The organism is Gordonia sp. Z-3, assembly GCF_036233855.1.
GTDB lineage: Bacteria > Actinomycetota > Actinomycetes > Mycobacteriales > Mycobacteriaceae > Gordonia > Gordonia tangerina.
The window spans coordinates 171,152-228,822 of record NZ_JAZARS010000009.1 but is presented as its reverse complement, the minus strand read 5'-3'; the positions used below and the strand labels follow the sequence as shown (position 1 = coordinate 228,822).

At 67.1% G+C, this 57,671-nt stretch carries 54 protein-coding genes and 1 riboswitch (2 of these 55 running past the window's edge); of the genes, 27 read left to right on the top strand and 27 right to left on the bottom strand.

The window, feature by feature from the left end; all coding sequences use genetic code 11:
- From VX037_RS12990 to VX037_RS12970, 5 genes are all read left to right on the top strand, one after another.
- Window positions 1-465, top strand: the 3' portion of a protein-coding gene (locus tag VX037_RS12990) for a class I SAM-dependent methyltransferase (protein WP_328714575.1). 165 nt of this gene lie to the left of the window's left edge; 465 of the gene's 630 nt are visible here — the last part of the coding sequence; its start codon lies beyond the left edge, outside the window; its stop codon occupies window positions 463-465.
- Window positions 466-530: 65 nt separating this feature from the next.
- On the top strand, window positions 531-1,160 hold the full coding sequence (locus VX037_RS12985; RefSeq protein WP_328714572.1) for a helix-turn-helix domain-containing protein: 630 nt from the start codon (window positions 531-533) through the stop codon (window positions 1,158-1,160).
- Window positions 1,161-1,267: 107 nt separating this feature from the next.
- Complete coding sequence (locus VX037_RS12980) at window positions 1,268-1,855, top strand: RES domain-containing protein (RefSeq protein WP_328714570.1); 588 nt, start codon at window positions 1,268-1,270, stop codon at window positions 1,853-1,855.
- 66 nt (window positions 1,856-1,921) lie between these two features.
- On the top strand, window positions 1,922-2,257 hold the full coding sequence (locus VX037_RS12975; protein WP_235724260.1) for a YnfA family protein: 336 nt from the start codon (window positions 1,922-1,924) through the stop codon (window positions 2,255-2,257).
- Window positions 2,258-2,311: 54 nt separating this feature from the next.
- Window positions 2,312-2,734 carry a nitroreductase family deazaflavin-dependent oxidoreductase gene (locus VX037_RS12970; protein ID WP_328714567.1) on the top strand — a complete coding sequence of 141 codons (423 nt, stop codon included), beginning with the start codon at window positions 2,312-2,314 and terminating at the stop codon, window positions 2,732-2,734.
- Window positions 2,735-2,838: 104 nt separating this feature from the next.
- Here the strand turns inward: VX037_RS12970 and ppsA are convergent, their stop codons facing one another.
- The 4 genes from ppsA to VX037_RS12950 form a co-directional block, all read right to left on the bottom strand.
- Window positions 2,839-5,220, bottom strand: coding sequence for a phosphoenolpyruvate synthase (gene ppsA, locus VX037_RS12965; RefSeq protein WP_328714565.1), 2,382 nt, complete (start codon window positions 5,218-5,220; stop codon window positions 2,839-2,841).
- Complete coding sequence (locus VX037_RS12960) at window positions 5,217-6,071, bottom strand: pyruvate, water dikinase regulatory protein (protein ID WP_328714563.1); 855 nt, start codon at window positions 6,069-6,071, stop codon at window positions 5,217-5,219. Before VX037_RS12960 ends, ppsA begins: the two co-directional genes overlap by 4 nt.
- A 145-nt stretch (window positions 6,072-6,216) precedes the next feature.
- On the bottom strand, window positions 6,217-6,519 hold the full coding sequence (locus tag VX037_RS12955; protein ID WP_328714561.1) for a hypothetical protein: 303 nt from the start codon (window positions 6,517-6,519) through the stop codon (window positions 6,217-6,219).
- A complete protein-coding gene (locus VX037_RS12950) occupies window positions 6,519-7,085 on the bottom strand; it encodes a recombinase family protein (protein ID WP_328714613.1) in 567 nt (188 codons plus the stop codon). Before VX037_RS12950 ends, VX037_RS12955 begins: the two co-directional genes overlap by 1 nt.
- A gap of 349 nt (window positions 7,086-7,434) precedes the next feature.
- On the opposite strand from VX037_RS12950, the gene VX037_RS12945 reads away from it, so the two are divergent.
- The 3 genes from VX037_RS12945 (at window position 7,435) to VX037_RS12935 (ending at window position 13,748) form a co-directional block, all read left to right on the top strand.
- Entirely contained in the window at window positions 7,435-7,953 is a 519-nt protein-coding gene (locus VX037_RS12945) for a glucose-6-phosphate dehydrogenase (protein WP_328714559.1), read from the top strand.
- 100 nt (window positions 7,954-8,053) lie between these two features.
- Window positions 8,054-11,224 carry an adenylate/guanylate cyclase domain-containing protein gene (locus VX037_RS12940; protein WP_328714558.1) on the top strand — a complete coding sequence of 1,057 codons (3,171 nt, stop codon included), beginning with the start codon at window positions 8,054-8,056 and terminating at the stop codon, window positions 11,222-11,224.
- 142 nt (window positions 11,225-11,366) lie between these two features.
- A complete protein-coding gene (locus VX037_RS12935; protein ID WP_328714556.1) occupies window positions 11,367-13,748 on the top strand; it encodes a Tex family protein in 2,382 nt (793 codons plus the stop codon).
- Window positions 13,749-13,764: 16 nt separating this feature from the next.
- Here the strand turns inward: VX037_RS12935 and VX037_RS12930 are convergent, their stop codons facing one another.
- The gene (locus VX037_RS12930; protein WP_328714553.1) at window positions 13,765-15,111 is read right to left on the bottom strand and encodes a DUF4185 domain-containing protein; all 1,347 of its coding nucleotides are present in this window, start codon (window positions 15,109-15,111) and stop codon (window positions 13,765-13,767) included.
- 187 nt (window positions 15,112-15,298) lie between these two features.
- Window positions 15,299-15,700 (bottom strand): SRPBCC family protein, encoded by a 402-nt coding sequence (locus VX037_RS12925; protein ID WP_328714552.1) that lies wholly within the window; start codon window positions 15,698-15,700, stop codon window positions 15,299-15,301.
- 49 nt (window positions 15,701-15,749) lie between these two features.
- On the opposite strand from VX037_RS12925, the gene VX037_RS12920 reads away from it, so the two are divergent.
- Window positions 15,750-16,568, top strand: a complete 819-nt coding sequence (locus tag VX037_RS12920; RefSeq protein WP_328714551.1) for a shikimate 5-dehydrogenase — start codon at window positions 15,750-15,752, stop codon at window positions 16,566-16,568.
- Window positions 16,569-16,580: 12 nt separating this feature from the next.
- Here the strand turns inward: VX037_RS12920 and VX037_RS12915 are convergent, their stop codons facing one another.
- Window positions 16,581-17,426, bottom strand: coding sequence for an arylamine N-acetyltransferase family protein (locus VX037_RS12915; RefSeq protein WP_442903666.1), 846 nt, complete (start codon window positions 17,424-17,426; stop codon window positions 16,581-16,583).
- A gap of 106 nt (window positions 17,427-17,532) precedes the next feature.
- Between VX037_RS12915 and VX037_RS12910 the strand changes: the two genes are divergently transcribed.
- Window positions 17,533-17,655 carry a hypothetical protein gene (locus VX037_RS12910; protein WP_266061466.1) on the top strand — a complete coding sequence of 41 codons (123 nt, stop codon included), beginning with the start codon at window positions 17,533-17,535 and terminating at the stop codon, window positions 17,653-17,655.
- 72 nt (window positions 17,656-17,727) lie between these two features.
- Here VX037_RS12910 and VX037_RS12905 read toward each other — a convergent pair whose 3' ends face one another.
- The 3 genes from VX037_RS12905 to VX037_RS12895 form a co-directional block, all read right to left on the bottom strand.
- Window positions 17,728-18,120, bottom strand: coding sequence for a hypothetical protein (locus tag VX037_RS12905; protein WP_328714548.1), 393 nt, complete (start codon window positions 18,118-18,120; stop codon window positions 17,728-17,730).
- A gap of 26 nt (window positions 18,121-18,146) precedes the next feature.
- Entirely contained in the window at window positions 18,147-19,568 is a 1,422-nt protein-coding gene (locus tag VX037_RS12900; protein ID WP_328714545.1) for an FAD-binding oxidoreductase, read from the bottom strand.
- A 157-nt stretch (window positions 19,569-19,725) separates the two neighbouring features.
- Entirely contained in the window at window positions 19,726-22,932 is a 3,207-nt protein-coding gene (locus tag VX037_RS12895) for a BTAD domain-containing putative transcriptional regulator (RefSeq protein ID WP_328714542.1), read from the bottom strand.
- Window positions 22,933-23,057: 125 nt separating this feature from the next.
- Between VX037_RS12895 and VX037_RS12890 the strand changes: the two genes are divergently transcribed.
- Entirely contained in the window at window positions 23,058-23,624 is a 567-nt protein-coding gene (locus VX037_RS12890; RefSeq protein WP_266061461.1) for a mismatch-specific DNA-glycosylase, read from the top strand.
- A 31-nt stretch (window positions 23,625-23,655) separates the two neighbouring features.
- Here VX037_RS12890 and VX037_RS12885 read toward each other — a convergent pair whose 3' ends face one another.
- The 5 genes from VX037_RS12885 to VX037_RS12865 form a co-directional block, all read right to left on the bottom strand.
- On the bottom strand, window positions 23,656-23,952 hold the full coding sequence (locus VX037_RS12885) for a DUF503 domain-containing protein (protein ID WP_235724240.1): 297 nt from the start codon (window positions 23,950-23,952) through the stop codon (window positions 23,656-23,658).
- A gap of 23 nt (window positions 23,953-23,975) precedes the next feature.
- Complete coding sequence (locus VX037_RS12880) at window positions 23,976-25,223, bottom strand: polysaccharide pyruvyl transferase family protein (RefSeq protein WP_328714541.1); 1,248 nt, start codon at window positions 25,221-25,223, stop codon at window positions 23,976-23,978.
- A 43-nt stretch (window positions 25,224-25,266) separates the two neighbouring features.
- The gene (gene ppk2 / locus VX037_RS12875; protein WP_266061458.1) at window positions 25,267-26,109 is read right to left on the bottom strand and encodes a polyphosphate kinase 2; all 843 of its coding nucleotides are present in this window, start codon (window positions 26,107-26,109) and stop codon (window positions 25,267-25,269) included.
- A 69-nt stretch (window positions 26,110-26,178) separates the two neighbouring features.
- Window positions 26,179-27,171, bottom strand: coding sequence for a malate dehydrogenase (locus VX037_RS12870; RefSeq protein WP_287017117.1), 993 nt, complete (start codon window positions 27,169-27,171; stop codon window positions 26,179-26,181).
- Between the two features lie 122 nt (window positions 27,172-27,293).
- Complete coding sequence (locus VX037_RS12865) at window positions 27,294-27,875, bottom strand: META domain-containing protein (protein ID WP_328714539.1); 582 nt, start codon at window positions 27,873-27,875, stop codon at window positions 27,294-27,296.
- Window positions 27,876-28,129: 254 nt separating this feature from the next.
- Here VX037_RS12865 and secA2 point away from each other — a divergent pair, with 254 nt between their 5' ends.
- The 3 genes from secA2 to gcvH all read left to right on the top strand — a co-directional run bounded on the left by secA2 (window position 28,130) and on the right by gcvH (window position 31,685).
- Entirely contained in the window at window positions 28,130-30,586 is a 2,457-nt protein-coding gene (gene secA2, locus VX037_RS12860) for an accessory Sec system translocase SecA2 (protein ID WP_328714537.1), read from the top strand.
- Between the two features lie 71 nt (window positions 30,587-30,657).
- Window positions 30,658-31,224 carry a CDP-alcohol phosphatidyltransferase family protein gene (locus tag VX037_RS12855; RefSeq protein WP_235724285.1) on the top strand — a complete coding sequence of 189 codons (567 nt, stop codon included), beginning with the start codon at window positions 30,658-30,660 and terminating at the stop codon, window positions 31,222-31,224.
- Between the two features lie 56 nt (window positions 31,225-31,280).
- Window positions 31,281-31,685, top strand: a complete 405-nt coding sequence (gene gcvH, locus VX037_RS12850) for a glycine cleavage system protein GcvH (RefSeq protein ID WP_235724234.1) — start codon at window positions 31,281-31,283, stop codon at window positions 31,683-31,685.
- A gap of 142 nt (window positions 31,686-31,827) precedes the next feature.
- On the opposite strand, the gene VX037_RS12845 is transcribed toward gcvH, so the two are convergent.
- The gene (locus VX037_RS12845) at window positions 31,828-31,980 is read right to left on the bottom strand and encodes a hypothetical protein (RefSeq protein ID WP_235724233.1); all 153 of its coding nucleotides are present in this window, start codon (window positions 31,978-31,980) and stop codon (window positions 31,828-31,830) included.
- 19 nt (window positions 31,981-31,999) lie between these two features.
- On the opposite strand from VX037_RS12845, the gene garA reads away from it, so the two are divergent.
- The 4 genes from garA to VX037_RS12825 all read left to right on the top strand — a co-directional run bounded on the left by garA (window position 32,000) and on the right by VX037_RS12825 (window position 34,798).
- Complete coding sequence (gene garA / locus VX037_RS12840) at window positions 32,000-32,455, top strand: glycogen accumulation regulator GarA (RefSeq protein WP_160904252.1); 456 nt, start codon at window positions 32,000-32,002, stop codon at window positions 32,453-32,455.
- 4 nt (window positions 32,456-32,459) lie between these two features.
- Entirely contained in the window at window positions 32,460-33,182 is a 723-nt protein-coding gene (ftsR, locus tag VX037_RS12835; protein WP_435948554.1) for a transcriptional regulator FtsR, read from the top strand.
- 150 nt (window positions 33,183-33,332) lie between these two features.
- Window positions 33,333-33,839 carry a bifunctional nuclease family protein gene (locus VX037_RS12830; protein WP_235724230.1) on the top strand — a complete coding sequence of 169 codons (507 nt, stop codon included), beginning with the start codon at window positions 33,333-33,335 and terminating at the stop codon, window positions 33,837-33,839.
- Window positions 33,840-34,132: 293 nt separating this feature from the next.
- Window positions 34,133-34,798 (top strand): MerR family transcriptional regulator, encoded by a 666-nt coding sequence (locus VX037_RS12825; RefSeq protein WP_235724229.1) that lies wholly within the window; start codon window positions 34,133-34,135, stop codon window positions 34,796-34,798.
- Window positions 34,799-34,879: 81 nt separating this feature from the next.
- Here the strand turns inward: VX037_RS12825 and VX037_RS12820 are convergent, their stop codons facing one another.
- Window positions 34,880-35,245, bottom strand: coding sequence for a VOC family protein (locus tag VX037_RS12820; RefSeq protein ID WP_328714536.1), 366 nt, complete (start codon window positions 35,243-35,245; stop codon window positions 34,880-34,882).
- 196 nt (window positions 35,246-35,441) lie between these two features.
- A riboswitch (glycine riboswitch) is annotated at window positions 35,442-35,542 on the top strand.
- Between the two features lie 153 nt (window positions 35,543-35,695).
- Between VX037_RS12820 and gcvP the strand changes: the two genes are divergently transcribed.
- Window positions 35,696-38,557 carry an aminomethyl-transferring glycine dehydrogenase gene (gcvP, locus tag VX037_RS12815; protein WP_328714534.1) on the top strand — a complete coding sequence of 954 codons (2,862 nt, stop codon included), beginning with the start codon at window positions 35,696-35,698 and terminating at the stop codon, window positions 38,555-38,557.
- 320 nt (window positions 38,558-38,877) lie between these two features.
- On the opposite strand, the gene VX037_RS12810 is transcribed toward gcvP, so the two are convergent.
- From VX037_RS12810 to VX037_RS12770, 9 genes are all read right to left on the bottom strand, one after another.
- Window positions 38,878-40,083 (bottom strand): substrate-binding domain-containing protein, encoded by a 1,206-nt coding sequence (locus VX037_RS12810; RefSeq protein WP_328714533.1) that lies wholly within the window; start codon window positions 40,081-40,083, stop codon window positions 38,878-38,880.
- 152 nt (window positions 40,084-40,235) lie between these two features.
- Window positions 40,236-42,407, bottom strand: coding sequence for a malate synthase G (locus VX037_RS12805; RefSeq protein WP_328714531.1), 2,172 nt, complete (start codon window positions 42,405-42,407; stop codon window positions 40,236-40,238).
- Between the two features lie 37 nt (window positions 42,408-42,444).
- Window positions 42,445-43,365, bottom strand: coding sequence for a 3-methyladenine DNA glycosylase (locus VX037_RS12800; RefSeq protein WP_235724224.1), 921 nt, complete (start codon window positions 43,363-43,365; stop codon window positions 42,445-42,447).
- Entirely contained in the window at window positions 43,362-44,438 is a 1,077-nt protein-coding gene (locus VX037_RS12795) for a hemolysin family protein (RefSeq protein ID WP_266061450.1), read from the bottom strand. Before VX037_RS12795 ends, VX037_RS12800 begins: the two co-directional genes overlap by 4 nt.
- Window positions 44,431-45,831, bottom strand: coding sequence for a hemolysin family protein (locus VX037_RS12790; RefSeq protein ID WP_235724222.1), 1,401 nt, complete (start codon window positions 45,829-45,831; stop codon window positions 44,431-44,433). The genes VX037_RS12795 and VX037_RS12790 overlap by 8 nt, the downstream gene beginning before the upstream one ends.
- A gap of 3 nt (window positions 45,832-45,834) precedes the next feature.
- Window positions 45,835-47,268: a GuaB1 family IMP dehydrogenase-related protein gene (locus VX037_RS12785; RefSeq protein WP_235724221.1), complete on the bottom strand. Its 1,434-nt coding sequence runs from the start codon at window positions 47,266-47,268 to the stop codon at window positions 45,835-45,837.
- Window positions 47,269-47,287: 19 nt separating this feature from the next.
- Complete coding sequence (gene gndA / locus VX037_RS12780) at window positions 47,288-48,757, bottom strand: NADP-dependent phosphogluconate dehydrogenase (RefSeq protein ID WP_266061448.1); 1,470 nt, start codon at window positions 48,755-48,757, stop codon at window positions 47,288-47,290.
- A 69-nt stretch (window positions 48,758-48,826) separates the two neighbouring features.
- On the bottom strand, window positions 48,827-49,777 hold the full coding sequence (locus VX037_RS12775; protein ID WP_235724219.1) for a M56 family metallopeptidase: 951 nt from the start codon (window positions 49,775-49,777) through the stop codon (window positions 48,827-48,829).
- Window positions 49,778-49,826: 49 nt separating this feature from the next.
- Complete coding sequence (locus VX037_RS12770; protein WP_328714528.1) at window positions 49,827-50,225, bottom strand: BlaI/MecI/CopY family transcriptional regulator; 399 nt, start codon at window positions 50,223-50,225, stop codon at window positions 49,827-49,829.
- Between the two features lie 287 nt (window positions 50,226-50,512).
- Between VX037_RS12770 and VX037_RS12765 the strand changes: the two genes are divergently transcribed.
- The 8 genes from VX037_RS12765 to VX037_RS12730 all read left to right on the top strand — a co-directional run bounded on the left by VX037_RS12765 (window position 50,513) and on the right by VX037_RS12730 (window position 56,906).
- Window positions 50,513-50,968, top strand: a complete 456-nt coding sequence (locus VX037_RS12765; protein WP_328714527.1) for a PaaI family thioesterase — start codon at window positions 50,513-50,515, stop codon at window positions 50,966-50,968.
- Window positions 50,965-52,209 (top strand): DUF6986 family protein, encoded by a 1,245-nt coding sequence (locus VX037_RS12760; RefSeq protein WP_328714526.1) that lies wholly within the window; start codon window positions 50,965-50,967, stop codon window positions 52,207-52,209. The genes VX037_RS12765 and VX037_RS12760 overlap by 4 nt, the downstream gene beginning before the upstream one ends.
- 190 nt (window positions 52,210-52,399) lie before the next feature.
- On the top strand, window positions 52,400-52,702 hold the full coding sequence (locus tag VX037_RS12755) for an urease subunit gamma (protein WP_235724284.1): 303 nt from the start codon (window positions 52,400-52,402) through the stop codon (window positions 52,700-52,702).
- A 15-nt stretch (window positions 52,703-52,717) separates the two neighbouring features.
- Complete coding sequence (locus VX037_RS12750) at window positions 52,718-53,047, top strand: urease subunit beta (RefSeq protein WP_328714525.1); 330 nt, start codon at window positions 52,718-52,720, stop codon at window positions 53,045-53,047.
- The gene (locus tag VX037_RS12745) at window positions 53,047-54,768 is read left to right on the top strand and encodes an urease subunit alpha (protein WP_328714523.1); all 1,722 of its coding nucleotides are present in this window, start codon (window positions 53,047-53,049) and stop codon (window positions 54,766-54,768) included. The genes VX037_RS12750 and VX037_RS12745 overlap by 1 nt, the downstream gene beginning before the upstream one ends.
- 5 nt (window positions 54,769-54,773) lie before the next feature.
- On the top strand, window positions 54,774-55,457 hold the full coding sequence (locus tag VX037_RS12740) for an urease accessory protein UreF (protein WP_235724213.1): 684 nt from the start codon (window positions 54,774-54,776) through the stop codon (window positions 55,455-55,457).
- Window positions 55,458-55,500: 43 nt separating this feature from the next.
- Window positions 55,501-56,187: an urease accessory protein UreG gene (gene ureG, locus VX037_RS12735; protein WP_235724212.1), complete on the top strand. Its 687-nt coding sequence runs from the start codon at window positions 55,501-55,503 to the stop codon at window positions 56,185-56,187.
- Between the two features lie 2 nt (window positions 56,188-56,189).
- Entirely contained in the window at window positions 56,190-56,906 is a 717-nt protein-coding gene (locus VX037_RS12730) for an urease accessory protein UreD (protein WP_235724211.1), read from the top strand.
- 15 nt (window positions 56,907-56,921) lie between these two features.
- Here VX037_RS12730 and VX037_RS12725 read toward each other — a convergent pair whose 3' ends face one another.
- Window positions 56,922-57,671, bottom strand: the final stretch of a protein-coding gene (locus tag VX037_RS12725) for an NAD(P)/FAD-dependent oxidoreductase (protein ID WP_328714522.1). It continues 780 nt past the right edge of the window; only the last 750 of its 1,530 coding nucleotides appear in the window; the start codon falls outside the window, past its right edge — the gene reads right to left on this strand; it ends in the stop codon at window positions 56,922-56,924.

The window sequence follows — 57,671 nt, the reverse complement described above, 5'->3', positions numbered from 1 at the left end:
GCGCATGTTCTGGACGCCGGGTGCGGCGCCGGACGGCTCGGTGGATACCTCCACGCCGCAGGGCATTCCGTGGTGGGTGTCGACGTGGATCCGGTGCTCATCAACGCTGCCCGCACCGACTACCCGGGCCCGACCTGGCTCATCGGTGACCTCGCCGAACTCGGTCTGCCCGCAGCCGGGATCGACACCGCGTTCGACATGATCGTCAGTGCGGGAAACGTCGTCACATTCCTCGCCCCCGACGACCGACGCACGGTCCTCGCCCGGTTCGCCGAGCATCTCGCGCCCGACGGGCGCGTCGTGGTCGGTTTCGGAGCGGGCCGAGGTTACGCGTTCGACGAGTTCCTCGCCGACGCCGCCGCCGGAGATCTGGTGAGTGAGGTGTTGCTGTCGGCCTGGGATGTCCGGCCGTTCACAGCGCAATCCGATTTCCTGGTTGCGGTGCTGCGGCGTTCCGCACCGTGATCGCGCCCAAACTTTCGCAACTTGTTTTACTTGTTTTGCCCTTGTAGGTCCATACAATGGAGGGCATGCCTGCCACGACCACGCCCGGTGACGACCGCACCACGACCCGGCGGGCGTCTCGGGCCGAGAATGCGTCAGCTGGGCACCGCGGTCGAGCAACGTCGACCGCTTTCACGGAGGCTCTGAGTGACACACTGAGCAGTGTTCCCAAACCCGCCCGCGACAGTTTCCTGCGCAGCGTCACCGGCGACGACCAACTCGACAGTTCCCTGTGGGGACGGGGTCCGTCGGCGACGCAACGCAAGCAGGCGGCGCTGGAGAATCTGCGCCGACAGTTCGCCGCCCGGTCGGCGGTGCTCGAGTACTCGCTGACCCGTGCCGAGGCAGCTGACCTGCTCGAGGTGTCCGAGCAGGCGGTACTCGACCGCATCAAGGCCGGCGACCTGCTCGGGTTGAAGAAGGGCCGGGAGTGGCGGCTTCCGCTGTGGCAGTTCAACGCCGGCTGCGCCCACGGCTTCGTCCCCGGGCTGGCACGGCTACGGGACTCGTTTCCCGGCGGTGTGGTGTCGCTGACCGAGTGGGCAGCCACCCCCAACGTCGACCTCGACGGCGCGACGCCCACCCAGGCGTTGGCCGCCAACCGGATCGACGACGTGATCGCGGTTGCGGCCACCAGCACCTCGGCGGCGTGGTAGCCGTCCTTGCGGCACCCGTTCGCCCGGTCAGCGGGGGACGGGCCTGGACTTGGCGATGGCGTGACCCGACCCCGGCCCACCCGTGGTATTGGTGTCGGATCTACCACGTGTCCGGACACACGTCGGACGGTGCCGCGCACAGGACGTTCGGTCCGCTCCACCGACTCGACCACCACATCCCGACCACGTCGGGTGCCGCGCGCAACTGCCCGGACGATCGATCGATCCTCTACGTGGCCGGCACTCTGGCCACGGCATTCGGCGAGGTCTTCGGTGATCTGCGGGCCGCGACCGCCTGCCCGAATCACCGGGTGGCGCTGGTGAAGCCGACGTCGTCGATCACAGTGCTCGATCTTCGAGGCGAGGGGGCGGCCATGCGGATCGGCGCTCTTCCGTCGCTGGCGACCGGTGACTATCCGCGCGTACGGACACAGGAATGGGCTCGAGCGATCTTCGAGGATCAGCCCGTGGCGCGTCGGGAGGTGCGTGGTGTCTACTACCACGCCGCCCACTCCAACGGTCGCGCTCTGGCGTTGTGGAACACCGACGATCACGTCGAGGTCGTCTCGGCCGCTGACGGTCGGGCTCAGGACTTCGCCCTGAACTCCGCGAGTATGTGGCCGCGGGTCGTCGAGGCCGCTGTGTCGCTCGGGATGCAGGCCGACCTCGTCGAGCGGTGTCCGCGCTGTCGGTGATGCTCGGCCGACACCGGTCAGACCGCCACACCTCGCCTCCCGGCGCGCAGCTGATAGAACACAGCCATGACGGTCACCAAGTCGATCCTGCTCTTCGTCCTCGCCGCTCTGCTCGAGATCGGTGGCGCGTGGCTCGTCTGGCAGGCGGTGCGCGAGCACCGCGGCCTTTTGTGGGCCGGGCTGGGCGTCATTGCCCTGGGCGCCTACGGCTTTGTCGCCACCCTGCAACCCGACGCGAACTTCGGGCGGATCCTGGCCGCCTACGGTGGGGTCTTCGTCGCCGGCTCCCTTGCCTGGGGAATGGCGCTCGATGGCTATCGCCCCGACCGCTGGGACATCGCCGGGGCGGCCATCTGCCTCGTGGGCGTCGCAGTGATCATGTACGCGCCCCGGGCGTCCTGACGTGCTGCGGCACCCGGTGGAATGACGAAGGCGGCGCCGACGTTGTCGATTGGCATGAGCGATCAACCAGAACTCAGCCCCGAGGGGTGGGTACGCGACCAGACCGAGAAGATCCTGGAACAGGGCACCACGGACGGCGTCCAGGTGATGGACCGCCCGATCGTCTTGTTCACCACCACCGGGGCGAAATCGGGCAAGAAGCGTTACGTCCCGTTGATGCGGGTCGAGGAAGACGGCAAGTACGCGATGATCGCGTCCAAGGGCGGGGCGCCCGGGCACCCGTCCTGGTACTTCAACGTCAAGGCCCACCCGCAGATCACGGTGCAGGACGGGACAACGGTGCGGGAACTCACCGCGCGTGAGGTCGATGGCGCCGAGCGCGAGCACTGGTGGGATCTGGCGGTTGCCGCGTATCCGCCGTACGCGGATTACCAGACCAAGACCGAGCGCCAGATCCCGGTCTTCGTTTTGGAGTGACCTGAACAGATCCCGACGACGACAGAATGCCGAGCACATGGCGTGCTCGGCATTCTGCTTTGGTGGTGCGCTCCGCGACGCGACCGCGTAGTTGTGGTGCGGAGTCAGCCGAGTTCGGCCAACCGGGTCCACGTGTCGATCACGGTGTCCGGGTTCAGCGACATCGACTCGATGCCCTGCTCGAGCAGCCATTCGGCGAGGTCGACGTGGTCGCTGGGCCCCTGCCCGCAAATGCCCACGTACTTGCCGCGGGCCTTGCACGCCGAGATCGCCGCAGCCAGCATGTGTTTGACGGCAGGATCGCGTTCGTCGAAGGAGTCCGCGACAAGTGCGGAGTCGCGATCGAGCCCCAGCGTCAGCTGCGTCATGTCGTTGGAGCCGATGGAGAATCCGTCGAAGTGATCCAGGAACGCATCGGCGATGACCGCGTTGGACGGGACCTCGCACATCATGATCACTTCGAGCCCGTTCTCGCCGCGGCGCAGGCCATGCGAGGCGAGCAGCGAGATCACGCCCTCGGCCTCGGCGAGTGTCCGGACGAACGGGATCATGATCTTGACGTTGGTCAGTCCCATCTCGTCGCGCACGTACTTCAGCGCCGCGCATTCCATGGCGAAACAGTCGGCGAAGTCCTTGGACAGGTATCGCGATGCGCCGCGGTAGCCGATCATCGGGTTCTCTTCGTCGGGCTCGTAGAGTTCGCCGCCGACCAGCTTGGCGTACTCGTTGGACTTGAAGTCCGACATGCGCACGATCACGGGGTGCGGCGCGAATGCCGCGGCGATGGTCGCCACCCCCTCGGCCACCCGGTCAACGAAGTACGAGCGAGGGCTCTCGTACGCTGCGATCGCCTCGCCGATCTGCTCTTTGAGCGGGCCCTCGAGGGTCTCGAAATCCAGCAGGGCCTTGGGGTGAATGCCGATCTGACGGTTGATCACGAACTCCAGCCGGGCCAGACCCACACCGCTGTTGGGCAGGCGGGAAAACGCGAAGGCCTGCTCTGGGGTGCCGACGTTCATCATGATCTTGGTGCTGATCTCGGGCATTGCCTCGATCGACGACTCGGTGACGTCGAAATCGAGCAACCCGTCGTAGACGTAGCCGGTGTCGCCCTCGGCACAGGAGACGGTGACCTCGCGTCCGCCGGTCAGCGACCGAGTGGCCCCGCCCGATCCCACGACCGCGGGGATACCCAGTTCGCGGGCGATGATCGCGGCATGGCAGGTGCGTCCGCCGCGGTTGGTGACAATCGCGCTGGCACGCTTCATGATCGGCTCCCAGTCGGGGTCGGTCATGTCCGCGACCAACACCTCGCCGGCCTGGAACTCGTGCATCTGCTCCACCGACTCGAGCACTCGGACAGCACCGGCGCCGATCCGCGCGCCGATGGCCCGACCTTCGACCAGGACGTCGCCGGTCTCGTTCAGCCGGAAGCGCTGCTGGCCGGTAACTGCCGCCCGCGATTGCACGGTTTCCGGGCGTGCCTGCAGGATGTAGAGCTCGCCGTCCACGCCGTCCTTGCCCCATTCGATGTCCATCGGGCGCCCGTAGTGCTCTTCGATCAGCAGCGCTTGTCGGGCAAGCGCCTCGACTTCGGCATCGGTGAGGCTGAGCAATCGTCGGTCGGCGGGATCGACATCGACGAACTCGGTCGTGCGCCCCACGGAGCGATCCTCGGTGTAGATCATCTTGGTGGCCTTCGAACCGATGCCCCGCTTGAGCACCGCGGGCCGCCCGGCACGCAGGGCCGGCTTGTAGACATAGAACTCGTCAGGGTTCACCGCTCCCTGCACGACCGCTTCGCCCAGCCCGTACGAGGACGTCACGAACACGGCGTCGGCGAAACCCGACTCCGTGTCGATGGTGAACATGACGCCCGACGTGCCGATATCGGAGCGCACCATCTGCTGCACGCCTGCCGACAAGGCGACGGCGTCGTGATCGAACTCGTGGTGCACCCGGTAGGCGATGGCGCGGTCGTTGTACAGCGACGCGAACACCTCGCGCATCGCCTGCAGCACCGCGTCGATGCCGCGCACATTGAGGAACGTCTCCTGCTGCCCAGCGAATGATGCGTCTGGAAGGTCCTCTGCGGTCGCACTGGATCGCACGGCGAACGAGGCCTCGTCCGAACCGCCCGACAGCTCGTCGAAGGCCGTGCGGATGTCGGCCTCGAGGTCGGCGGGGAACGGCTGATCCATGACCTCTGCGCGGATCTCGCGTCCCGCCTCGGCCAGGGCCTGCACATCATCGGTGTCGAGGTCGGCCAGACGCGCGCTGATCTTGTCGGCCAGACTGCCACCCTCGGCGCCGGCCTGGTTCACGAAGCGGCGATAGGCGTCGGCGGTAGTGGCGAACCCGTTGGGGACCCGGACCCCGACATTCCTCAGGTTCCGGACCATCTCGCCCAGGGACGCGTTCTTGCCGCCGACCTGCTCGAGGTCGGCGAGGCCGAGGTCGGCAAACCATCGGACGTTGCTGTTCATGAACGGACTCCTCGATTCTCGGGGTGGGGCCTGCGCGCGAGCACTTGCAGGATGAGGGTCGACATCTCCTCGACGGATTTCGCCGACGAGTCGATGACGGGCAGATCGTGGGTGCGGTACAGCTCCTCGGCACGCTTGAGTTCGTACGTACACTGCCGCAGGGATGCGTACGTCGAATCGGGGCGCCGTTCGGTCCTGACCGCGCTGAGTCGTGCTGCGGTGGTGATGATCCCGAAGCACCTGTCCTGCAGGTGTCGGATCGGGCGCGGCAGGTCGGTGGTGACGAGGTCCTCGTCGACCAGCGGGTAGTTCGCGACGCGAAGTCCGTGCTGCAACGCGAGATACATCGTCGTCGGGGTTTTTCCGCAGCGCGACGGCGCCACCAGGATCACGTCGGCCTTGTCCAGGGTGCGAACACTCTGACCGTCGTCGTGTTCGATCGCGTACTCGACCGCCTGCATGCGGGCGTTGTAGCGCTTGACATCGCCGACGCCGTGCAAACGCGCGGGCGTTCGGGCACCGCGCGTGCCGAGGATCGACTCCACTTGCTGCATGTGCATGTCGAAGAAGTCGATCAGCGGGGCACGGGTCTTCTGCAGCTCGAGACGAACGTCGTCGAGCGCGGCCGTCACGAAGACCAGCGGCGTCATGCCACGATCCATCGTGGCGTCGATCCTGTGCACCACCTCGCGAGCATCGTCGGCGGTGGTGATGAACGGGATCAGGGTGCGGTCGAACCGGTGATCGGGGAAATGCAGCAACAACGCATTGCCCATGGTCTCGGCGCTGATTCCGGTGCTGTCCGAGAGAAAGAAAACCGGGATCGCGTCACCGGCGTACGTCTCACTCACCCGGTCATGTCCTGTCGCCGACGACACACTGTGGGCTCCATCCTGACGCAGTCGCTTCTCGGCCTGACGGGCAGGTCGCTTAACCGGATGTTCGCGATGCGTTCACGACGCCGGGGTGACGCAGTTGGACCACCTCGATGGCACGTCAGTCGGCAGCGTGCCGCAGGTATCCATACAGGGCGGCGCGATAACCGCGGGTGTAGCTCGGTTCGTCGTCGTCGGGGTCAGGCTCGGTCGCCATCGTGGACGACGCGTGATGTCGGGCCCACGTCGGCGGAAAGCCGCACAGTCGGTTGTTGGCGTCCTCGAAACCCTTCTGGAAGAGATCCGGATCGAGGTGGCCGTCGAGTTCGGCGTCGACGATCGGGAACGAGGTGGGCAGGCGGGTGACGACGCCGTACTCGGTGACGATGTCGATGTCGAGCGATTCCTCGTCGCCTCGCGTCATCAGGCCGACCGCCGTTCGGCGAGGGTCCGGTACAGAGTGGCGCGACTGACGCCGAGGGCCGCAGCGATCGCCGGTACGGGTTGCCCTTCGGCGCGCATGCGTTCCGCGATGGCGATCTGATCGTCGCCGAGCGCACGCGGGCGCCCCACCGATGAGCCGCGGTGACGTTGGGTCGCGCCGAAAGCCGGACGTTCCGTTCCCAGCCCCTCGTCGAGCTCGGCGAGAGAGGCGAGCACCGCGACGATCATCGCACCCGCAGGGTCATCGGTGTCGAGGCCTTCGCGCAGCGACCGCAGACCGATCTGTCGCTGCGTGAGATCGCGTGCCGTCGCCGCGACCTCGGTGGCCGTGCGACCGAGGCGGTCGATGCCGACGACAACGGTGGTGTCGCCGGGGCGCGCGTAATCCAGAAGTGCGGCGAAACCGGGGCGCTGGCGCATCCGCGCGATCGTCACGAGGACGTCGGTGTAGATGCGTGCCGGTTCAACTCCGGCATCGGTCAGCGCGTCGATCTGGGATTCGAGCGTGTGCGCCCGGGCGCCTGCGCGCGCGTAGCCCAGGAGCATGCCTGGATGTCCGCTCACCGTGTCCGATCTCATGGAGCATCACTCTATCTCAGAATATCTCAAAAATGCTGTTCGGAAACAGGCGTGTTCTGAGACTGACATACGCGAAAGCGATGTAAACCCCTCGCTTGTGTCTCGAAATAGTGAGGGGTTCTGATATGAGACGACCGAGATTGTGAGATCGATGATCCGAACCTTCCGGAACGACACGCGCCGCCTCGAGTCGGTCGGGGGTGGACATCGCGATCGGGTTGGACTCATTCGGCCCTTTCGGTCGGAGTACCGGTCCGGTCGGCGTAGCGTCGGGAGCACGTCGGATGCCGGGTTGATCGGGACGGAGGCGACGCCCATGCACGACAAGCAGCAGACGAGCGATCCGCTGGCGGATTTCGTCGATGAGGTCTTGTGCCGGCACTTCGGCCCGGACTACGCGTCCGCGGCCGGAATCGATCGCAACCATGTCGAACAACTGCTCACCGACGACACCCGGCGACGGGTGGCGGAGTCCCGGGCGGCTGCGCTGGAGTGGGGAAAAACCGAGGTCGGACGCGAGGTCGCGATAGCGTGCGACCGTCTGGTGATCACGTCGAAGGGCCTCGTGTACGCCGCGGGGATGAGCGCGGCCGGAGCGGGCCGACCGCTGTATTACCTCGCCACACCGATCGAGTTGTTCGAATCGATCGTCGAGGGGGTCGATCTCACGTCGCTTCGGCAGGGTGCGGTGGCCGCGGTGGATGACCGATTCGGTCACGAACTGACTTATCCGTGGCCATTGGACACCGGGTTGCGTCATATTCTCGACACGCACCAGGCGTTGCATCTGGATCTGGCCGAACACTCCGAACCTGCTGACTTCTGCGAGCCGTAGCCCGGCGACCGCCGTGCCCCTCCGTTTAGCGCGTTCGATGCTGGTGAACGCCCTATTCTGATCCCGAAGGACGCTCGAAATCGGTGGATCGGTGGTTCGCATGGGCGCAGCGGTAACGTGCGGGTCCTGCGGCACCGGTCTGCGCGAGGGCGCCCGGTTCTGCGACCGATGTGGTTCGCCGACCGAGGCTGTGGGCGAGTCCGCGGAATACAAACAGGTCACGGTGCTCTTCGCCGATGTGGTGCGCTCGATGCGCATCGCCGCAGCGGTCGAACCCGAGCGGTTCCGCGAGATCATGGCGGGGTTGGTCGAGCGAGCCGCGGTGGCGGTGGCGCGCTATGGCGGGAGGGTCGATTACACCGGTGATGGCGTCATGGCGATCTTTGGTGCACCGGAGGCCCTCGAGGATCACGCCACCCGGGCGTGTCTGGCGGCTTTGGCGATCCAGCGTGAGGCCAAGAACTGGGCGGTCCAGGTCGCCCGCCGCGACGCCATCGATCTGCGGGTACGCGTAGGACTGAACTCGGGGCAGGTCATCGCCGGTGAACTCGGATTCGGATCGTCCTTCGGGTACACCGCGGTCGGTGAACAGGTCGGGTTCGCCCAACGTATGGAATCGGTGGCTCCTCCCGGTGGCGTGATGGTGTCGGAATCAACAGCGAGGTTGGTCCACGACGTGGCCGAACTCGCGGCGCCGCAGTGGGTGCGCGTCAAAGGCTCCGACCGGCTGGTGCGTGCCCGGCGCTTGCTCGCAATCGTTCCGCGCCACGCGATCACCGGCCGGACCGGGGCGCGACTGATCGGACGCCGGCGGGAGCTGGCGTCTTTCGTGACCCTGGTGGACCGGGCGATCGGTGGTGGCGGGTCCGTGGTGAACGTCGTGGCGCCTCCGGGGATCGGTAAGAGCCGGATCGCGCAAGAGGTCGCCACATCGGCCCGCACGCGCGGGGCCGACGTGTTGTGGACGTTCTGCGAATCGCATACCCGCGACGTTCCGTTTCACACCGTCGCCGGCCTGTTGCGCACCGGCCTCGGTGTGGTGGGACTCGACGCGCAGGCCGCCCGTGCCCGGGTCCGGCACCGACTGGTCGATGCCGACGCCGAGGATCTGCTGCTGCTCGATGATCTGCTGGGCATTGCCGACTCCGATGTGCTTGTGCCGGCTATTGACCCGGATGCGCGGCGGCGTCGGCTGATCGCCTTGATCAACGCGGCGTCGCAGGCGCGCGCCGGGCCCGCCGTGCTCATCATCGAGGATGTGCACTGGATCGATTCGGTGAGCGAGTCGTTGTTGGTCGGCATCTTGTCGGTGCTCCCGCAGACGCCGACGGTCGTGCTGATCACCTCGCGACCGGAATATCAGGGAGCTCTGTCCAGGCTGCCGGATGCGCAGCACATGACGTTGTCGCCGCTGGATGCCTCGGAGACCGCGATGCTGGTCGGGGAGTTACTCGGTGCCGATCCATCGGTGGGCGAACTCGCCGAGGTCATCGTGGACCGGGCCGCCGGCAACCCTTTCTTCGCCGAGGAGATGGTTCGGGAACTGGTGCAACGTGGGATTCTCGTCGGTGAGCAGGGTAATCACCGATGCCCTGTCGACGTCGCCGATGTCAGCGTGCCGGTCACGGTCCAGGCGACGATCGAGGCCCGGATCGACGCGTTGCCGCCGCCGGCCAAGCGAACAGTCCACATGGCGGCAGTCATCGGAGCACGTATTCCCGCCGACTTGCTGGGTGAGGTGGAGAATCAGGCTGCGGTCGACGATCTGTTGCATGCCGAGCTCATCGATCAGGTGCGGGCGGCACCGAACATGGAATACGTCTTTCGCCACCCGCTGATCCGCGCGGTGGCCTACGAATCGCAGCTCAGGGCAGACCGTGCCGACCGACACAGGCGCGTGGCCACCGCGATGTGCAACCGTGGGGCCGACGACGAGAACGCCGCATTGATCGCCGGCCACTTCGAGGCCGCCGGCGATATGAACGCAGCCTACCGCTGGCATATGCGCAGCGGCGGCTGGTCGGCGAGCCGCGACCTCGGCACGGCACGGGTCAGCTGGGAGCGCGCCTGTCGCGTCGCGGACGGTCTGCCCGGCAGCGGGCCCGACGTACTGGATATGCGCATAGCCCCACGTTCGATGCTCTGCGCAACCGACTGGCAGGCGTGGCCGGTACAGGACACGTGGGGCCGTTTCGCCGATCTGCGGGAACTCTGCACCGCGGCCGGGGACAAGGTGTCGCTCGCCATCGGCATGAGCGGTCTGGCGGCCGAACTGCTTTACGTGGGACGTCCGGGAGAGGGCTCGACATCGGCCTCCGATCAGATGGCACTGTTGGAGTCGGTCGGCGATCCAGGATTGACAGTTGGGCTGTCGTTCTTGGCTTTTGCCAATTGGTTCAATGCCGGCGAGTTCGGCCAGATCCGCCGTTGGGCCCAGACCGTGATCGACCTGGCCGATGGCGATCCGACCATGGGAAGCGGATTCGGACTGGGCTCGCCGCTTGCGATGGCGATGGCGTTTCGTGGGATTGCCGGATGGTGGCGTGGCGGCGATGGCTGGCAACAGGATCTCGACGAGGCCCTCGTGCTGGCCAGAGCGAGCGACCCGGGTACTCATGCCCTCGTCGTCACCTGGATCTTCGGCCCCGCTCTGTTCTACGGCGTTGTTCGAGCCGACGATGCCACGATGCGGGCGATCGAAGCAGCCGAGGGGCCGGCGAACGCGGCCGTCAGCGACTTCGGTCTGCTGGGTGCGCGCTACATGCGCGCCATAGCGCTGTTGTATCGCGACGCCGCGGACGAACGTGATCAGGGGTTGGCACTGATGGCGGCGGCCGCAGAGTTCCTTCGCGATCGCGCCCCGTCGCTTCTGCCGCTGATCGAGGTCTTGACCGCTCGCGAGCAGGCCGGTCGAGGTGATCTCGATGGCGCCATTCCTGCGATGCGTACCGCCATCGCGGTGCTCCGCAGCGAAGGACGACCCGGGTGGGGCATCGCCGGCGTTGCTGTGCTGGTCGAGACGCTGCTGGCGCGCGGCGCCGAAGGTGATGTCGGCGAGGCGCGCGCCGCCATCGACTGGGTTGCCGAGACGATCGCCGACAGTGAGCCCGCGGCGATACCCGGGCTCACGTTGTTGCGGTTGCGTGCTCTGCTGGCGCGCGCGGTGGGCGATGTGGAGGCGCACCGGGATTTGGCCCGTCGCTATCTGTCGGCGGCGCGGGCGTTCGACTTCGACGGCCATGTGCACTGGGCCCGGGCAATGCTCGGGTGACGTTGGTGACCGCTGACGCCTGCCGCCGAGTTCGCTTCTGGTCTGTTGGAGGCACGAATACCTTGGTCACGGGTTCGGCGCGGCGGGCGTGGCGCTGTCGGACGACTTCGGTAGGGTCCTCCGAGTGAATGCGAGTCCAGCTGTGAAGTCCGTGAACGCACGTCTCGCGGAGGAGTTGTCGGTCGCCGAAGGCCAGGTCACGGCCGCGGTGCGGCTGCTCGACGAGGGTTCCACCGTGCCGTTCATCGCGCGCTATCGCAAGGAGGTCACCGGCAGCCTCGACGACACCCAACTGCGTACCTTGGACGAGCGTCTGCGGTATCTGCGGGAACTCGACGAGCGGCGCGATGCGGTGCTGGCCTCGATCGACGAACAGGGCAAGCTGACCGACGAGCTGAGGGCCGCTCTGCTCGCGGCCGAGACCAAGGCCCGCGTCGAGGACATCTATCTGCCCTACAAGCCGAAGCGGCGGACCAAGGCCCAGATGGCTCGGGAGGCCGGCCTCGAACCGCTCGCCGATCGGCTACTCGCCGATCCGGGTCTCGTTCCGGACGAACAGGCGGGCGAGTTCGTCAACGACCAGGTCGCCGATGCCGCGGCCGCGCTCGACGGTGCCCGGCACATTCTGATCGAACGCGCCGCCGAGGACGCCGAACTCGTGGGTGCGATCCGCGAGAAGTTCTGGGCGGACGGTTCGATGCGGACCGCGGCACGCTCGGAGGCTGCTGCGTCGTCGCCGGCCGCCCAGAAGTTCCGCGACTACTTCGACTTCACGGAGCCGCTGGACTCGATGCCGTCGCACCGGGTGCTGGCGGTGCTGCGTGGCGAGAAGGAAGAAGCGCTGTCGCTCACGCTCGACGGCGGCGAGGACGAGGCCTACGAGGCCATGGTGGCTGCAACGCTCGGCATCGACGCGGCCCACCCGGGCGCCGGCACCCCGTGGCTGGTGACGACAGCACGGTGGGCGTGGCGCACCAAGTTGATGATGTCGGCGTCGATCGAAGCCAGAGTGGCGTTGCGTCAGCGGGCCGAAGCCGACGCGGTCACCGTCTTCGCGACCAACCTGAAGGATCTGCTGTTGGCGGCACCGGCGGGAACACGACCGACGTTGGGCCTGGATCCCGGCTTCCGGACCGGCGTCAAGGTGGCCGTGGTCGACGGGACCGGCAAGGTGCTCGACACGTGCGCTGTTTATCCTCATCAGCCGCAGAAGCAGTGGGACCAGGCCAAGGCGACGCTGGCCGCGCTCATCAGCCGCCATGACGTCGATCTGGTGGCCATCGGCAACGGCACCGCATCGCGCGAAACCGATGCGCTGGCAGCGGAATTGATTGCCGAGATCCGCTCATCGGGTACTCGTGCACCGGCGAAGGCGGTGGTGAGCGAGGCGGGCGCCTCGGTGTACTCGGCATCGGAGTACGCCTCTCGAGAGCTGCCCGACCTGGATGTCTCGTTGCGCGGCGCGGTCTCGATCGCGCGTCGGCTCCAGGATCCGCTGGCCGAGCTGGTCAAGATCGACCCCAAATCGATCGGCGTCGGTCAGTACCAGCACGACGTGGCACCGGGCACGCTGGCGCGGAGTCTCGATGCGGTGGTCGAGGACGCCGTCAACGCGGTCGGCGTTGACCTCAACACCGCGTCGGTGCCGCTGCTGTCCCGGGTGTCGGGGGTCACCCCGGCGCTCGCCGCCGCCATCGTCGCGCATCGTGACAACACCGGGCCGTTCCACAGCCGCCAGGGACTACTCGATGTGCCTCGCCTGGGCCCGAAGGCGTTCGAGCAGTGTGCGGGGTTCCTCCGCATCCGGGACGGTGAGGACCCGTTGGACTCCTCCGGCGTGCACCCCGAGGCGTACCCGGTGGTGCGTCGTATCCTCGATCGCGCCGGGGTGGGCATCACCGAGCTGATCGGGAATGCTCGGACGCTGCGCGGCCTGCGCCCGACCGACTTCGCCGACGAACGCTTCGGCATCCCGACCGTGACCGACATCCTCGCCGAACTCGAGAAGCCGGGTCGCGACCCGCGACCGGCGTTCGAGACGGCGACGTTCGCCGCCGGCGTGGAGAAGGTGGCCGACCTCACGCCGGGCATGATCCTCGAGGGCGTGGTCACCAACGTCGCCGCCTTCGGCGCCTTCGTCGATGTCGGCGTTCATCAGGATGGGCTTGTGCACGTGTCGGCGATGTCGGACAAATTCGTCTCCGATCCGCACGAGGTGGTGCGGTCCGGACAGGTGGTGAGGGTCAAGGTCCTCGACGTCGATGTGGACCGCAAACGAATCGGTCTCACCTTGCGGCTCGATGATGAGGTCGGCGCCGGATCGGGGAAAACAGCCCCGAAGAAGGCCGGTGGACGACGACCCGAGCGGGGCCAGAGCGACGAATCCCAGCGCAACGGATCCCAGCGCAACGGGACCCAGCGCAATCGGTCCGGTAAGCGCAGTCGGGACTCGGGCCGCGGCAACCGTGCCCAGCCCAACGGCTCGATGGCGCAGGCGCTGCGCGACGCCGGTTTCGGCCGCTAGCGCCCCGCGCCGGAAGTCACTGGCCCGGAACCCGACTCAGGTCCGTGCGCAACAGCATCACGTTGTAGTCACTCCAGCGTGACGCATTGAAGTACAGCTCCGGGGAATCGCCTTGGAGCGCAGGGGAGTCGGGCAGCATCATCGGGCCGTAGACGACGATGGTGTTCGGGGCGACCAGGTAACGCGGCGCGCTCCACGGTCCCTGCGGGTGCTCGGCGGTGCGCATACGAATGCCGTTGTCGCCGTCGAGCATCACGTACCTGTCGAGATACGGGCTCCACGCCACCGACAATTCGGTCACCGGCTGCGGCACGACCTGCGACTGCACGTCGGGCATGTCGGCGAGTGCAACCCAACCGAGTGCCTCGCCACCCCAGTACTCGTAGCGGTCGAGATCGAGGATGTCGGCCGGCTTGAACCGGGCGAGGAAGGTGGCACCGAAACGGCCGTTGGGAGTGCCGAACTGGTAGACGTAGTCCTTCTCGCCGGCCACGTCCGGCCGGCCGCGCACATACGCGTTCTGCTGGAACTTGCCGTTGTTGTACTCCACGGTCGGCAGTGCGGCCGGTAGCGCCAGGGAGATCGGCGAGTTGATCCGGATGGTGTCCTGGTCGGTGTGCCAGGTCTGACCGTTGTCGTCGGAATGTGCGATCGCGGAGAAGTTGGTCACCCAGTTTCCGGCCGATCCCCACGAACGAACTGACATGTAATTGATGAACTGTCGATGTCCCGAACCCCAGGGCAGCGAGATCGCCGCGGTCGGGATCGTGGTCACCTCGATTGCGGAGATGCCCAGGGACGGAATGAGTTCCTGGGCGTAATTCGGTTCGCCGGCGGCGATGACCGTGCCCGACGTCGGGTCACCGGCCACTCCGTCGGGCACTCGGATCCCGTCAGACAGACGGTGGTCATCCGACCGCAGCAGCACATTGTGGCGCCACTGCTGACCCAGCGCATTGCAGTTGCCGAAGGTGTCGCCGAAGGCCATCAGGGTCTGCCCGGTGCCGTTGTCCCAACTGACACCGAGATCGGTGCCACTGATCGCGAATCGGCTGAAAGTGCGGTTGGGGCTCAGGGGGCCGGTGACCCAGGCGATCGATCTGGTGCTGACGCCGAAGTACGGCGGCAGGGGCCCTTGCGGGCCGATGTTCGGAATATCCGAGCTGCCCAGGGAACCGCTGGAACCGAGGGAACCGCTCGATCCCAGTGACCCGGTATCGGGGACGCTCGAGCCGAATCCGCCGTTGCCGCAGGGCGCGGCGCCGGCGACGCCGGCCCCATGGCCGGTGGCCAGTACGCATGCGGAGACGGCGAGGGCCCCGACCATCGCGAGCCGCGCAGTGCGCGTGAGTCGACGCCGCACGAGACCTCCCCGTCCATGGGTCTGTTACTGATGTGATCAGTGTTACTGGTGGGGTAATTGTGACCCAGGGGATGACGAAATCGAAGACGTCCCACGGTCACGATCTGGTCTCGCAACAACCACACCGAGAACTGGCAACCACACAGGCCATTTCCCATGTGATTGACAGTTCCCCGGGTGAATACCGTCAGCTGCGAAGGGCGACCGCGTCGCGCAGCGCGATGAGGTCACGCAGAACGGCCGCGCAATCGGTCTCGAACTCGGCGTCGGAGAGGTCACGTCGACGAACCGTGAACACCACCTCGGCGCCTTCGGGGTGGGGAAGAACGCGCAACGGGTTGTGCACGACGGCGCCGTCCGGCAGTGTCACCTCGTGGTCGAGGACGCCGAATGAGTTGATCGGCGTGAAGTCGACGCGTACCTCGCCCATTGGCGATCGGACCACCAGGGTGTCGCCGTCGCGGCGGACGTCGGAGGCGAGACCAGCGGCCCACTGCGGCAGATTCGCCGGGTCGGCGGCATAGGCGTAGACCTCGTCGGGGGAGCTCGAGACGACGACCGAGATGTGTCGGCTGCCGGTGTCGTTCATCGCTCCGAGGCTACCCCGACGCGTGGGGATTACACGTTAGGGTGACGATATGCCGATCCTGAACAAGGACATGACGCTGTGCATCTCGCTGGCCGGACGTCCGTCGAACATCGGAACCAGATTCCACAACTTCCTCTACGACGAACTCGGCCTCAACTTCATCTACAAGGCGTTCACCACCGACGACATCGCCGGTGCGATCGGTGGGGTCCGGGCTCTCGGGATCCGCGGATGCTCGGTGTCGATGCCGTTCAAGGAGGCAGTGATCCCGCTCGTCGACGAGATGGAGGAGTCGGCGTCGGCCATCGAGTCGGTCAACACGATCGTCAATGATTCGGGACGCCTCGTCGCGTCCAACACCGATTACGAGGCCGTCGCCGCACTGATCGACCGTCATGCACTGTCGACGTCGGCCTCGGTGGCGATCCGCGGGTCGGGCGGCATGGCCAAGGCAGTGGTGGCGGCCTTTCGCGGTGCCGGGTTCGGCGACGTCACGGTGATCGCACGCAATGCGGGCACCGGTGCCGCACTGGCTGACCGGTACGGCTATCGATTCGCGTCCGAGGACACCGGATCAGGCGCGGCGATCCTGGTCAACGTGACCCCGCTCGGCATGCGCGGCAGCGATGAGGACACCCTGTCCTTTGCTTCGGCCCAGATCGACGCAGCCGACGTCGTGTTCGACGTGGTCGCGTTCCCCGCCGAGACCCCGCTGATCCGGGCCGGGCGCGCTGCGGGCAAGAGGGTGATCACCGGTGCCGAGGTGATCGCGCTGCAGGCGGCACGCCAATTCGAGAGATACACAGGAGTCGAGATCACCGCCGACCAGGTGCATCGAGCTTCCGAATTCTCGCGCGCCGCAACCTGATCGGACGGCGCCTCAGTCGCTGATCACCTCGCGTACACGCGCCTCGAGGCGATCCACCGTGTCCACGTCGATACCGAAGTCGTGTGCGAGGACGTCGAGTATCTCGCGTTCCGACGCCAACTCTCGTTTGGTGCTCGTCCCGTCCGCCCGGTGAATCGACAGCAGACGGTTGCGCAGGTTCCAGCGAGCATCGTCGACGACGAGACAGGCCGACACCGTGGTGCGGAAATGGGAGTCGGGATGGGTCGAGGCAAACCAGCTGCCGACCACACCGTCGACCGCGGCGCGCGGGCGTTCGTCGAACAGGTACAGCGGCTGCCACCGGCCCGCCACTCGCGACTCCAGCACGTGCAGGTCAGCCTCGGGCCACACTCCCACGCGGAAGGGCTCGAGATCGGTGGGCTGCTCGTCGCCGATGGTGAAACGCAGTGGCGTGGTGGGGGTCTGCCCGCCGAAACCCACGTCGACGAGGTGGCGGCTACCGTCATCAGGAACCGTCACGGCCAGCAGCTGATGCGTCTCCGCGGGCAGCGGTCCCGGTCCCTTCATCCACACCACCCGGCCCGCGAGCTGATCGACGCGGAAACCGAGCGCGCACAGCACAGCACGGAACAGCCCGTTGTGTTCATAGCAGAACCCGCCGCGTCGCCGCCGAACGAGCTTGTCCTGCAGGCTCTCCGGGTCGAGATTGGCCACCGGGATCCCGGTGAGCGGATCGAGGTTCTCGAACGGGATGTGCCGAACGTGCGCGGCGACCAAGCTCGCCAGAACGTCGGCCGTGGGTCCGGGCACGCAAGGGTGACCGATTCGATCGAGGTAACCGTCGACATCGACCGTGCTGGTGTCCATGGCATCCATGGTCGCACCCCGCCCAGCGGATTCCGTACCCGTGCCCCGTGGCCGGGTATCCTCGCGTAGGCAGGCGGATGCCGCGCCTCACGGTGACCGGCAGGAAGGTGGCGAGATGGGCAAGATCCGGGTGACCGGGAAGGTACGGGTGACCGGCAAGGTCCGGGTCACCGGCCTCGACGAGCTGCGCCGACGATTCACCAGACCAGCCCAGCGGCCGACACCGCCCGAACGCTGACCGCCCCGAACGCTGACCGGCCCCGGACACCCCGCGCGCGGAGGATGCCTCGTCCGGACCTGTGTGCGCTGATCAGGCCTGATCGTGCGCATGCAGGACGCTCGGCCCGGCCACGTTCGCGCCGAGTGTTCCCACCCGGCGGCGGAGTTCGCGGTCGGCCGTCACCACGAGTATCGGCCGATTCACCGCAGTGGCGACCAGGTCGACGATCCGATCGTCGCCGGAACCGGACGCTGCGACGGTGGCCACCGTGGGCACCGACGTGACGGTTCGGGCCTTGCCCTCCACCACCATCAGCACCTCGACCGGTCCGGGCATCCCCGCCACACCGGTGTCGGCGAGGCCGACGAGTCGATCACGCAACCGCTCGGTCGCCCCGTGCCGGTCGCGCCACCAACCGTCGGGTCGCGAACCGACGACATTGGCGGCATCGACGACGATCAGCGGCAGCTGTTGGTCGGACATGCCAGTAAATCTAGTGTCGCGGGACATCAGTGTCCGAAAGCGACCCCGTGGCAAAACCGGTTCTCCGGGTCGAGAGCGGACTTGATTGCGTTCAGTCGGCGGAGGTTGGTCTGACTGAATGCACTCGCCGACCGTGCGGCCTTCTCGTCCCCTTCGAGGAAGTTCAGGTAGGCGGCACCGGTCACATACGGAGCCAGTGCCTGGCGGGTCAGGCGCTGGGCGGACTCCACCGCGAGACCCACGTGCGGGTCGGGGACCACCGACCCCAGCTCGAGCAGGAAGGTGCCCTCGCGGCCGCGGTCATTGGGTGCCGCGGATGCGCCGCGGGCAACCGCCGCGCCGGCATGGCGTATCTCGGCGAACAGGATCAGCGGCAGGGTGCCCGGAGCGGGGAGTACCCGATCCACCAGGATGTCGATGGCTGCATCAGGCAAGTCGTGCATCCACTCGGTGGTGACCATGGCCGGCATGGGATCGGTCGGATCCATGCTGATGGCGTCGGCCGCGGTGAACGGCGTCTCCGCCCACATGTCGATCTCGGGGGTCTTCCACCGACGCCACTCGTCGATGATCTCGGCTCCGACGGTCAGATCACCGGACCAACAGCCGCGAACGAGGGTGAAGCTCTTGCCGCGCAGGGGTTCGGGCACGATGTCGAGCGGCGGGAAGTTCATCAGGCTGATAGCCGAGGTCAGGTCGTCCGGTTGATGTGGCGCCCACTCGGCAAAACGCCGCATGATCTCCGCGGCGTCCTCGGCCGGATAGAACAGGTTGCCCGCATAGACGGTGCTCACCGGGAACAGGTCGATGACGATGTCGGTGACGACGCCGAGGTTGCCGATGTCGCCGCCGCGTAGCGCCCAGAAGATGTCCGGATGACTTGCTGCACTGACCCGCAGCGGGTTGCCATCCGGGGTGACCAGGTCAAACGAGCGCACCGCGTCAGAGCACAATCCGTATTTGCGGCCGAGCCATCCGAATCCACCGCCCAGGGTGTAGCCCACCACACCGACGTCGGTGGTGGAACCGAGCAGCGGCGCCAGCCCGTGCTGCTGCGCGAGCTCGAGAACAGGGGCCCACTTGGCGCCGGCGCTCACCGTCGCCGTACGCGCCACCGGATCGACGGTTACGTCGGTCATCGTCGAGGTGTTGATCAGCAGTGCGTCGTGGGCCGGTGTGCCCGGCCCATGGCCGGTTGCCTGGATCGCCACCCGCAATCCCTCGTCCGCGGCGAACCGGACGGCCTCGACGACGTCGTGCCGGTTGGTGGGTACCGCGATCACCGCCGGCCGGTGATCGGTCAGCAGATTGAAACCGGCGCGCGCCTCGTCATAGCCGGGCTCGCCGGGAAAGTACACGTCGCCGGCGATGCGGTCGGCAAGCTCGGTCGGCCCGTCGGTTCGGGGTCGGACGGCGCGGTTGGTCGGTCGGGTGGACTGAATCGTCATCGGGGTTCCTCACTGTGTGCCGGATGTGCGGCGAACTGGTTATTCCGGATGACCACAACTCTCGCCGTCGCCCCTTGAGGGACACTTGGAGCCGGCTTGGGGTGACGACCGCAAGTCACGCGGGTCAGTTTGCGGGAGCGTGGTGGACGACAGCCGATCAACCCACGGGGTCGCCCGGGTACGGCGAGTAGCCGAGGTCCATGGCGAACGCGTCGATCCGCTCGCACAACGCGGTGCTCTGCTGGCGAGTCGCCACCCGGCGGGCCTCGGCCAACGTGTCGCGAACCATCGCGGACGGCTGGTCCGTGGCGTGCTGGAACTCGGCGCAGACCAACAGCCGGTGGGCATCCGGATATCGCTGGCCGGTGCGTTCGGCAAAGGTCTGTGCGTGCTCGAGCAGCACCGGCACATCCTCGAATCGGCCGACCGAGACCAGTGCCTCTGCATACAGTGCCCACCACAGGCCGGCGCCGGTGCGCTGTTCGGCTCGCGGATCGTGCAACCGCACGATGTGTTCGAGCGCGCCCTCGTCGGCGTCGCTGACCGCGCGCGACCACCAGTAGATCCGCTCTGCGGGCATTCGCAGGTATTCCAGCGCACTGTGGCCGGAGGAGCCCACGAGCCGTTCGCCCACCTCGCCGACCCAGTCGGCATCGCCGACGAGCGCACCGGCGGTGACGGCGAAGATCGCGGTACCCAGGTACGACATCGGGTCCTCGGGGCCGTTGTCGATCTGCTCGAACAGTGCACGGCCGTGACGGGGTCCCACATGCATGGTCGCGGTGAGCCCTGCGAAACCGCTGCCGATCATCAGTTGATCGGCCTGTATCCCGTCCACCGCGCGGTCGAATGTGATCTGGCTTTCCAGCAGTCGGTGGGCGTCGCCGATGTGCCCGCGGTCGAACAGGTCGATGGCGGCAGCTTGGGAGGCGAGATGGTGCACCACGGGCCGCTCACTGTGTCGCGCTCGTTCTGCCAAGGCATCGGCGTAGCGGCGGGCCGGCCGGATCTCGGTGAGTTGGGAATGCGCGGCGAACCGCGCATAGTTCAGGCGGGCGAGCAGCGCGTCGTCGTGGGCGCGCTCACCGAGTTCGCGGGCACGGCGTAGGAGTTCGCGATCGGCTGCGAAGTAGCCGTGTCGGGCGACATCGCCGGCGAGCATCGTGCTGATTGCTTCGAGTTCCATCGGTTCGTCGCCGATCGACCGGGCCAATTGTGCGGCGTCGGTGAGCCTCCGGTCCGCCGCATCGAAGTTGTAGCTGCGCAGGGCGATGTGCCCGGCTTCCAGGAGCGCACGGGCGGTTCGGGTCCGGTCGGCCAGGGGGCCGGCCGCCCAGAGGTGGATGGCGCGCTGGGTGGCCGTGGTCGCGCCGGTGGCGTGCTCGAGCTGATCGGCGATGGCGAGATGAATACGGTATGTCCGCCCAGTTGACAGCCCGCCGGCGATGGCCTCCCGGATGAGATCGTGGTCGAACCGAAAAGTGAAGGGATCGTCGGCCGTCGCGCCGATCAACCCGGCGGCATAGGCGGGTTCGAGAGATTCGAGCATCCGGTCGGGCGTTGTCTCCGCAGCCCCTGCCAGCAACGACAGGTCCACCTGACGTCCGATCAACGCGGCGACCTCGAGTACGCGTATTGTCTCCGCCGGGAGCGGGCCGAGCCGTTCGCGGACCACGTCGCGCACGCCGGCCGGCACCGCGCCGTCGGCCATCGAGCCTCTGTCGGCCAGGATTCGAGCCAACTCACGGACGAAGAATGCGTTTCCGCGCGTCCGTCGCGCAATCGTGGCCACGGTGCCCGCCGTTGGCCGTTCCTGGGTTTCCCGCTGCACCAACGCCGCGATGTCGTCGTCGGATAAGGGGCCCACCTCGATGCGCCGGTGCTCGGGCAACCGTGACACCGCCGCGAGCGCATCGACGACCGCGCTGCGATGGACCCGCGTCCGCACCGACGCGAAAAAGGTGACCCCGGGAGTGCCGCGGGCGGCCATGTGCGCGAACAGCTCCAGCGACGCGCTGTCGGCCCAGTGCAGATCGTCGAGGACGATGATCAGAAGGTGATCGAGCGCGACTCGCGTGAGCATGTCCGCAGCCTGGTCGTAGAACCGGAATCGAGCCGCGGCATCGGGCATCTCGCGTGGCGGTGGGATGACCGTGGTGCCGTGGGTGACCATCCGGCCGAGATCGTTGTCGAGCAGCGCCGAGCGGTCATCGTCGGTCATCTCGGGTAGGACGGCCCCGAGGATCTGCACCCACGGCCACATCGACGGTGCTGCGGCATCTTCGGTGCACCGCCCCCACAACACCGTGACGTCGGCGGCACCGGCGGCGCGCCGGGTCGCCTCGGCGATCAGCGCGCTCTTGCCGGCTCCGGCATCACCTTCCACAACGACGATGCCACCGGGCCCCTGCAGGGAGGAGAGCACGGTGCGATGGGCAGCCGCGAGTTCGTCGGCGCGGCCGATCAATGCCGCGGGCGCCGATGCCGGTGTTGCTGGTGTGGTGGTGATCGTGCGGCCATGCGGAGCGCGCACACCCGAGTTGCGGGCGGTGCTGCGGATGCCGGGGGTGGCGGTCGAGCGCCGAGATGGGGCGGACTCGAGGTGTGGTGCGTGGTCGAGAATGTCGCGTTCGAGCTCGCGCAATCGTGGGCCCGGGTCCACGCCGATTTCGTCGGCGAGATGGCGCCGGGCATCGGCGATGGCGGCCAGCGCTTCGGACTGACGCCCGAGGCGGTACCGCGCGGTGGCCAGCAATACCCACAGGCCCTCGTCGAGCGGTGCACGGCGCACGGCCTGCTCCAGTTCGGGCACAAGTGCCCGGTGCTCGCCGAGCGTCAACCGCAACTCATAGGAGAACTCACGGGCCTCACCGACGGTGCGCTCGAGGTGCGCCGCGGCCTCATCGCGGAAGGTCAGACCTTCGAACTCCGGGAGCAGCGGGCGATACCCGGCCAGGGCAGCCCGCAGATCGCTTGCCGCGCTCTCGAGGTCGCCTCGGCGCTGCTGCTCGTGTGCTGCCGCGATCGCAGCGTTGAGCGCGCGGACGTCGACGTCCGCGTCGCCGGCGATGAGGACGTAACCCGTGCCACGGGTGACGAGCACCGTCGACGGTGAGCGCGGCCGTCGGCCGGGTTCGAGGGCCTTGCGCAGACCAGAGACATAAGCCTGGACGGACACCTCGGCCCGATCCGGTGGCGTCGCACCCCAGATCCCGTCGATCAGTCGATCGACGCTCACCGCATTGCCCTCGGCAAGCAGTAGCTGGGCGAGGATGGCGCGTTGTTTGCGCGTGCCGAGTTCGGCGGGCTCGGAATCGATCTGCGCGCCGAGGCCGCCCAGGACCGTGTACGCGAGCCGAGCCATCAGCGCGAGTGTAGACGGGAATGTGTGGCCACGCCTTGTATCGGTGAACTGGCCGACTACGCTGGCGCCGTGTCCGTTTCCGCTTCTCAGTTCGTGCGCTGTTCGGTCGGCGAGACGAGGCCCTGATGGGTTTCACCACCGAAGAGCTGATGCGCTGTCGCGACAAGGAGGTCGCCGACCTGGTGGGGCCGGACTGTCGCCTCCTGTTCGTCGGGATCAACCCGGGATTGTGGACAGCGGCCGTGGGCGCACATTTCGCGCGTCCGGGCAACCGGTTCTATCCCGCGCTGTACCGCGCCGGGATCGTCGACCGGTTGATCGACGCGTCGGCCGGCATGTCCACCGACGATCGTGATCTCCTGTGCCGCCGCGGTGTCGGGATCACGAATGTGGTGGCTCGCGCCACGGCGACGGCGGCCGAATTGTCGGCCGACGAACTGACATCCGGTGGGCGTCGGCTGCGGGAGCGGGTCGCAGAGATCCAGCCGGTCGTCGTCGCTGTGGCGGGTATCACCGCATACCGTTCGGCTTTCGGCGTGCCGCGGGCGGTGGTGGGCCGGCAAGAGGAGCGCTGGGATGGGGCACAACTGTGGGTGGTGCCCAACCCGAGTGGACTCAACGCGCACGAGACCGTCGATTCGTTGGCGGCAGCCTACGCCGCGCCTGCACGCGCTGCGGGGCTGGTCGGCTGAAACCCCAGACGCCGACTCGGCCGACCGGAGCTCAGATGTCCGATGCGGAGATGAGTCGTTGACGGACCGAGAGCAGTTCCATCTCGGGACGGCCACCCGCGAACCGCTCGACGTTGTCGAGCACCTCGATGACATGAGCGCGGTCGGCGGCGACCATGCCCACGCCGATCAGCGTCCGACGGTGGGCGTCGAGATGGCCGACCTCGGCGGCGGAGACACTGAACCGGCGACGAAGCTCTGCGACTACGGGGCGGACCAACGACCGCTTGTGTTTGAGCGAGTGCACATCTCCCAGGAGATAGTCGAACTCGGCGAAACCGATCCACATGGTGCGGCCAGTGTAGTTCCGGGTCAGAAGCCACGCCGCCGCGGGTACAGGCGTTCGGCAAGGGCGTGTTTCTCGGACACGCGTCGAGCACGTGCATCCTGGGCGAACCCGCCGGCGATCGGACGATCCGGGATGACCTCCGGATCGGCGACGACGGTCCACCGTGAGCCGGCCGCGGTGAGCGACCCGTGCTTGGCGGCGTAATAGTCGGGCCGAGGTATCACGGCGACCCCGGAGTCACCGGCCGCGGCCGCGACCAGGTGGGGGTGGAAGCGAGTGCTGATCCACGTGTTGCCCAGGCCGGCCGGCATACCCCGATGCCAAACATCCAGGAAGGGGACGGTGCGGGCGCCGTGCAGGCGATCGCCGAGGCGCACCACGATGTCCCGGTCGCGGCCCGGAATTCCTTCGACCACGGTGACCGCGTCGCCGGGGACGTCCCAGGCGTCGAGCGTGGCGTGCACGAACCCCGCGAGCGCAGGCGCACCACGGTGACCGTGCCAGGCGAAGTCGTCGGTCAGATCACCCTGGATGCACAGCGTCACACCGCCGTCGGGCGTCATGGACTCCGGTTTCTGCAGCGTGCCGGCATCATCGATCGTGAGCCAGGCATCGTCGCCGGTCTGTCGCAGCGCGGGCGTCGGCGCAAGTGCGTCGGCAGACGCGGCATCCCGGACATCGAAGACGTCGAACTCAGCCACCGCCTTCTCGAGCACAGACCACGCCGGTTCGGGCGCCCGCGGCAGCAGTCCCTGCCCGCTGGCGTAGGCCGCGACGCCAGCGGTCCGCGCCAATTCGGCGATCGCTGCCACCAGCGAGACATGATGGGGCCATACGGCATTGACGTATCCACCGCCGAGGAGGTGGACCGATGAGGCCCGGCGGAAAACGTCGACGCCCTCGGCGAGGCGGGGCGCCGGTCCGAACCGGGTCGCGGCGTCGGCTACCCAGACCCATGGCGTGTCGGGATCCGGCCCATCGGTGCGCGTGCGATTCGACGCATACTGCGTGAGCTGCCATAGGGTGTCGACGAAGACGGCCCGAGGATGGATGTCGCGCAGCAACAGTCCGGCCTGACCGGGGCTGTGACAATCCAGTACCACCCTCGCCCGAGGGCGGGTGCGGGCCAAGTGGCGCAGCCAGCCTCGGGCGATCAGTTCGTCGCCGTAGTTCGGCCAGCCGGCCGGAGAGACGAGATAGATGATCTCGTCGTGTCCGCGGCGGACACCGAGGCGATCGCGGATGGCAGCAGGCACACCGGGCACAGGCACCCACGGGATGTTACCCACCCGCTCCGATCACCGGGGCAGGTCGTCAGTCATCGCTGCCGAGCATGTCGGCCACATGGTCGGGGACGTACTTCGACAGCGATCGTGGCGGACGCCGGTAGTTGCCGGTGTCGACCGGCTTCTTGGGCAGCTCCACCTTCGGCCGGGGCACGTCCTCGTAGTCGATGGTCGAGAGCAGATGGGAGATCATGTTGAGGCGGGCATGCTTCTTCACATCGGATTCGACGACGAACCACGGGCTCGTCGCGGTGTCGGTGTGGACCATCATCTCGTCCTTGGCCCGGGAGTAGTCCTCCCATCGGTAGACCGCCTCGAGGTCCATCGGGCTGAGCTTCCATTGCCGGACCGGATCGTCGAGTCGGGACTTGAACCGCTTGAGCTGCTCATCGTCGGACACCGAGAACCAGTACTTGCGCAACAGGATTCCGTCGTCGATGAGCATCTGTTCGAAGATCGGTGTCTGACGGAGGAAGCGCGTGTGCTCCTCCGGTGTGCAGAAGCCCATCACTTTCTCCACACCGGCCCGGTTGTACCAGGATCGGTCGAACAACACGATCTCGCCGGGCGCGGGCAGATGGGCAACGTAGCGCTGGTAATACCACTGACCGCGTTCGCGATCCGTCGGCGCGGGCAGAGCGGCAACTCGCGTGACACGGGGGCTCAGGTATTCGCTGATGCGTTTGATGGTGCCGCCCTTGCCGGCGGCGTCGCGTCCCTCGAAGATCACCACGACGCGGCTACCGGTTGCCCGTACCCACTCCTGCAGTTTCACCAATTCGGTCTGCAGCCGGAACAGTTCGGCCTCGTACGCCTTGGTGGAGAGCTTCGGCCTTTTCGCGGCCTTGTCGTCCTTCGCCTTCTTCGCCATTCACAGAGGATGCCACGGACACCGGTCGCGGGCGATGACACCGCGCCAGCGCCGCAGGTGCGGTGTCGGTCAGGCCGGCAACAGATCTCCCACCGCTGAGATCTCGGCGGTGAGTTCGGCCACCGATGCGTCGATGCGGGCTCGTGAGAATTCGTTGATCTCGAGCCCCGAGACGATTTCCCATCGCCCGCCGACCGGGCGAACCGGGAATGAGCACACCACACCTTCCGGAACGCCGTACACCCCTGGTGAGGGGAGTGCGGCCGAGGTCCAGTCGTCACCCTCGATGCCCAGCACCCAGTCGTGGATGTGGTCGATGGTCGCACTGGCTGCCGACGCCGCCGACGATGCCCCGCGCGCCTCGATGATGGCCGTGCCACGGGTGGCCACGGTGGGGATGAAATCGTCGATAAGCCACGCGCGGTCGGCCGCGAAATCAGCTCCGCTGCGCCCGGCGACCCGGGCATGGAAGATGTCGGGATACTGGGTGGGGGAGTGATTGCCCCACACCGAGACCCGGCTGATGTCGCGCGCCGCGCAGCCGGCACGGCGCGCCAACTGCGCGATCGCGCGATTGTGGTCGAGGCGGGTGAGTGCGGTGAACCGCTCCGGTGGGATGTCGGGGGCGTGCGCCGCGGCGATGGCGGCGTTGGTGTTGGCCGGGTTGCCGACCACGATGACGCGGAGATCTGGCGCGGCAACGTCGTTGAGCACCCGGCCCTGTTCGGCGAAGATGGCTGCGTTGGCCTGCAGCAGGTCGGCCCGCTCCATCCCCTTGGTCCGGGGCTTGGCACCGATCAGGAGCGCGAACTCGGCGCCATCGAAGGCGGCCCGCGGGTCGTCATAGATGTCCACCGAGACGACTTGCTCGAAAGCGCCGTCGTCGAGTTCCATCGCGGTGCCCTCCGCGGCCGACACTGCATGCGGCAACTCCAGCAACCGCAGTCGAACCGGGCGATCATGGCCCAACATCGCGCCGGCGGCGATCCGGAACAGGGCGGCATATCCGATCTGCCCTGCGGCACCGGTCACGGTTACTACGGCGGGGGTGGTCGATGACATCGTGTCCTCTCGTCAGAGTTCTCACAAAGGAAGGTTGCTCAGAATCAGGGCAGTGGCTGATGAGGGACAAGCGGGGTGCGATTCGTCGATGGCCTACGCAACGGCGGGTGGCCCGACGCTACTTACCGATCCTCGAGCAGGATCACCGTGTGCACCGGGCTCGACAACGTGAGGATCGGGCCGAATACGCGCCAGACCAGTGGGACCGACGTGAAACGGGCCAGCCACTCGTCGGCGTCGGCACGGGGTGGGGGACAGGCCATCATCGTGGATGCGAGCCGGCCGATCCGGAGTCGGTCACCGGTGACGGCCACGCTGCCGGCGTGCGAGTTGCATCCGGCGTCCATACCGACACGGTGCGCGTTGTCGAAACCGATGACCACGGGGCCACCACCCGGGATGGTGCCGCCGATCACGGTGACAGATGTATATGTGCGACCGGCGAGCAGGGCATACGGGTCGTCGAGCGGCAACGGCGGCACCGGCGCCGGTCGGATGGGCGCGGGAGGCACCGGCGCGGGTGCCGCTGCGGCCGGCCCGGCGACGAGTGGCTGCGCCAGGATCGCGCTACACAGGAGGAGCATCGGCGCAGATCGGCGCCGATGCCGACCCCGGGGCTCGCGGTGCGGTTCGGTGCACTCGACCGCGTCCGAACCGATGGGGCCGCGCGTCGCCGATGGTGCCTTCACCCCGATGAGTGGCATGGTTCCACGGTACCCAACCGCGACGCCGTTCGCGGGTGGTGACGGCCGGTGATGTCGGCGAGACGACCGGTGGGTGTCGGGCACCGCAAGGCCCCGGTGTCGAGCACCGAAGCGGCGAACGCGGCGCGTACCGTGGACGGCGACCTCGGGGCCGCCCCGCGGTGGATTCGCGCGTCCGCGGGCGTGCCGCCATCGAGACCCGGCGCTCCGACCGCTACCCATGCCCGACAGGCACGAGTCAGGAGAAGTGTTCGGTGGGAAAGCTGACCAACAGCATGTGGCGCCTTCTGGGCTCCCAGTCATCGCGAAATCAGTCGAAGTCCGTCGCACTGATCAAGGACGCAGACACCCACACCTCCTGGGCCGCCGATCTCGCCGACGATGAGTTCGCGGCACAGGCCCAACAGCTCGACATAGGCTCGAAGCCCGCCGACCGTGCGAGGTTTCTCGCGCTCGTCCGGGAGGCCGCAGATCGCTCGCTGGACATGCGGCCGTTCGACGTTCAGTTACAGGGCGCGCTGCGGTTGCTCGAGGGCGACGTGGTCGAGATGGCCACCGGTGAAGGCAAGACACTGGCCGGTGCGATCGCTGCCATCGGGCATGTTCTGCAGGGCCATCGAGTGCATGTGATCTCGGTCAACGACTACCTCGCGACCCGTGACGCGGAGTGGATGGCGCCCTTGTTCGCGGCGTTCGGTCTGGTGGCCCGGGCGGTCGCGGAGAACTCCGATCACGAGGAACGCAAGGCCGCCTACGCCGCCGACATCACCTACGGTTCGGTCAACGAGATCGGATTCGACGTGCTCCGCGACCAACTCGCACTGTCGCCGGATGACCTGGTGTCGCCGAAACCCGACGTGGCGATCATCGACGAGGCGGACTCGGTGCTGGTCGACGAGGCGCTCATCCCGCTGGTGCTGGCCGGGTCCACCGAAACCGAGGTACCCGATCAGGCCATCCACGATGTGGTCGCACGCATGAAGAACAAGCACTACGAGGTCGACACCGAGGGGCGAAACGTGACCCTCACCGAGGAGGGCGCGTCCTTCGTCGAGGAAGAGCTCGGTGGTATCAACCTCTACGACGAGGACCACGTCGGCACCACCCTGGTGCACATCAACATCGCCATGCACGCCCACTATCTGCTCGAGCGGGACGTTCATTACATCGTCCGCGACGGTGGCGTACACCTGATCAACGCCTCGCGTGGCCGTGTCGCGCAGCTGCAACGCTGGCCCGACGGCGTTCAGGCCGCGGTGGAGATCAAAGAGGGGCTCAGCCAGACCGATTCCGGCGAGGTCATCGACACGATCACGGTGCAGGCCCTGATCGGACGGTACCCCTCGGTGTGCGGCATGACCGGCACCGCATTGGCCGCGGGCGAGCAGTTCCGGCAGTTCTACGACCTGCTCGTGTCGCAGATCCCGCCGAACACCTCGGACATCCGGGTCGATGAACCCGACCGCGTGTACGACACCAAGGCGAACAAGGTCGAGGCGATCGTCGGCTACGTCAAAGAGGTGCACGAGACCGGACAGCCGATCCTGATCGGCACGCACGACGTCGCCGAGTCCGAAGAGCTGGCGTACTTCCTCGACAAGGCAGGTGTGTCGACGGTGGTGCTCAACGCGAAGAACGACGCCGAGGAGGCGAAGATCATCGCCGAGGCGGGCGCGCGGAACGCGGTGACCGTCTCCACTCAGATGGCCGGCCGTGGCACCGACATCCGGCTCGGCGGTTCCGCAGACGACGCTGCCGCGCGAGAGGAAGTGGTGGAGTTGGGTGGGCTCTGTGTCATCGGGACCGGACGGCATGACACTCAGCGTCTGGACAACCAACTGCGGGGACGCGCCGGCCGTCAGGGTGATCCGGGCCGCTCGGTGTTCTTTTCCAGTCTCGAGGATCCGGTCGTGACAAGGAATCTGGCTTTCAAACGAGACCCCGTCTCCCAGTCCGAGGACGGCTCGATGGGAGCCAAGGGAATAGACCTCATCGAACAGGCGCAACGGGTCGCTGAAGGTGTGATGCTCGAGTTGCACGCCAACACCTGGCGCTACAACAAACTCGTCAATCAGCAGCGCGACATCGTTGTTGCGCGGCGGATGGAGATCCTGACCACCGACACCGCGCTGGACGAACTCAGCGCACGTGAACCGGACAGGTATGCGCAACTGACGGGTGCAAAGACCGCCGAGCCGAGCGCTCAAGAGTCGAGTTCCGAGGAGTCGAGCCCTCGAGAGTCGAGCACTCAAGCGTCGAGCGCTGAAGGGTCGAACCCCGATCGCTCGGCGACCGCGGAGGGGACGACAGCCGAGGCGGCCCCGATGCCGCCGGTCGAGCCGGTGGACCGCGAGGTCCTCGTGCAGGCGGCACGCGAGATCATGCTGTATCACCTCGACCGGGCATGGGCCGATCATCTGGCGTTCGTGTCCGACGTCCGGTCGAGTATTCACCTGCGTTCGCTCGGCAAGGAGAGCCCGCTCGACGAGTTCCACAAACTGATCCTCGACGAGTTCGCCGGTCTGCCCACCGAGGCCGTGGACAAGGCGTGCGTCACCTTCACCTCCGCGACGATCACCAACGACGGTGTCGATCTGGGGACCGCCGATCTGCATCGCTCCACCACCACGTGGACGTACATGGTGCACGACAACCTCTTCGCGTCGGGCGGCGCGAAGACCCTGCAGGGCATCATCGGCATCTTCCGGTGACCGGAGACACGGACGGCCGCGGTGATCCCCGAGCGGAGGCCGAGGCCACCACCGTCGCCGACGATCGATGGTTGACCGTTCCGAACGCACTGAGCGTCTTACGGCTCGCGCTGATACCGGTGTTCATCTGGCTGTTGCTGGTCGAAGAAGCCGATGGCTGGGCGTTCGCGATCCTGTTGTTCTCCGGTTTCTCCGACTGGGCGGATGGCAAGATCGCGCGTTGGCTCGACCAGTCCTCACGGATCGGCGCATTGCTCGATCCCGCCGCCGACCGTCTCTACATCGTCATCATCCCCATCGCGTTCGGAATCCGAGAGTTCGTGCCGTGGTGGCTGATCGCCGTGATCATCGCGCGCGATCTCGCATTGTTCGCCACGGCACCGCTGTTGCGTTCACGTGGCCTGGTGGCATTGCCGGTGCTCTACATCGGCAAGGCGGCCACTTTCGCCTTGATGAGCGCGTTTCCGTGGCTGCTTGCCGGACAATTGGATTCGATCATCGGCACCATCTGCTATCCCATCGGGTGGGCGTTCATGATCTGGGGCGTCGGGCTGTATCTGTGGTCGTTTGTGCTGTACGGGTATCAGACAGTGCTCGTGCTCCGACGGATGCCTCCGCAGAACGCCGCCGCAACGTAACCTGAATTTCCGAAGAGTCGCCGCCGCGTTGGTGCGACAGACCAGAAAGGTGCACCGTGACCGAAACCAATGTGCCCGCCGGCCTGCGTTATACGGCCGAACACGAATGGGTGGAGAGGACCGGGCCGACCAGTGTTCGGGTGGGCATCACCGATTTCGCACAGGACGCGCTCGGTGACGTGGTGTTCGTGCAGCTGCCGGCCGTCGACGACGCCGTGGAGTCCGGCGAGTCCTTCGCCGAGGTCGAGTCGACCAAGAGTGTCTCGGACATCTACGGGCCTCTGGAGGGTACGGTGTCCGAGGTCAACGGCGAGCTCGAGACGGCTCCCGAATTGGTCAACTCGGACCCGTATGGTTCGGGATGGCTGGTCGTCATCAGCGTCGCCGACGAGTCCGCTCTGGACGCGGCGCTGGCCGACACTCTCGACGCCGACGGCTATCGCGCGGTCATCGAGGGCTGATTCGCCACACATGTGGTGGTGAATCACAAGCCGGTGACGCGGCCGGTGTCGGCGGTCGGTCGGCTCGACGGATACGACTATGATCGTCGGTGTCGTGATCGACTCGATCGCCCGTGTGGAGGCCGCGACACGGTACGGTTACTCACAGCAGATCCGGCCCGCCGACCCGAACGTCGTCGGCCGGACCGGAGCCCGAGGTGGACGATGACGGACCGGCATCGTCGGCGTGCGGGACATGCGACTCGCGTGTCGCCGCGAGCCGTGACATGCCGGTGACGCCGAGATCCGCGGGCACCGAAACAGACGAAGGAGAAGTGGTGAGCGAAAACGACAAGGACCTCGAGGCGCCGGTGGAGACCACATCGGTTTTCCGGGAGGAGTTCATCTCCGAACTCGACGCCGGGGCGACCACCTCGAGTGAACCTGCCGATACCGGGGTCGAGAGGCTCTCTCCCGGCACGGCGCTGCTTGTCGTCAAGCGCGGCCCCAACGCCGGCTCGCGATTTCTGCTCGATCAGCCGACGACGTCGGCGGGTCGGCATCCCGACAGCGACATCTTTCTCGACGACGTGACGGTGAGCCGTCGCCACGCCGAATTCCGCCTCGGTGACAACGAGTTCCAGGTAGTCGACGTGGGCAGCCTCAACGGCACCTATGTCAACCGTGAGCCGGTGGACACCGCGCAGCTGAGCAATGGCGACGAGGTGCAGATCGGCAAGTTCCGTCTCGTGTTCCTGAGCGGTCCGCGCGACGGCCACGCCGGCGCCTGACGCCGTGACGGCGTCGTCGGCAGGTCAGCGCGGCGAAGGATCGATGTCGATCGGCTCGGTCCTCGCCTTGCTGCGTGAGGATTTCCCGGATGTGACGATCTCCAAGATCCGCTTCCTGGAATCCGAGGGTCTGATCACTCCCGAGCGGGCGCCGTCGGGTTATCGCCGGTTCAGTTCGGCAGATGTCGAGCGATTGCGATTCGTGCTGACCGCACAACGGGATCGGTACCTGCCGCTGAAGGTCATCAAGGAGCAACTCGACGCGATCGACAGCGGCGACGGCGGTCCGGGTGGCGCCACCCGGCTGATCTCCTCGGCTCGCGGAGCGGTGGCGCCGGCCACCGACTTCGGTTCCCGGGGCGATCGGGTGTCACGCGAGGCCCTCATCGAGCGCACTGGTGTGGATGCGGCATTCGTGACCGAGCTACAACGCAACGGCCTGCTGTCGGCCGGTCCGGCCGGATTCTTCGACGAAGACGCCGTGCGACTGGTCGAGGCTGCGGCGGCGCTGGCCAATTACGGTCTGGAGACGCGGCATCTGCGGGCGTTCAAGGTCTCCGCGGACCGCGAGGCCGGCTTGGTGGCGCAGATCGCGAACCCGATCGCCAAGGGCAAGGGAACCGGGGCGCGGGATCGCGCCGAGGAGTTGGTCCGTGAGATCGCTGCTCTGTCGGTGACGTTGCACACCCAGCTGGTCAAGGCCGCGGTCCGCGACGTCCTGGACTGATCTGTCGATCCCGGACCGATCTGGGCTCGGGTGGCCGCCACGGTCGGGTCATGCGGTGTAGCGTCGTGTTCAGTGATCGGCAGGCGCGAGGGACTGCCTTCGAGGAGCCACCGACCGATCATCCGGCGATCATGAGGAAGCGGGTGCGAGATGGGCGAAATGCGAGTCGTGGGCATTCGGGTCGAGCCGCCGCAGAGCCAGCCGGTGCTGCTCCTGCGTGAGGTGGATGGTGAACGATATCTGCCGATCTGGATCGGACAGAGCGAGGCCGCATCGATCGCCTTGCAGCAGAAGGGTATCGAGCCACCACGTCCGCTCACCCATGATCTGATCGTCAACTTGATCAACGACTTCGGCAAGACGCTGCGCGAGGTCCGCATCGTCGACATGCAAGAGGGCACCTTCTACGCGGAGATGGTCTTTGCCGACGAATTGCGGGTCTCCGCGCGCCCGTCGGATTCGATCGCGGTCGCCATGAGGGCGGGAGTGCCGATCGTCGCCGACGAAGACGTACTGACCGAGGCGGGACTGCTCATCCCCGACGAGAACGGCGACGAGGACGCTCCCGCGGAGGCCAAAGAGGACGAGGTCGAGAAGTTCAAGGAATTCCTCGACAACGTCTCGCCGGACGACTTCAAGGCGAGCGGCGGGGCGTAGCGCGTTGATGGCGCCCAACGCTGGATCGGTTGCCGAGAACAGGGGCGAACGACCCAGATCACGGAACGGACACCGCCAGGTCACTGTTTGCTCGATCTCAAGTAGAGGTTGAGGTTCCAGGGCGAGTCGCGTTGATTCCGCCCTCGCGGGCCGCATACCGTCGACACGTCGCCCGAATTGAGCGGGGACGAAGGATGATCGTCTGTCAGGCGCGTACTGTTGTAGCAGTCTCGAGGGAAACCTCGAGCTGACGTGTCTGTCGAGTCGATCCTGGCGTTGCGAGGGAGTCTGCAGTGGGCGATCAGCCGTTCGACGACGAAATGCCGTCACCGACCGAGGTGACCGCGGCCGACGGCGAGGTCGACAGCGACCGCACCGGGGCGTCGAACTCGGGTGCCGCCACGCAGGGCAGTCTCGATGACATCGCGCCCGGCATCTTTCCCAACGACACCGTGCCGGACGAGCTGGTGGGCTATCGCGTGCCCAGTGCGTGCCAGATCGCCGGAATCACCTATCGGCAGCTCGACTACTGGGCCCGCACGTCGCTGGTGGTGCCGTCCATTCGCGGCGCGGCAGGGTCGGGCAGCCAGCGTCTGTACTCGTTCAAGGACATCTTGGTCCTCAAGATCGTGAAGCGATTGCTCGACACCGGGATCTCGCTCCAGAACATCCGGGTCGCGGTCGACCACCTACGTCAGCGTGGGGTGGAGGATCTGGCCCGCATCACCCTGTTCTCCGACGGCACCACGGTCTATGAGTGCACCTCGGCGGAAGAGGTCGTCGACTTACTGCAAGGTGGCCAGGGCGTCTTCGGGATCGCTGTCAGCGGTGCCATGCGTGAACTGACCGGAACCATCGCCGACTTCCCCGGCGAGCGGGCCGATGGCGGTGTCACCGAGACCGCGCCAGAAGACGAACTGGCCGCGCGGCGCAAGAATCGGACCCGTCGGACCGGCTAGAGCCCTCGGGCCGGTCAGGGTGCCGAGGCATCAGCGGCCCATGCACTCCTGCCGGACCGATCGGCGCAGTGTGGCGCAGCGTCAATCCATCGGCGAAACCCGGATGAGGTTGCCGTCCGGATCGGCGGCCACGAATGTTCGGCCGAAGACGTCGTCATAAGGCTCCTGCACCACTCGGACCCCTGCCGCCGCCCACCGCGCATGGATCACGTCGATCGCGGACGCCGCGCCGGGAATCATCAGCCCGACCTCGCACGTGCGCGGGGTGGCAGGAAGCGCGTGGTCACTACGACCGGTCCACAGGGCGAACAGAACCCCGGGTGCGACCTCGAAGGCGACATAGCGAGGACTCACGAATTTCGGCTGTACATCGAACAATTCGCAGTAGAACGTGGTTGCGGCCTCAGCGTCGCGGACGTAGATCAGAAACAGGTTCGGTGGGGGCATCAGGGCGCTCCTCGGGTCGTGGGTGATGACGCCACGCCAGTAGATCAGCGAATCACGACATCGACTGTCAGGTTTTGTCGGGCCGGATCGCGTCCTCGCCGGGGGTCTGCTCCCGCCCCTTCGGTCGATTCACTGTGCCGACCCCGGAGACGGGCGACCTGCGCCGCGGTCATGCCCACGTATACTGAGGTCGCGCCGCTGCGTCTCGGGAGAGAGTCACCGCCACATGGGCGGAGGCCGCCGAAGGAGCAACACCTCCTCGTCAAACTCTCAGGCACCCAGGACCGTGATGTTGACGGCGTCTCTGGAAAGTGAGTCGGGGCAACCCGGTTCCGCCCACGGTGAAAGGTCGACTACCGGCCGAATCTCTCAGGCGCCCAGCTGTCCGTTCGCGGATCGACAGGCATGACAGAGGGGGAGGGCCGCAGACCGCCGAGAGGTTGACCTGTCATGCCCGCCACGCCCGTCTCTGCCGCCTTCGTCGATCGCCACGTCGGCCCGAATGCCACCGAGACCGAACGTATCCTCGCCGCGATCGGCATCTCGTCTCTCGATGAACTCGCCGCCCGGGTGGTCCCGGCGGTCATCGCCGATGAGCCGGACTCCAACGGTCTGCAGTCGTTGCCGCCCGCGGTCAGCGAGCACGACGTGCACGAACAACTCGCCCACCTCGCGGGCCGCAACACCGTCGCCCGCTCCATGATCGGGCTGGGCTACCACGACACCCATACCCCGCCGGTGATCCTGCGCAACGTGCTGGAGAACCCTGCGTGGTACACCGCCTATACGCCCTATCAGCCCGAGATCAGCCAGGGTCGGCTCGAAGCGTTGCTCAACTTTCAGACCATGGTCGCGGATCTGACCGGGATGGAGGTCGCCAACGCATCGATGCTCGACGAGGCGACCGCTGCGGCCGAGGCGATGACGTTGCTGAGACGCGCAGGCAAGTCCCGATCACCACGGTTGGTGGTCGATGCCGACCTCTTCCCACAGACGCGCGCCGTGATCGACACCCGCGCTCAACCGCTCGGGATCGAGGTCGTCGAGGCCTCGCTGCATCCCGCGATGCCGGACTGCGGTCTGCCCGAGGGAGACTTCTTCGGTGTGATCATGCAGGCACCCGGGGCGTCGGGCCGCATCCTGGATGTCGGCCCTGTCATCGACGCCGCGCATGCGCGCGGGGCTCTGGTCGCAGTGGGGGCCGACCTGCTGGCAGCGACCCTGATCACGCCACCGGGTGAGTTGGGCGCGGATGTCTGCTTCGGCACCACCCAGCGCTTCGGCGTGCCGATGGGATTCGGTGGACCGCACGCCGGCTACCTGTGTGTGCGTTCGACGCATGCGCGTCAACTGCCCGGCCGTCTGGTGGGTGTTTCGAAGGATGCCGACGGCAATCTCGCTTACCGCCTGTCGCTGCAGACCCGGGAACAACACATCCGGCGTGAGAAGGCGACCAGCAACATCTGCACCGCGCAGGTGCTCCTGGCGGTGGTGGCCGCGATGTACGCGTCCTATCACGGGGCCGACGGATTGCGGGCGATCGCTCGTCGCGTCCACGAACATGCGGTGTTCCTGGCCGACAGTCTCACCGTTGCGGGGTTTTCCATCGCCCACTCGTCGTTCTTCGACACGATCGTGGTTCGCGCACCCGGGCAGGCCGACAGCGTGATCGCACATGCCAAGCGCGAGAACGTGAACCTGCGGCGGATCGACGGCGACACCGTGGGTATCGCGTGCGACGAGACCACCACCGCAGCCGATCTCGCTGTGGTGCTGCGTGCGTTCAGCGCCGAAGGTGTTCGCCGACATGCATTTTCGCAACCGATCGAGACCCGTGACACCGAATTCCTGACGCATCCGGCGTTCAACAGGTACCGCACCGAAACGGCGATGCTGCGCTATCTGCGTGCGCTCTCCGACAAGGACATCGCGCTCGATCGCAGCATGATCCCACTGGGTTCGTGCACCATGAAGCTCAATGCCACCGCGGAGATGGAACCGATCACCTGGCCCGGCTTCGCGCGCCTGCACCCGTTTGCCCCGGCGGCCGACACGGTCGGCATCCGCGAGGTGATCTCCACCCTGGAGGACTGGCTGGTCGCCGTCACCGGCTATGACCGGGTGAGCGTGCAGCCCAACGCGGGCTCGCAGGGCGAGTTCGCCGGGTTGCTGGCGATCCGCCGATACCATCTCGGGCGCGGTGACACCGGCCGCGACGTGTGCCTGATCCCATCGAGCGCGCACGGCACCAACGCCGCATCGGCGGTCATGGCCGGGCTGCGCGTGGTGGTGGTCGGTTGCCGAGAGAACGGCGACGTCGACGTCGACGATCTGCGCGCCAAAATCGACAAACACCGAGATGCGCTGGCCGCCATCATGATCACCTACCCATCGACCCATGGCGTCTTCGAGCACGACATCGAGGAGATCTGTGCGGCCGTGCACGATGCGGGCGGCCAGGTGTATGTGGACGGTGCGAATCTGAACGCCCTGGTGGGTGTGGCCCGTCCAGGACGATTCGGCGGCGACGTGAGTCACCTGAACCTGCACAAGACCTTCTGCATCCCGCACGGGGGTGGCGGTCCGGGTGTGGGGCCGGTCGCGGTGCGGTCTCACCTCGCGCCGTATCTGCCCGGTCATCCCCTCGCCGACGACCTCCCCGGGGACTCGACGATCTCGGCGGCGCCGTACGGATCGGCCTCGATCCTGCCGATCACCTACGCCTACATTGCGATGATGGGCGCCGACGGGCTGCGTCGAGCCACCCTCACCGCGATCGCCTCGGCCAACTACATCGCGCGGCGTCTCGGGGATCATTACCCGGTGCTGTATGCCGGCGAGAATGGTCTGGTCGCCCACGAGTGCATCCTCGACCTTCGGCCGTTGACGAAGGAGACCGGCGTCACCGTCGACGATGTGGCCAAACGACTGGCCGACTACGGTTTCCACGCTCCCACCATGAGCTTTCCGGTGGCGGGAACACTGATGGTGGAGCCGACCGAGAGTGAGAATCTCGACGAACTCGACGCGTTCTGTGACGCGATGATCGCCATCCGCGCCGAGATCGACCGCGTCGGAGCCGGGGAGTGGCCAGCCGACGACAACCCGCTGCGCGGGGCACCGCACACCGCCGAGGCGTTGGTCGGCGACTGGGATCACCCCTACTCCCGAGAGGTGGCGGTGTATCCGCTCGGCCTCCCGTCGGCGGGTGCCCGCGCCAAGATCTGGCCCGCGGTCCGACGGATCGATCAGGCCTTCGGCGACCGCAACCTCGTGTGCAGCTGCCCGCCCATCGAGGCCTTCAGCAGCTGATCTCGATACGCCACTCACTTCGTTCGCGGCTACTCGATCAGCGGGTGGGGCCACTCACTACGTTCGCGGCTACTCGATCAGCGGGTGGGGCCACTCACTACGTTCGCGGCTACTCGATCAGTGGGTGGGGCCACTCACTACGTTCGCGGCTACTCGATCAGCGGGTGGGGCCACTCACTACGTTCGCGGCTACTCATCGACGGGGTACGCCGGGTCGTTTGTCGGTGGTGAAGGTGGCCGGGTCGAATGTCGGTGGTCGAGTAGCCCCGAGCCGCTAGGCGAGGGGTGTATCGAGACCACGTCACCTCAGTCCGAAGTCCTCACCCCGCCGTCACCGGCCCGCTGTCGGGCCCGTAGACGAGCCGATTGATGGTGACAGTTGCCGCCGTCTCGGGAATCGGCATCGGGTTCTCGGTGAGCGGGAATGTGACGGTGGCGGTCTTCTCGGGCATCGGCGCGTCACCGCGGAACCCCAGTGCCGTCAGCGTCGCGAGATGTTCGGGCTGGCTGGCGAAGGCGAAGAACTCGGCCACCGCATCGGTCTGTTCGGCTGCGACGCCGTCACCGGTGAGTCGGATGATCGGATAGTCGGCGATCGGGGTCGGACCTCCGGGGATCACCTCGGCGAGACGTGGGGTGGTGTCGTCGCGGGTCAATTGATACAGCGACTGTTCCGTGATGGCCACGGCATGAATGGTGGCGTCGGCCGGGTCGGACGCATCGGCCATCAGCCGCGCTGCGCCGACCGGCGTCCCGTCGGGCGACTGCGGTGCACCCGACGACATCGCTTCGATACTCGAGGCCACCCGCGGCGAGTCCGCGTCCTGTTCGGTGAGCGGACCCATGGTCCGGGTGACCTGCATCGCCACCGCCTGCGCAGCCAGCGCCGTCGCGTCGGACTGCGCACCAATCGGCATCGCCAGGCGAATCGAACCCCAGCTGCCCAACCCGAAGGCGCCCAACGAGGCATCGCGCTGTTGCAGCGTCGGCAACTGTTGCCAGTCGAGTTCGCCGTCGAACGCCTCGGCCAACTCCGGGGCCGTGGCCAACACCACCGGCGAACTGACCAGTGAGGACGGAGTGCCGTCGACGATGTCGGGGCGCGCGCTGACCAAATCCGCCGCCCAGATCGATGACTGCGGCACCCACGCCGCAGGCCGGGCGCCGAGCGCGGCGGGATCCCAGGCGCCGGCCAGACCGTCCAGGGTGACCTTCGCGTCGCCGGGCCGGACCTCTACCACCACGCAGTGATCACGCACCACCGGCCCGGTTTTCGAGTACTCGGCAGCGATGGTGCTCAACGCATCGGCGACATCGGGGTCGGCGATGATCGGAACGGTGGTACGACCTTCGACACAGTTGCCAGCGGCTTGCTCACCTTGCCGGTCGATACGGTCGCCGAGTTGGAACCACACCACGACCACGGCCGCCACGAGGACGACGGTCAGCAGTGCGCCGACCAGACCTCGACTGACCCCCCGACCACGCATCGATGCGCCACGGTCGGTGCTGCGATGGTGAGCCAACCCCCCGCCTTCCGCTCTTCGGGCATTCGCCGCCTGTCACCCCGATCCGACTGTGATCGGGGTGACAGATGACGACGATAGCGGACATCGTCCCGGCTGACAGCATGGTGGCCTGCCGACCACCGGTCCGCGGACGGCTGTCCGGGCCTCAGTCAGGCGTTGGCTGCTTTGTACTCGCGGCGCTTGGCGTGCAGGATCGGCTCGGTGTATCCGCTGGGCTGGGTGGTCCCCTCCAGGATCAGTGCCTTCGCGGCCTGGAACGCGATGTTGGAGTCGAAATCCGCAGCCATCGGACGGTAAGCGGGGTCGTCGGCGTTCTGTCGGTCCACCACCGGGGCCATCCGCTCCAGCGAGGCGACCACGTCGTCGGCGGTCACGATGCCGTGATGAATCCAGTTCGCCAGCAACTGGCTGGAGATGCGCAGGGTGGCGCGGTCTTCCATCAGTGCGACGTCGTGGATGTCGGGCACCTTGGAGCAACCCACACCGTGGTCGATCCAGCGCACCACATAACCCAGGATCGACTGGCAGTTGTTGTCGAGTTCCTGCTGCTTCTCCTCGGCCGACCAGTCGGTCTTCGGTGCGAGCGGAATGGTCAGGATGTCGTCGACGTCAGCGGGGTCGCGCTTGGCGATCTCGTCCTGACGTTCGAAGACGTCCACGAGGTGATAGTGCATCGCGTGCAGCGTCGCAGCTGTCGGTGACGGGACCCAGGCGGTCGTGGCACCGGCCTTCGGCTGGCCGATCTTCTGCTCGACCATGTCGGCCATAAGGTCGGTCATGGCCCACATGCCCTTGCCGATCTGCGCCTTGTGCTGCAGTCCGGCGGCCAGGCCGGTGTCGACGTTGAAGTCCTCGTAGGCCGCGATCCACTTCTGCTGCTTCATCTCACCCTTGCGGATCATCGCGCCGGCCTCCATGGAGGTGTGGATCTCGTCGCCGGTCCGATCGAGGAAGCCGGTGTTGATGAAGACTACGCGATTCTCGGCGGCCTTGATGCAGGCCTTCAGGTTGACGGTCGTGCGACGTTCCTCGTCCATGATGCCGACCTTGAGGGTGTTCTCCGGCAGTCCGAGCACTTGCTCGACGCGACCGAACAGCTCGACGGTGAACGCCACTTCGTCGGGGCCGTGCATCTTCGGCTTGACGATGTAGATCGAACCGGTTCGTGAGTTCTGCACGCCGGCCTCGGTGGACAGCCCGTGGATACCGGCCAGCGAGGTCACCAGTGCATCGAGGATGCCCTCGGGGACTTCGTTGCCGTCGGCGTCGAGCACTGCCGGGTTGGTCATCAGGTGACCGACGTTGCGCACGAACAGCAGTGAACGGCCGTGCAGATCGAAGCCGGAACCATCGGGTGCGGTGTACTCACGGTTGGCGTGCAGCGTGCGGGTGAAGCTCTTGCCGCCCTTGCTCACCTCTTCGGCGAGATCACCCTTGTTCAGTCCCAGCCAGTTGCGGTAGCCGAGCACCTTGTCGTCGGCGTCGACGGCGGCCACCGAGTCCTCGAAGTCCATGATCGTGGTGATCGCCGACTCCATCACCACATCCTTGATGCCTGCCGGGTCGGTCTTTCCGATGGGCGATTCCGGATCGATCTCGATGTCGAGGTAGAGGCCGTTGTGGCGCAACAGGATCGACGACGGTGACGACGGTTCGCCGCGATAACCGGCGAACGCCGAGGGGTCGGCGAGGGTGGCGGTCTTCTGATCGGCCAACGTGACCTGCAGTGCTCCGTCGACGACCGCGAACGCCGCCACGTCGGTGTAGCTGCACTGCTCGAGCGGCACCGCCTGGTCGAGGAAGGCTTTCGCGTAGGCGATCACCTTGTCACCGCGCACCTGGTTGTAGGACGAACCCTTTTCGGCGCCGTCGGTCTCGGGGATCACGTCGGTGCCGTAGAGCGCGTCGTAGAGCGACCCCCACCGTGCGTTGGATGCGTTGAGGGCGAACCGTGCGTTGAGCACCGGCACCACGAGCTGCGGTCCTGCCGTCTCGGCGATCTCGCGGTCGACGTTCTCGGTGGCGATCTGGAAATCGGCCGGCGGCTCGACCAGGTACCCGATGTCGGTGAGAAACTTCTTGTAGGTGGCGAAGTCCCCGGCACCGTCGTTGTCCTTGTGCCATTGGTCGATCTTGGCCTGCAGATCGTCGCGTACGGCGAGCAGTTCCCGGTTGCGCGGGGCAAGGTCGCCGATGACCGATGCGGCGCCCGCCCAGAAGCTGTTCTGGTCTACACCGGTACCGGGCAACGCCTCGTTGTTGATGAAGTCATACAGGACAGTGGCGACCTGCAGTCCATTGACGTTGGTCCGGTCAGACATGACAGCCTTTCTCCTACGGTGAATCGACCCCACCATGCTACTCGCCGGTAATCGGCGCTTCGCGGGGATCCCGTCCGGTCTGTCCGAGCAGGTGACGACACCGTTCGGCCACCGCGGCCCGAAGGATCTCGCCGGCGGTCGCGATCTCGGATTGTTCGCGCACATACTGCGCTCGACCGGCGGGGGTCTCTATCGGCACCGGGTCATAGCCCAGCTCGCTCAGATCGTAGGGACTCGCCCGCATGTCGAGTTCGCGGGCGCGCAGCGCGAGAGCGAAGCAGTCCAGGGTCAGGTCGGAGTCGATCAACGGTGCCAGCGTGAAGCACGCCCGGTACAGGTCCATCGTCGCGTGCAGACAGCCCGGCTGCTCATCGGCGAGCTGATGGTCGCGGGTCAGTTTGGCTTCGTTGTATGGCCGCGCGAGCGGTGTGAAGAACCGGAACGCGTCGAAATGAGTGCAGCGCAGTGGCATCTCGTCGACCACCGCATCGGTTCCGGCGGCCCCGAGGCGTAGCGGAAGGTCGTGGCGGAGATCGTCGGTGCGGTAGACCATCGCCCATTCGTGCAGGCCGAAGCAACCCAGCCGCGCAGGACGCGAGGCCGTGGCACGTAGCAGCGCTTCGGTGGCGGCCAGAGTGCCCGTCCGCGCGCGCAGGTGATCGGGGTCCACCGACACCCCGCCGGCCACGCGCCGATAGCCACGCAGGGGCAGGTATTCGTCGGCGTCACCGAGCACGACGCCGTAGCCGGGATGCCAGCGCTGCACATGCGCCGGCCGTGACGAGTAGTACGTGAACAGGAAGTCGATCACCGGGTGCTTCGACCCGCTCCGGCGCTCGCGCAGATAGTCACCGATCAACGCCTCGACTCGATCGCGATGACTCTCACGCAGCCCGATCCACTGACGACGAGTAAGCACCCCGTCGACACGGGTCTCGGCGGCCGACCCCGTCGTCATACCCGATGGGTCTCGTCGCGGACGTTGCCGACGAATTCCTCGACCAGGTCGGCGAGCGCGACGACTCCGATGGTGCGGCCGCTCTCGTCGACCACCGCGCCCAGGTGCGAGCTGGTGCGGCGCAGTGCGGAGGTGGCCTCCTCGAGCAGGGTGGATGACGCGATGACCGGTAGCGCGCGGATCTTGGAGATGCCGATGATCGTGTCCGGTCCGATCCGCTCGTCGAGAATCTCGTCGAGGACGTCCTTGAGGTGCAGGTAGCCGGTGAGTGTGCCGTCGGGCCCGCGGACCGGGAACCGGGAGAACCCGGTGTCACTGACCGCGCGCTCCACCGACCCGAGTGTGGGCCCGGTGCCGCCGGTTTTCTCGTCCACCTCCATCGACACGCTGCGCAGCGTGTCCAGTGGAATCATCACTTCACCGACGGTCCGGCTGACCGACTGCAGCGCACGGGTCAGCCGTTCATGTTCTTCGGCGTCGATCAGTCCTTCCCGCTTGGACTCGACGATCATCTGGGCCAGTTCCCCCGGGGAGACGCTGGAGGCCAGTTCGTCCTTGGGTTCCACCCGCATCAAGCGCAGCGAGATGTTGGCGAGCCAGTTGTAGAACGCGATGAGCGGACGCGCGATCCGGATGAACATGAGGTGGGCCGGTACCAGCAACATCGCCGAGGTCTCCGGGCCGGCGAGCGCGATGTTCTTGGGCACCATCTCGCCGATGAGGATGTGCAGCACCACCACCAGCGACAGCGCGACGGTGAACGAGATCGGATGCAGCAGGGCATCGGGTACGTGTACGAGATGAAGGGGTCGCTCGATGAGATGGGCGACCGCCGGCTCGCCCACCCGGCCGAGCAGGATGGAGCAGATGGTGATGCCCAGCTGCGCGCCGGCCAGCATCAGCGACAGTCGCTCGCCGGCGCCGATCACGGTCCGCGCACGCTTCTTCCCGGCCTCTTCGAGGGCCTCGAGTCGATCGCGACGTGCCGAGATCAGCGAGAACTCGGCACCGACGAAGAATGCGTTGCCGCCGAGGAGCACCACGGTGAGCAGCACCGCCCAGAGATCACCCATGGGTCGGCGCCCCTGCGCGGGTCGCGTCGCCGACCGGCTGTAGCGAGACGACGTCGATTCGTCGGCCGTCCATCTGGGTCACCGTCGCCCGCCAGGAGACGTCGTCGCTCTCGGCCGGTTCGTGTTCGTCGTCGTCGGCGTCGATGGCGGGGGTACGGTCGGGCAGTTCGACCGTGTCGCCGACCATCGGTATGCGGCCCAAGCAGAACATGACCAGACCGCCGAGCGTGTCGTAGGACCCCTCCGGAGCACGGTAGCCGGTGGCATCGGCGACCTCGTCGATCCGGAGCAGCCCCGAGCACAGGTAGCCCGCGCCGTCCTCGGCGACGTCGGCGCGTTCGCGGTCGTGCTCATCGGTGACGTCGCCGAGGATCTCCTCGATCAGATCCTCGGTGGTGACGATGCCTGCGGTGCCGCCGTACTCGTCGATCACCACGCAGACCTCCATACCGTCGGCGCGGATCCGCTCCATCAGTGCGTCCCCGTCGAGGCTCACCGGCACCCGCGGCACCGTCCGCGCGATCGAGGCGACGGTGGTGTGCGCGGCGCGCTCGGGACTCACGGTGAACGCCTGCTTGATGTGGACGACGCCCACCAGGTCGTCGAGGTCCCCGTCTATCACCACGGGGAAGCGAGAATGCCCGGTTCGCGACGACGCCAACACCAGATCGCGAATGTTGTCGTCACGGTCGAGGCATTCGATGGTGACGCGCGGTGTCATCAGGTCCTCGGCGGTCAGTTCACCGAATCGCAGGGAGCGGTCGACCAGGGCGGCGGTGCCGGCGTCGATGGAACCCTCGCGGGCGGAGTTGCGCACCAACGACACCAGCTCCTGAGGCGACCGAGCCGACGCGAGCTCCTCGGCGGGTTCGATGCCCAGCCGGCGCACCACCCAGTTCGCGGACCCGTTGAGGCCGTTGATCGCCCACCGGAACGCGGCCGAGAAGATCGTCATCGGGCCCGCGGTGGCACGGGCGACCGCCAGCGGCTTCGCGATCGCCAGGTTCTTGGGGATCAACTCGCCGAGGACCATCGACAACGACGTCGCGATGACGAGTGCCAGGACGAGGGACACCCCGTCGACCATGGATTCGCCGAGCCCCAGCCCGGTCAGGGCGGGGGAGAGGATCCGGGCCAGGACCGGTTCGGCGATGTAGCCGGTGATCAGTGTGGTGATCGTGATTCCGAGTTGGGCGCCGGAGAGCTGGAACGAGAGCGTGGAGTGCGCGCGCTGGACCAGCCGGGAACGGCGGTCGCCGCGAGTGTCGACGTCGTCGGAGATGGTCGACCGCTCCAGTGCGGTCAGCGAGAACTCCGCGGCAACGAAGAGCGCGGTCCCCAGGGTGAGCGCGAGGAAACCGACGAGACTGGCGACGAGGAGGAGGATCTCCAACCGTCACCACCCGCCCGGCAGCGGGCGCCCTTCGGCGAATCCGGCGGCCGACTGCACCCCCAGGACGACCTTGTCGTGCAACTCGGCCAGCGTGCGGGCCCCGGCGTAGGTGGCGGTGCTGCGCACACCCGAGCAGATGTGATCGATCAGGTCCTCGACCGACGGTCGGTCGGGGTCGAGCCGGATTCGTGAACTCGAGATGCCTTCCTCGAACAACGACTTGCGCGCGCGGTCGTAGGCGCCATCACTGGCCGACCGGGCCGCGACGGCACGTTTGGACGCCATGCCGAAGCTGACCTTGTACATGCCCCCGGCGTCGGTCTGCAGATCGCCGGGCGACTCATAGGTGCCGGCGAACCACGAGCCGATCATGACGTTCGACGCGCCGGCCGCGATCGCGAGGGCCACATCCCGCGGGTGGCGCACTCCGCCGTCGGCCCACACGTGCGCACCCCGCGCTCGCGCCACCTCGGCGCATTCGGCGACCGCAGAGAACTGTGGGCGCCCGACGCCGGTCATCATGCGGGTGGTGCACATGGCTCCGGGACCCACACCGACCTTCACGATGGTCGCGCCGGCATCCAGCAGGTCGGTGGTTCCCTGTGCCGACACCACGTTGCCTGCGGCGATGGGGACGCCGGGGTCGGCGGAGGCGACGGCCTCCAACGCGCTGAGCATCTTCTCCTGATGGCCGTGCGCGGTGTCGATCACCAGCAGGTCCGCGCCCGCCGCGGCGAGCGCCTTGGCCTTGCCCACCACGTCGCCGTTGATGCCGACGGCAGCCGCGATACGCAGCCGTCCCGCGCCGTCGACGTTGGGTCGGTAGATCGCGTGTCGTAGCGCACCCAGTCGGGTGAGGACCCCGGCCAGACGCCCGTCGTCGTCGACGAGCACGGCGAGCCCGAGGTGACGATCGCCGAGCGCGTCGAAGACATCGCGGGGCGCGGTGTCCACCGGCAGCGTGATGATGTCGGGATCGAGCACTTCGCGCACCCGCGAGAACCGGTCGACGTCTCGGCATCGTTTCTCGGTGACCACGCCGATCGGCCGACCGTCGTCCACCACGACGGCCGCACCGTGCGCACGCTTCGGGATCAGCGCCAGGGCGTCGGAGACCGAGCTCTCGGCGGTCAGGGTGACCGGCGTGTCGGCGACGAGATGACGTGACTTCACGTGATCGATCGACGCCGAGACCGCAGCGATCGGCAGATCCTGCGGCAACACCACCAGTCCGCCACGGCGCGCGAGTGTCTCGGCCATGCGTTTACCGGCGACCGCGGTCATGTTCGCGGCGACGATCGGGATGGTGGTGCCGCTGCCGTCCGACGTCGAGATGTCCACATCGAACCGCGATGTGACGTCCGATCTGTTCGGAACGATGAACAGGTCGTCGTAGGTCAGATCGTGGGTCGGTGCGTGACCTTCCAGGAATCGCACGATGTCCCCGGAGCTCCTCTCAGGCCGTGACTTCGGTCCGGTCTCCGCTCCACAACGTGTGGAACGTACCCGGCTTGTCGATGCGCTGGTAGGTGTGCGCACCGAAGAAGTCACGCAGCCCCTGGGTGAGGGCGGCCGGCAACCGTTCGCTGCGCAGGGCGTCGTAGTAAGAGAGCGACGACGCGAACGCCGGCACCGGGATGCCCATGGTGGTGGCGGTGGCCACCACCCGACGCCAGCTGTCCACCGCGTCTTCGACGGCGCTGCGGAAGTACGGCGCGAGCAGCAGGCTGGGCAGTTCCGGATTCTCGGCATACGCATCGCGGATGCGGTTGAGGAACTTCGCCCGGATGATGCACCCGCCGCGCCAGATGGTGGCGAGGTCTCCGGGGGTCACGTCCCAGCCGTATTCGGCGCTGCCGGCGGCGATCTGATCGAATCCCTGGGCGTAGGCGACGACCTTGGAGGCATAGAGAGCCTTGTTGATGTCGTCGACGAAGGTCTTCGCGTCGGCGGGTGCGGCCGACAGGGTGCCCGATTCGAGTTCCTGGGCCTGCTTGCGCTGATCGGTTGCACTCGACAGCGCCCGCGCGAAGACGGCCTCCGCGATACCGGTGGTCGGGATGCCCAGATCCAGTGCCGACTTCACCGTCCACCGGCCCGTGCCCTTCTGGCCCGCGGCGTCGGTGATCACATCAACGAGTGGTTTGCCGGTCTCGGCGTCGACCTGGGAGAGCACCTCGGCGGTGATCTCCACCAGGTAGCTGTCGAGGTCGCCGGAATTCCACTCCCGGAAGACGTCGGCGATGTCGGCGACCGGCATGTCGAGGGCCTTGCGCATGAGGTCGTAGGCCTCGCCGATGAGCTGCATGTCGGCGTACTCGATACCGTTGTGCACCATTTTCACGAAGTGCCCGGAACCGTCCGGACCGATGTGTGTGCAGCACGGCTCACCGTCGACGTGTGCCGAGATCTGTTCGAGCAGTGGCCCGAGCGACTCGTATGACTCCTTCGGTCCGCCGGGCATGATCGACGGACCGTTGAGGGCGCCCTCCTCGCCGCCGGAGATCCCCGCGCCGACGAAGTTGAGTCCGCGGGCCGACATCGCCGACTCTCGACGGATGGTGTCAGTGTAGAGCGAGTTGCCACCATCGATGATGATGTCGCCCTCCTCCATGAGGCCGGCGAGCTCCTCGATCACCGCGTCGGTGGGATCGCCGGCCTTGACCATGATGAGCACCCGGCGCGGACGCTCCAGGGCCGCGACGAACTCTTCCATGGTCTCGGTGCGGATGAACGAACCGTCCGAGCCGTGTTCGGACAACAGCGCGTCGGTCTTGGCGATGCTGCGGTTGTGCAGCGCGACCGTGTAGCCGTTGCGTGCGAAGTTGCGGGCGATATTCGAGCCCATGACGGCGAGACCGGTGACGCCGATCTGGGCCTTTGTCGAGTCAGGGGAGTCGGAACCGGTGGCGGCAGAAGTCGTCATGGCTGCAAGCCTATTGCGTGGACCGGCCGGTCACGAGTGGGAGGGTCATGCCCGTGGCTGTGAGGTGGTTCACGCTGCCGAGATCAACCGACTGAGCTCGGTCAGCCAGGGGATCGCCACGGCCAAAGTCGGCACGACCAGAATTGCCGCGGCCGCGGCGTAGGCGGCGGTCGCGAGCAGTCGGGTGGGACGCTCGTCGCGCAGACGGTGGATGCGTGCCAGCGTCGTCGGGCCGCCTACGGCCATTGCGCCCCGTGGTGCGACCGCATCCGCGCACGCGACCAGGGCACGTCCGAGTGTCGTCGGAGCCGTCGCGCGTACCGCCTGGTCATCGGCCAGGGATTCCACGAGCAACTCGACGGCGCCGAGCGCCGACTTGCTGCGCACCACTCGGGGGAAGGCTTCGTGCAGCGCGATGAAGGCCTCGAGGACCAGGTCGTGGCGCGCGCGCAGGTGCGCACGTTCGTGTGCCAGGACGGCGATCAGCTCTTCACGCGACAGTCGGGCGACGACGCCCTCACTGACGACGACCCGCTGACGCAGACCGGGCAGGCAGTAGGCGAGGGGTTGTTCGACGTCGATCATGCGCACGTCGCGCCCGAACAGCGGATGTGAGGTGTCGCTGCGGTCGCAGCGGTCCAGGATGTCGATGAGCTGACGGTGGGTGTGGCGTCGCGCCCGGGTGCGGACTCCGACACGGATCACCGTGTACATCAGGCGGGCACCGATCATCAGGGTCAGGGCGAACACGCCGACGAGGGTGAGCCACAGGGGGAGGCCGAGTCGTTCGATCTCATGCAGCGGGTTGGTGGTCGGCGCACCGTCTGGGCCCGGCGCCAACAGATTCGCCGCGATGGCCAGCCCGCAGCTGAATGCCGAGAGCACCCCGGCCAGCGCGATCGCCTGCCACAGGGTCATCGCCGCGCGGGGGGCCTTGACCGGCCAGGAGGCCCGCGACATGGCTTCGGCAGCGGGGCCGACCAACACCAAGGTCAGGATGCCGAAGAAGAGCGCGGTCATCGATACGTCCTCGCGTGGGCTGTGGGCGGTGGGCTGTACTGCGGCGAATCTAACCCGTTTCGCCCGTACCGCGGGCGGATTCGAGTTCATCGAGCGCCAACCGTAGGGCTGCTGCCTCGTCGGCGCCGACCCGGCCGACGAAGGACACCAGTGCGGCGTGTCGCGAACCGGGCGCATCCGCCTCGCTGAGGGCGTCGACCATCAGGCTGGCGACAAGGTCCTCCCGGGGATGGGTGGGGACATACTTGTGTGCGCGATCGTCCCGGATCTGTGTGACCAGGTTCTTCTTCGCGAGTCGCTGCAGCACGGTCATCACCGTCGTGTACGCCAGCGAGCGATCTCGCGACAGCGTCTCGTGCACCTGTCGGACCGTCTGGGGCTCCGAGCTCTCCCACAGGGTGTCCATGACTGCTCGTTCGAGGTCGCCCAGCCCGTTCATTCTTCGCATTTTACTTCCGCTTCTCTTGCTCGTGCAGACCGGTCATCGGCCGGTCGCGAACACGTCACCCATCAGTTTCCGCTGCACCCTTGACAACATTGGTAAGGCTACCCTACATTTGAGTCACGTCGGACCGAGCGAGAGTCCTGAGGGCTGCAGAGACCCCCGGTCCACGCCGCGGTAGGCCCCACGATGTAACGCATCGTGGGGCCTACCGGTTCCCGGACCCATATGTCGAACGACGAAGTCGGTGACCTCGCCGCACCCATCGCAGCGGCTCGTGCCAGTCTCATGGAATGAGTGTGGACAACGAGCAGTCGATCAAAGACACCTTCGGACGCGGGTTCGATGCCGCATTGGGATTGCGCCTGACAGACGTGACCGCGGATCTGGTGGCCGGCTCGGTGGAGATGTCGGAGCAGCACCATCAGCCCTTCGGCATCGTGCACGGCGGTGTCTACTGCGCGCTCGCCGAGGGCACGGCCTCCATCGGCGGGTTCACCTGGCTGCAGTCCAGCGGCATCGGAGGCACTGCGGTGGGGGTCAACAACAACACCGACTTCCTCAGATCCATCAGCACGGGCGCGGTATCCGTGGAGGCCACGCCGGTTCACAGGGGCCGGCGGCAGCAACTGTGGCGGGTCACCATGACCGACGGCGACGGCCGTTTGGTGGCCACCTCGCAGGTCCGGCTGCAGAACATCGAGCTGCCCGAGGGAGTGACCGTTCCGGGCGTCACCCCCGGCGCATGACCGGGCGTGGCTTGCCCGATGAGGCGCGGTCACACATCGACGACCTCCTGGCCGCGGTGGACGCCGATCTGGCCGCCGGGTATCCGGGCGACCGGCCGCAACCGCAGCCCGCGCACACCGTGTATGTCAGCGCCGCCGATGTCGACATCGACACCCCGCGGGCATGGGGTGAGCGCGCGACGATGGTGGCCGACGAGGTCGGTGAACTGCTGGTGGAGCTCGCCGGTGATGCCACTGTGGTCGACCTCGCCCGGCAGCGACTGCGCAGCGAGCCGGTCGAGGACCTACGGATCGATCTCGAGGACGGGTACGGCTGGCGCGCGGACGCGGCCGAGGACGCGGATGCACGTCGGGCCGGCGAGATACTCGCCGATTGGACGCGTTCCGGTCCGGGAGCGCCCCGCAGTGCCGGAGTGCGGGCCAAGGGCCTCGGCGCGCACGAGCGGGCACGGGGGCTGCGCACCCTCGAACTCGTTCTCGACGGCGCCGGCGGTGTTCCGGACGGCTTCGTGTTCACCGTGCCCAAATTGCGTGACGCGCGCCAGGTGGATGCAGTGAACGCGCTCTGCGCGGCGTTGGAACGTGTGCACGGACTGGCGGAGTACTCATTGCGTTACGAGCTCCAGGTGGAGATCCCGCAGGCCGTGGTGGGTGCCGACGGACGCGCAACCGTTGCCGAAGCGATCCACCGCGGTATGCCGAGGCTGTCCGCGTTGCACTACGGCACTTACGATTACAGTGCGGCCGCAGGAATCGTCTCGGCGCAGCAGTCGTTGGCCCACCCCGTCGCCGACCATGCGAAAGCCGTCATGCAGGCGGCCGCCGCGCAGACCGGGGTGTGGATCAGCGATGGTTCCACCCAGGTCGTCCCGGTGGGCACACCGGACACGGTGGCGGCCGCGGTCCGACGCCATCACGGTCTGGTGCTGCGGTCGTTGGAACGCGGCTTCTATCAAGGATGGGACATGCATCCGGGACACCTGGTCACTCGCTGGACGGCGGTGATCGGGTTCTTCCGGTCGGCGATGCCCACCGCGGCCCGTCGGCTACAGGCCTATTTCGATCGCACCGCCTCCGACGTCGTCGACGAACCGGCCACCGCGATGTCGCTGGCATCGGTCCTGCAGCGCGGGCTCGCGGCCAAGGCGTTCACCATCGATGAGGTCGAGCAGATCGCGCCACTGTGCACCACCGAACGGCTGGCCGCGCTGCGCGCCGGTGGCGGGGGACTGCCGGCCTGACCGGCTGTCCGGCCGGCGATACGCGCCCGCGTCCCGCCGGCGGGATCGACCGCGTCGAGCGCGCTCACCGCGCCGGTATGGTTCTGGTCATGGCAGGATGATCCCTACGCAACGCCGGGTGTTGGGCGTGCGCCGTCGCCGGATGGGTGTGGTCGCAATGATCGGATCCGTGTCGCTAGGAGAGGAACTGGTGCGTCTGTCGCCGCATGAGCAGGAACGTTTGCTCATTTCCTATGCCGCGGAGCTGGCTCGGCGCCGACAGGCGCGTGGGTTGCTGCTCAACCACCCCGAGGCAGTCGCGGTGATCACCGATCATGTCCTCGAGGGCGCCCGGGACGGCCGGACGGTCGCCGAGCTGATGTCATCGGGCCGCGAGGTCCTGGCCCGCGCCGACGTCATGGCCGGTGTACCCGAGATGCTGCACGACGTGCAGGTGGAGGCCACCTTCCCGGACGGCACGAAGCTTGTCACCGTGCACAATCCGATCGATTGACCGCGAGAGGCCGATATGTCGCGAACGCAGTCGTCGGTGGTTCCCGGCGAGATCCTGCCCGCCGAAGGCACCATCGAGCTGAACGAGGGTGCCGACGCCATCATGCTGAGCGTGATCAACACCGGTGATCGTCCGGTCCAGGTGGGCAGTCATGTCCACTTCCCACAGGCCAACGCCGCGTTGGATTTCGATCGGTCGGCCGCCCATGGCCATCGCCTCGACATCCCGGCGGGCACCGCGGTCCGATTCGAGCCGGGGATCGAGATGACGGTGACACTCGTCGCCCTCGGCGGCACCCGCGAGGTCTACGGCATCTCGCTCGACGCACCGGGAAGGCTTGACTGATGGCGACGCTCGGACGAGATCGTTACGCGCAGCTCTTCGGCCCCACCGTCGGTGACCGGATTCGCCTCGCCGACACCGACCTGCTGCTCGAGGTCACCGAAGACCGGTGCGGCGGACCGGGTCTGGCCGGTGATGAAGCGGTGTTCGGGGGTGGCAAGGTCATCCGGGAGTCGATGGGCCAGAGCCGTGCCACCCGCGCCGACGGCGCGCCGGACACGGTGATCACCGGCGCGGTGGTCCTCGACTATTGGGGAATCATCAAGGCGGACGTCGGAATCCGAGACGGGCGAATCACCGCGCTGGGCAAGGCCGGAAATCCGGACACCATGCACGGTGTGCACCCGGACCTGGTGATCGGGCCGTCCACCGAGATCATCGCGGGCAACGGCAAGATCCTCACCGCAGGGGGGATCGACTGCCACGTCCACTTCATCTGTCCGCAGATCATGGACGAGGCGCTGGGCAACGGGATCACCACTCTGATCGGCGGTGGCACCGGGCCCGCCGAGGGCAGCAAGGCCACCACCGTCACGCCGGGCGCGTGGCACCTGGCGTCGATCCTGGGTGCCACCGACCATTGGCCGATGAACATCGCGTTGCTGGGTAAGGGAAACACGGTGTCCGCAGAATCCATGCACGAGCAGATCCGTGCGGGCGCATCCGGCTTCAAGCTTCACGAGGACTGGGGGAGTACGCCGGCGGCGATCGACGCGTGCCTGCGTGTCGCCGACGAGACCGGGGTGCAGGTGGCGCTGCACTCCGACACACTCAACGAAGCCGGCTTCGTTGAGCAGACCATCGGCGCCATCGCCGGCCGATCCATTCATGCGTATCACACCGAGGGTGCCGGCGGCGGGCACGCGCCCGACATCATGACGGTGGCATCGCACCCCAACGTGCTGCCGAGTTCGACGAACCCGACGCGTCCGCACACGGTCAACACACTCGACGAACACCTCGACATGTTGATGGTCTGTCATCACCTCAATCCGACTGTGCCCGAGGATCTAGCGTTCGCGGAGAGCCGGATTCGACCGTCGACCATCGCCGCGGAGGATCTCCTGCACGACCTCGGCGCCATCTCGATGATCGGCTCGGATTCGCAGGCCATGGGACGGATCGGCGAGGTGGTGCTGCGGACCTGGCAAACCGCTCACGTCATGAAGACCAAACGCGGCGCATTGCCCGGTGACGGTGCGGCCGACAACAACCGGGCACGGCGCTACATCGCCAAGTACACGATCTGCCCGGCGGTCGCACACGGCTTCGACCGCGAGATCGGTTCCGTCGAAACCGGGAAACTCGCCGACCTCGTGCTCTGGGATCCGGCGTTCTTCGGCGTACGGCCGGATCTGGTGATCAAGGGCGGCGCCATCGCCTGGGCGGCGATGGGAGACGCCAACGCGAGTATTCCCACACCGCAACCGGTGTTGCCGCGTCCGATGTTCGGCGCAGCACCGCGGGCAGCGGCGGCGACGTCGGTGAGTTTCGTCGCGCAGGGCGGGCTCGACGCCGGGATCGAGGAAGCCCTCGGGCTCGACCGTCGGTTGGTGGCGGTGAGCGACACCCGCCGAATCGGCAAGGCCGACATGATCAACAACGCGGAGACCCCGGAGATCGCCATCGAACCCGACACCTTCACGGTGCGGGTGGACGGCGAGGTCTGGGACAGCGAACCGGTGACCGAACTGCCGATGGCGCAGCGGTACTTCCTGTTCTGAGTCCGATGCCGAACAATCTCATGCCGAACAGCCCGATGCCGAACCCCGAGACCCGCTCGCAGCTGTCGATGATGCTCACACTCGCCGACTCGCGACTGCCGATCGGTGGACACGTGCACTCCGGCGGTGTCGAACAGGCCATCGCCGATCGGGTCGTCGTCGACGCGACAACCCTGGCGGAGTTCCTTCGGCGTCGAGTCGCCACCAGTGGGCTCGTGGCCGCGTCGATCGCCGCCGCCGTGGCCGACGGAACAATCGATGTCCCGACCGCGCAACGGGAGACCGATGCGCGCACACCGTCGGCGGCCGGCCGCCGTGCCTCGCTGGCCCAGGGCAGGGGTATGCGTCGACTCGCCGGCCGCCTGTGGCCGCAGCATGACTGGAGTGACCACACGCCGCGCACGCACCTGCCGGTCATCTCGGGAGCGGTCGGCCGCATCAGTGAATTGTCCGGCTTCCACACCGCGTTGATCCTCGTCTACACGACGATGAGCGGAGCGGCGACGGCCGGCCAACGGCTGCTCGCGCTCGACCCGGCAGATGTCGCGGTGGTGATTGCCGATCTCGGGTCGGAATGCGAGCGGGTAGCCGCCGCGGCCGCCGTCGAACTAGCCGATCTCTCCGACCCGATGCTCGACGTGTTCGCCGAACGTCACGAGCGCCGCGACATGCCCTTGTTCGTGTCCTGACCGGACACCACACCGATCCGCAGCCGACCCACGAGAGGACGACATGCCCCCGCATCTCATCGATGGACAGCCACACGGCCACGACCACTCCCGACCGCGCCGTCACCGCGAACCGGGTGAGGCGTTGCGCATCGGGATCGGTGGCCCGGTCGGCTCGGGCAAGACCGCGCTCGTCGCCGCCTTGTGCCGTCAACTCCGCGACGAACTCTCGGTGGCTGTGCTGACCAACGACATCTACACCACCGAGGACGCCGACTTTCTGCGCCGCAACGCGGTTCTGCCCGACGAGCGCATCACCGCAGTGCAGACCGGCGGATGCCCACACACCGCCATCCGCGACGACATCACCGCCAATCTCGACGCGATCGACGATCTCGTCGCGAGTAATCCGCCGCTGGACCTGATCCTGGTCGAGTCCGGCGGTGACAACCTCACCGCCACCTTCTCCACGGGCCTGATCGATGCCCAGATCTTCGTGATCGACGTGGCCGGGGGCGACAAGGTTCCGCGCAAAGGTGGCCCCGGCGTGACGTATTCGGATCTGCTGGTCATCAACAAGACCGATCTGGCGCAGCAGGTGCATGCCGATCTCGAGGTGATGCGCACCGACGCCGAACGCGTGCGGGAGGGGCGTCCGACGGCGATGATCTCGCTGACCGATGATCCCGCGGCCACCGATGTGTTGGCCTGGGTCCGTCGTCAGTTGGCCGAGGTCGCGGTGACCGGCTGACCGTGCGCACCCAGATCGAGATCGTGGCCGTTCGTGGCCGCTCGCCGCGCGTCGCCGCGGTCGGTGGTCTCGCAGCACGGCAGACCGGCGTGGAGACCGTCCACCTGATCAGTACCGCCGCGACACCGCTCGGGGGTGACACGATCGATGTTCGCGTGGTGGTCGAGGCAGGCGCCTCGCTGCACCTCACAACAGTCGCCGCGACGCTGGCGCTGCCCGCACGCAACCGGCCCGACTCGGTGATGACATGGGACATCGAGGTGGGCGCGGGCGGTCGGCTGCACCTCGACCCGCAACCGACCGTCGTGGCCGGTGGTGCCGACCACCGCACCTCGACCGCGATCGTTGCCGACCCGTCGGCCACCGTCATCGTCGCCGAACACGCTCAACTCGGACGATCCGTGGAACGTGCCGAGGACGTCGAGCGTGCGCGGTGGCAGGGTGCGCTGCGGATGGATGTCGGCGACGGCCCGCTGCTGCGGCATCGGCTCGGATTGGGTGATCCGGCCGGCAGCGGGCATCGGGCGGTCAGCAGCGTGTTGCGGTATCCGGATGCGCGCGAGGCGGCGGTCTCCGAGGTGGCCTACGCGACGCGCCTCGAACTGGCCGCGCCCGATCAGGGCTCGCCGGCAACCCTCACCACGGCGCTGGGTTCGTCGGCGCAGCACACGCGGTCGCTGGCCGACGACCTCGATCTGGCGGCCCTGGCCGCCAGGTGAGGCCTGCTCGCTCGGTCAGCCGGCCTCGGCCCGCGCCTGCGTGTCCGACGATTGCGACTCCGGCGCCGACGGCTCGGGCTCGTCGGATCCACTTGCCTCCGATTGCGACGATGGGACCGACTCGGTCCCGGGCGCCCGCGTCGAGGGAATCGCCCCGGTTGCCTCGACGACTGCTTCGTCCTCGGACTTGCCCTCGAGCGCCGACAACGCACCCAGTGCGGTCCGCGCGTAGACCTGTTGTTCGGTGACCGCGAGCTGGGTACGGCCACGGGTGCTGAAGGCGAAGAACCAGTTGATCAGCGTGTTGAGTCGATTGCGGAAGCCCACCAGGTAGACCAGGTGCAAGGCCAGCCAGCCCAGCCAGGCGAAGTATCCCTCGGTCTCGAATTTCTTCTTCGTGCCGGGCACCGGCACCTGCATCACCGCGCTGAACCGCGAGATCGTGGCCATCGACCCCTTGTCGTAATAGCTGAACGGCTTGCGTTGCTCCTGTGTCTGTCCGTGCAGACCGGCCTTGATCGCGTCGGCGGCGTAACGGCCACCCTGAATCGCGCCCTGCGCCACTCCGGGCACCCCGTCGACCGCCATCATGTCGCCGACCACGAACACATACGGGTTGTCGGGAATGGTGAGGTCGGGCAGCACCTTGACCCGTCCGGCGCGGTCGAGCTCAACGCCCGACTGCTCGGCGAGCTGCTGTCCGAGCGGACTGGCCTGCACGCCGGCCGACCACACCTTGCACTGCGACTCGATGCGTCGCGTGCT

Excerpts from the sequence above, each read along its gene's own strand:
- VX037_RS12985 (WP_328714572.1), top strand. The coding sequence starts at position 531 with ATGCCTGCCACGACCACGCCCGGTGACGACCGCACCACGACCCGGCGG.
- VX037_RS12975 (WP_235724260.1), top strand. The coding sequence starts at position 1,922 with ATGACGGTCACCAAGTCGATCCTGCTCTTCGTCCTCGCCGCTCTGCTC.
- VX037_RS12970 (WP_328714567.1), top strand. The coding sequence starts at position 2,312 with ATGAGCGATCAACCAGAACTCAGCCCCGAGGGGTGGGTACGCGACCAG.
- ppsA (WP_328714565.1), bottom strand. The coding sequence starts at position 5,220 with ATGAACAGCAACGTCCGATGGTTTGCCGACCTCGGCCTCGCCGACCTC.
- VX037_RS12955 (WP_328714561.1), bottom strand. The coding sequence starts at position 6,519 with ATGACGCGAGGCGACGAGGAATCGCTCGACATCGACATCGTCACCGAG.
- VX037_RS12950 (WP_328714613.1), bottom strand. The coding sequence starts at position 7,085 with ATGCTCCTGGGCTACGCGCGCGCAGGCGCCCGGGCGCACACGCTCGAA.
- VX037_RS12945 (WP_328714559.1), top strand. The coding sequence starts at position 7,435 with ATGCACGACAAGCAGCAGACGAGCGATCCGCTGGCGGATTTCGTCGAT.
- VX037_RS12940 (WP_328714558.1), top strand. The coding sequence starts at position 8,054 with ATGGGCGCAGCGGTAACGTGCGGGTCCTGCGGCACCGGTCTGCGCGAG.
- VX037_RS12925 (WP_328714552.1), bottom strand. The coding sequence starts at position 15,700 with ATGAACGACACCGGCAGCCGACACATCTCGGTCGTCGTCTCGAGCTCC.
- VX037_RS12920 (WP_328714551.1), top strand. The coding sequence starts at position 15,750 with ATGCCGATCCTGAACAAGGACATGACGCTGTGCATCTCGCTGGCCGGA.
- VX037_RS12915 (WP_442903666.1), bottom strand. The coding sequence starts at position 17,426 with ATGGATGCCATGGACACCAGCACGGTCGATGTCGACGGTTACCTCGAT.
- VX037_RS12910 (WP_266061466.1), top strand. The coding sequence starts at position 17,533 with ATGGGCAAGATCCGGGTGACCGGGAAGGTACGGGTGACCGGCAAGGTC.
- VX037_RS12905 (WP_328714548.1), bottom strand. The coding sequence starts at position 18,120 with ATGTCCGACCAACAGCTGCCGCTGATCGTCGTCGATGCCGCCAATGTC.
- VX037_RS12900 (WP_328714545.1), bottom strand. The coding sequence starts at position 19,568 with ATGACGATTCAGTCCACCCGACCGACCAACCGCGCCGTCCGACCCCGA.
- VX037_RS12895 (WP_328714542.1), bottom strand. The coding sequence starts at position 22,932 with ATGGCTCGGCTCGCGTACACGGTCCTGGGCGGCCTCGGCGCGCAGATC.
- VX037_RS12890 (WP_266061461.1), top strand. The coding sequence starts at position 23,058 with ATGGGTTTCACCACCGAAGAGCTGATGCGCTGTCGCGACAAGGAGGTC.
- VX037_RS12885 (WP_235724240.1), bottom strand. The coding sequence starts at position 23,952 with ATGTGGATCGGTTTCGCCGAGTTCGACTATCTCCTGGGAGATGTGCAC.
- ppk2 (WP_266061458.1), bottom strand. The coding sequence starts at position 26,109 with ATGGCGAAGAAGGCGAAGGACGACAAGGCCGCGAAAAGGCCGAAGCTC.
- VX037_RS12870 (WP_287017117.1), bottom strand. The coding sequence starts at position 27,171 with ATGTCATCGACCACCCCCGCCGTAGTAACCGTGACCGGTGCCGCAGGG.
- VX037_RS12865 (WP_328714539.1), bottom strand. The coding sequence starts at position 27,875 with ATGCCACTCATCGGGGTGAAGGCACCATCGGCGACGCGCGGCCCCATC.
- VX037_RS12830 (WP_235724230.1), top strand. The coding sequence starts at position 33,333 with ATGGGCGAAATGCGAGTCGTGGGCATTCGGGTCGAGCCGCCGCAGAGC.
- VX037_RS12820 (WP_328714536.1), bottom strand. The coding sequence starts at position 35,245 with ATGCCCCCACCGAACCTGTTTCTGATCTACGTCCGCGACGCTGAGGCC.
- gcvP (WP_328714534.1), top strand. The coding sequence starts at position 35,696 with ATGCCCGCCACGCCCGTCTCTGCCGCCTTCGTCGATCGCCACGTCGGC.
- VX037_RS12805 (WP_328714531.1), bottom strand. The coding sequence starts at position 42,407 with ATGTCTGACCGGACCAACGTCAATGGACTGCAGGTCGCCACTGTCCTG.
- VX037_RS12800 (WP_235724224.1), bottom strand. The coding sequence starts at position 43,365 with ATGACGACGGGGTCGGCCGCCGAGACCCGTGTCGACGGGGTGCTTACT.
- VX037_RS12795 (WP_266061450.1), bottom strand. The coding sequence starts at position 44,438 with ATGGGTGATCTCTGGGCGGTGCTGCTCACCGTGGTGCTCCTCGGCGGC.
- gndA (WP_266061448.1), bottom strand. The coding sequence starts at position 48,757 with ATGACGACTTCTGCCGCCACCGGTTCCGACTCCCCTGACTCGACAAAG.
- VX037_RS12775 (WP_235724219.1), bottom strand. The coding sequence starts at position 49,777 with ATGACCGCGCTCTTCTTCGGCATCCTGACCTTGGTGTTGGTCGGCCCC.
- VX037_RS12770 (WP_328714528.1), bottom strand. The coding sequence starts at position 50,225 with ATGCGAAGAATGAACGGGCTGGGCGACCTCGAACGAGCAGTCATGGAC.
- VX037_RS12765 (WP_328714527.1), top strand. The coding sequence starts at position 50,513 with ATGAGTGTGGACAACGAGCAGTCGATCAAAGACACCTTCGGACGCGGG.
- VX037_RS12760 (WP_328714526.1), top strand. The coding sequence starts at position 50,965 with ATGACCGGGCGTGGCTTGCCCGATGAGGCGCGGTCACACATCGACGAC.
- VX037_RS12750 (WP_328714525.1), top strand. The coding sequence starts at position 52,718 with ATGTCGCGAACGCAGTCGTCGGTGGTTCCCGGCGAGATCCTGCCCGCC.
- VX037_RS12745 (WP_328714523.1), top strand. The coding sequence starts at position 53,047 with ATGGCGACGCTCGGACGAGATCGTTACGCGCAGCTCTTCGGCCCCACC.
- VX037_RS12740 (WP_235724213.1), top strand. The coding sequence starts at position 54,774 with ATGCCGAACAATCTCATGCCGAACAGCCCGATGCCGAACCCCGAGACC.
- ureG (WP_235724212.1), top strand. The coding sequence starts at position 55,501 with ATGCCCCCGCATCTCATCGATGGACAGCCACACGGCCACGACCACTCC.